The sequence below is a fragment of the Flavonifractor sp. An9 genome, assembly GCF_002161245.1.
GTDB classification, from domain to species: Bacteria; Bacillota; Clostridia; order Oscillospirales; family Oscillospiraceae; genus Flavonifractor; species Flavonifractor avicola.
Genome location: NZ_NFHC01000010.1, coordinates 56,151 through 101,249 on the forward strand (window position 1 = coordinate 56,151; position 45,099 = coordinate 101,249).

Consider the following 45,099-nt stretch of genomic DNA (forward strand, 5'->3'; position numbering starts at 1 on the left):
GTCCAGCTCGGCGGGGGTGAGGGCCCCGTCGGCCCCCTCCAGGAAGCCCTGGGTATAGGCATCAAACAAGTTCAGGTCGAAGTGGACCTTGTTCATATCCCGCTCATCCTCGTCGCAGTGGTTGGCGCCGAACCGGATGGAGTCGCCGAAGTCGTTGACCGACAGGCCGGGCATCACGGTATCCAGGTCGATGACGCACACCGCCTCGCCGGTCTTGCGGTCCATCAGCACATTGTTCAGCTTGGTGTCGTTGTGGGTGACCCGCAGGGGCAGCTCACCCCGACGCAAGGCCTCCAGCACCACGGAACAGTCGGCCTCCCGGGCGGCTACAAAGTCCAGCTCGGGGCCTACCTCCTTCAATCGTCCCACAGGATCGGCGGCCACCACTTCCTTCAGCCGGGCCAGCCGGGCCTCGGTGTCGTGGAAGTGGGGGATGGTCTCGTACAAAGTCTCCGCCGGGTAGTCCTTCAGCATCCGCTGGAACTTGCCGAAGGCCCGGGCCGAGGCGGCAAACCGCTCCGGCGTCTCGGCAGACTGGAGGCACATGGTGTCCTCCAGGAAGGGGTACACCCGCCAGGCGCCCCCCTCGGGGTCGGTATGGTAGTAGCTGCCGTCCCGGGCGATGCACAGGGAGAGGGTCTCCCGCTCCGGATCGCCCCCCTCGGCGGCAATCTCCTTTTTCAGGTAGTTGGTGACCCCCGCAATGTTGGCCATCACCTGTTCCGGGTGGTGGAAGGCGTTGCGGGAGATCCGCTGGAGGATAAACCGGCGGCAGGGGTCCTCCCCCGGCTGGGTGTGGACGCAGAAGGTGTCGTTGATGTGGCCGGAGCCAAACCGCACCGCGCCCACCACTTCTCCTCCAAAGTCAAAGGCATTCAGGGCCTCCTGTAAGTACTGCTCAGCAGGCGCCATGGTCGCACACACCCCACAGATCATCGGGATAGAGGCCCGCCTCGGTCATGGCCTTCACCGCAGCCACCACCACCGGCTTGTCCTCCCGGTAGGTGACGCCGTACCACTTGCCGGCGCTGCGGAGCACCTTCACCCGGGCCTTGCCCTCCTCCAGCAACTGGGTCACCACGCTGGGCAGGAAGTACTCCCCTTTCTCCGGATTTTCCACCAGGGCCTTGTCCAGGAAGGCGGGGAACCGGGCTTGCGCCTCGGTAAGGAAGCTGCGGGTAAAGCCCCACAGGTTCATGGATACGATGGTATCGCCGCTGAGGTGGGTCCAGGTCTGGCCGTCGTCCTCGGTATAGCGGGCGTCCGCCCCGTCCTTCTCAATGTGGGTGTGCTCCACCACCTCTTTCAGGTAGTGGTCCCCCTCCTCGGCGCACACGCCCCGGGCCACATGGCCGTGCTCGGTGACGGTGTTGCCCAGGCGGTAGCCCACCATGGCGTACTCATAGCAGCCGGGCTGGTCGGGATGGCTCTCCAGGTACTGATAGATCTCCCGGAAGGCCTGGGGGCCGTAGTAGTCGTCGGAGTTGATGACGGCAAAGGGACCGTCCACCACCTGACCGGCGGCCAGCACCGCGTGGCAGGTGCCCCAGGGCTTCACCCGGCCGGCGGGCACAGCGTAGCCCTCGGGCAGGTCGTCCAGCTCCTGATAGGCGTACTTTACGTCGATGACCTTGCTGAGCCGGTCGCCAATGGCAGCCTTGAAGGTATCCTCGATCTGGTGTTTGATGACAAACACCACGGTCTCAAACCCGGCCCGCCGGGCATCATAGATAGAATAATCAATGATCATCTGGCCGTGGCTCCCCACGGGGTCGATCTGCTTGAGCCCGCCGTAGCGGCTGCCCATGCCCGCCGCCATGACCACAAGAACAGGCTTATTCATGCCTCTGTTTCCTTCCTTCCTCTCCCCGTCCGGCACCGCAAAACACAACGCTGGAGGGGGAAATGGTGATACAATAGTAGGTTTTTTGCTGAGATCCGGCTTTTTCGCCGGATCTTACTTATTATATACGCCTGTGTGTCAATGTGCAACCGCAGAAACCGTACTTCACGCAGTTTTTCCCAGATCTGACCTTACTAAAAAAGCAATATGTGACACTTTAATGAGGTCAGTTTCTCTGTTATACTGCACCCAACGAAACCAGAAAGGAAGTGCGGTTCTTGAAACGGATCGTCAGCATTCAGGATGTGTCCTGCCTGGGCAAATGCTCCCTGACGGTAGCCCTGCCCATCATCTCGGCCATGGGTGTGGAGTGCTCCATCGTCCCCACGGCGGTGCTGTCCACCCACACCATGTTCTCCGGCTTCACCTGCAAGGATCTCACCGACCAGATTGAGCCCATTGCCGCCCACTGGAAGGAGAGCGGCCTGGGCTTTGACGCCGTTTACACCGGCTATCTGGCCTCCGCGGAGCAGATCGACTATGTGTGCGCCTTTTTTGATGCCTTCCGGCGGGAGGGCAGCTTCATTGTGGTGGACCCGGTGATGGCAGACAACGGCAAGCTCTACCCCGCTTTCGGGCCCGACTTCCCCGCCCAGATGGCCAGGGTGTGCGCCAAAGCCGACCTGATCCTGCCCAACCTGACCGAGGCCAGCCTGCTCACCGGCCTGCCCTACCGCACGGAGCATGACGAGGTCTATATTAAGGAGATGCTCCAGGCTCTGGCCGCCCTGGGTCCCCGGTATGTGGCCCTCACCGGCGTCAGCTTTGAGCCGGACAAGCTGGGCGTCATGTATTACGACAAGGTCACCGGCCAGTACGGCAGCTACTTCACCCAGCACCTCCCCGCCAGCTTCCACGGCACCGGCGACGTGTTTGCCTCCACCTGCGTGGGCGGCCTCATGCGTGGCCTGGAGTTGGGGGATGCCCTGGCCCTGGCCGCCGACTACACGGTGGAATCCATCCGCTGCACCCTGGAATCTCCCGACGCCAACTGGTACGGCGTGGAATTTGAGCGTGCCATTTCCTACCTGGTCCAGCGCCTGAACTGATCCCCAAAGCGCCAAAAACGACCGCCTTTCGGCGGCCGTTTTGTTTTTTGCCTCTGTCAGGCTTCTTCCTGGCTCCGATCGGCAAAGCAGGCCCGCTTCAGCCCCAGAATGGGGGCGGCCCCCGCCAGGGTTGTGCCGAAGAACACTACCTCTTTATCCAGATCCAGATAGTCCACAATGGTGCCGTTGCACAGGGTACTGCCGGTACACAGCACCAGGTCGGCCCAGTCCACCACAGCCTGGCGGTCCGCCTCCCCGTCCAGCACCGGGCAGCCGTCCTTCACCTTGCCGATGTTGTCCGGGTTCAGGTCCAGCACCTTCACAGAAAAGCGCCGGGACAGGGCGGCGATGAGGGCGGGCTGGAAGCCCACCAGGGCGATTTTGGGGGCGCCGTAGTGGTCGGCCACCCACTCCACCATGTGGCGGGCACAGAACTCCGGCCCGCCGTCCTTACAGTGGACGGTGTTGTCCGCCCGGCCCAGGTACTTCATCACCGCGTTCAGGGTGGCGATGAACAGCCCCCGGCTGTGAGGGTCCCCCTCCAGATCCAAAGCCAGCACCTGGTCCAAAGCCCCCTCAAACTGGGCGGGGGCGTCGGTGAAGGCCTGGCCCTTCGCCCCCCGGAAGTCGGCCATCAGCATGACCTCCTTGCCGGTGAGGATGGGGTAGTCGGTGCGCTGGGTGTGGCCGATGGCCTCCTCCGGCGTCAGCCCACGGGCTTTGATGGTCACCGCCGAGCCGGTGAGGCCGTGCTCCTCCAGGGCGGCGGCCAGAGCGGCGCGCAGGGTCTCGTACAGGGTATGCCGGTCCATGTTACAGATCCCTTCCTTTTCGTCCGGCCAGACGGCTCACCCCCTGAACCGCCAGGGAGAGCAAAAGCAGCAGCAGAGCCGCCGCCAGCGCCATGCCGTTGTCGCCGGTAGAGATATTAAGGTAGATGCTGGCGGGCAGCGTCTCGGTTTTCAGCCGGGTGACCCCCACCAGCATCAGGGTGGCGCCGAACTCCCCCATGCCCCGGCTCCAGGCCAGCAGGTAGGCGCAGGGGATGCCGATGAGGATGCACAGCAGGGTGGACAGGGTGGTGGTCCACAGACTCAGCCCCACGGCAAACCGGATCTCCCCGTCGGCCAGAGCACGGCCCAGGTTGGGCAGGGCCCCGGCCACCACCCCCCACAGGCTGGCCGCCACATAGAGCAGCACCGCCAGCAGCAGCACCAGAAAGCCCCACTCAAAGGGTTTTAACGGGCGTTTATCCCGCCAGCTCATAGCCGTAGCTGGTCCAGATGTCCTGGGCGGTCTGGCTGTTCAGAAATTCCGCGAAGGCGTCGGCAGCCTCAGCGTCCGCCGAGCAGGTCAGCCGGGCGGCGGGGATGGTCTTGACATAGGCCTCCATCTCGGCGCTGTCCACGATCTCCCCCTGGTCGGCGCTGACGTTCTCCTTCCACACGACGATGGCGTCGCACTCATCGGCGGCCAGAGCGGTGGTCATGGCGGGAGCAGTGGCGGTATTGGACACGATATCCACCTGATCGGTAATGCCGAAGTCCTCAAAAAGCTGCACGGCGATTTTGCCGATGGGGGTAGCCTCCGGGTCACCGATGACCACACGGACCCCCTCCTTGGCCAGATCGGCGGGGCCGGTGATATTCAGAGGATTTCCCTTCTGCACCGCGATCACCGGGATGTGGCGCACCAGAGGGGTGGAGGACTCCACCAGCTGCGCCACCGGCTTGACCTCCTGCTCGGAACCGGCGATGAAGAAGTCGCCCTCCTGGGCGGTATTGATCTGAGTCTGAATCTGAGCGGCGTTGGCGTAGGTCACCTCCACCGTGCAGCCGGTCTGATCCTGGAAGGCCTGGGCGATCTCAGCAAAGGGGTCCTTCATGCCTGCGCCGCAGAAGACCAGCAGGGTGTGGCCGCTGAGATCTGCAACAGCCGGGGTTGTCTCCACAGCGGCGGGGGTTGTCTCCGGGGCGGACGGCGTGGTCTCCGCCGGGGCAGGGTTGGAGCAGCCCGCCAGCATAGACAGCGCCAGCAGGGCGGACAGGGTCAGGAATACCAGTTTCTTCATGACAAACACCTCCAAGGTTTGCCACGAGTATACCAAAATCCCCTCACCCGATATGTTGTCCGGACAACTTTTCTGGAAAAAGCGTAAACCGATTCTTGCGGAAGGTGAGCACCCCTTCCCCCTCCAGCTCCTTCAGGGTATGGGAGAGGACTGAGCGGTTGAGGCAGAGGTAGTTAGCCATGGCCTCCCGGTCGAAGGGGATGGTAAAGGTGGTGCTCCCCGACCGCCCGGCCTGGGCGGTCAGGTACTTCAAAATCCGCTGTCTGGCGCTTTTCACCGATAGGGCGTCAATTTTATAATATTTTCGGATGTTCTGGTTGGATACGAAGTGGAGCAGATTGCCCAGCAGGGCCAGCCGCAGCTCAGCCGGCAGGGCGGGGTCGCTCAGCCGGTCCACGGGAACGCTCCAGGTGGTACAGCGCTCCAGGGTACAGACCGAGTAGGGGCTGGTGCGCCTGGGGGTGCAGGCCACCTCCCCCGCCACCAGATAGCCGGGAAAAAGCTGCTGGTAAAGAAATTCCGAGCCGTCGGCGTCCAGCCGGACCGCCCGCATGGCGCCAGAGAGCAGCACCTCCAGCCGGTCCACCCGCTCCCCTTCCTGAATGACCACCCGGTTGGCGGGGTACTCCTCCCGCCGCCCGCCCAGCAGCGGCACTACCTCCTCCGGCTCCAGGCCCCGGAAGAGCACACTGCCCGCCAGGATCTCACGGTCCTCCATGGTCCCACCTCCTTGCCCGCAAGGATAGCACGCCCCGGTCTTTTTTGCAACCACCGGGGCATACAGGCAGGAAAACCCGTTCTGCCGCACTTGTTTTTGCCGTTCTTGTTTGATATAATAACGTGTCATCTTGTATTTGATCGCAGTTGGGAGGTCCCTATGCGTAAGAATAAGCTAACTCATCTGGTAGAGCCCAGTCTGAGGCTGTATTTCCTCTGTCTGGTGGTGTTTGCCGTCATTACCGCCTTTTTCTCTGTCCCCGCCGCGGTGGCGGAACTGGCGGTGGTGGTCATTCTCTACCTCTACTTCCGCCGCAGCAATGCCCTGCGGCAGAAGGAGATTTTAAAGTACATTGAAAACGTGACCTGCAACATGGACTCGGCCACCAAGGACACCATGGTGAACGCCCCTCTGCCCATGGTCATCTTCCGGCCGGAAAATGACGAGGTCATCTGGTCCAACGACCGGTTCCTCCAGATCACCGGGGAGCGGGAGCACCTCTTTGACGCCAAGATCACGGCGGCGGTGCCCGACTTCTCCTCACGCTGGCTGATGGAGGGCAAGACCGAGTGCCCCACCGAGGTACGCATCGGGGACCGGCGGTTTTTGGTGTTCGGCCATCTAGTCCGTACCGAGGAGCAGGGAGCCAGAGGCTATCTGGCCACCACCTACTGGGTGGACGTTACCGACTTTGCCACCGTGCGGGACGAGTTCTATGCCACCCGCCCCGTGGTGGCCATCCTGACGGTGGACAACTACGAGGAGTTGATGAAGGGCGCCAACGACAGCGCCAAGTCGGCCATGCGCAGCGAGATCGACGACCGGCTGGCCCAGTGGGTTGCCCCTGCTCAGGGTGTATTTACCCGGTATGAGCGGGACCGCTATCTCTTCCTCTTTGAGGAGCGCTTCCTGGCCCAGTTCCAGGAGGGCAAATTCTCCATTCTGGATACCGTGCGCCAGGTGACCAGCCCCTCGGGCATCCAGGCTACCCTGTCCATCGGCATTGGCAAGGACGGCGACAATCTGGGCGATTTGTTCCAGTACGCCGCTCTGTCGGTGGAAATGGCTCTGAGCCGGGGCGGCGACCAGGTGGTGGTCAAGAACAAGTTCAACTTCGAGTTCTTCGGCGGACGCACCAAGGAGCTGGAGAAGCGCACCAAGGTGAAGAGCCGGGTCATGGCCAACGCCCTGGGCGAGCTGATGGCCGACGCCTCCACCGTGTTCGTCATGGGCCACAAGTACCCCGATCTGGACTGTATCGGCGCCGCCGCCGGCGTATGCGCCATGGCCCGGAAAAAGGGCACTCCGGTCCATATCGTACGGGAGCCGGGGGTCAACCCGGCCAGCGAGATGAGCGACCGGCTGAGCCAGGTTCCCGAGTACAAGGACGTGTTTCTCTCCCCCCAGGATGCCATTCTGCTGGCCGACTCCAACTGCCTGCTGGTGGTGGTGGACACCAACCGTCCCGAGCAGGTGGTGAGCCAGGACCTGCTGGAGGCGGTCCACAAGGTGGCGGTCATCGACCACCACCGCCGCGCCTCCTCCTATATCGCCGACGCCGCCCTCAACTTCCACGAGCCCTACGCCTCCTCTGCCAGTGAGCTGGTCACCGAGCTGTCCCAGTATCTGCTGGAGCCTGCCGACCTGCTGAAGATCGAGGCGGAGGCCCTGCTGGCGGGCATGGTGCTGGACACCAAACAGTTTACCATGCGCACCGGCAGCCGCACCTTTGAGGCGGCGGCCTTCCTGCGCCGCTCCGGCGCCGACACCGGCGACGTGAAGAAGCTGTTCCAGAACGATCTGGACGGCACCATTGCCAAGTACGACATCATCCAGACCGCCCGGATGTACAAGGACGGCATTGCCGTGGCCCGTGTGGACCACACCGTGGGCCGCATCACAGCCGCCCAGGCCGCCGACGAGCTCTTAAATATCTCGGGCATCGACACCTCCTTCGTTCTCTTCCCTGACAATGAGGGGCGGGTCATCCTGTCTGCCCGGAGCATGGGGGATGTGAACGTACAGGTGGTGCTGGAGAAGCTGGGCGGCGGCGGCAACGCCGCCACCGCAGGCGCTCAGGTCCCCGGCAAGACGGTGGACGAGGTGACCAAGCTGCTCCTCCAGGCCATTGATCAGTATCTGGAGGATGAATAAAAAAGCCTTCCCCTCGGGGGAAGGTGCCCCCGTAGGGGGCGGATGAGGGGTCCGATACCATTTCCCTCATCAGTCACGCTTTGCGTGACAGCTTCCCCCTGGGGAAGCCTAACAGGAAGGAGATAATAGTTATGAAAGTGATTTTGCAGCAGGACGTGAAGGGCCAGGGCAAGAAGGGCCAGATGATCGAGGCCAGCGACGGCTACGCCCGCAACTTCCTTCTTCCCCGCAAGCTGGCTGTGCTGGCCACCGCGGAGAATATCAACACCATGAAGATGCAGGAGAAGGCCAAGGCCGCCCAGATGGCCGCCGAGAAGGCGGAGGCCGAGGCCACCGCCGCCAAGCTGAAGGAGCTCTCCGTCAAGGTTGTTGCCAAGGCGGGCAACGGCGGCCGGCTCTTTGGCGCCGTCACCACCAAGGAGATCGCCGACGCCCTCTCCGCCCAGCACGGCATCACCATCCAGAAAACCAAGATCGTGCAGGATGAGCCCATCAAGGCCTTCGGCACCTACGAGCTGAAGGTGAAGCTGGGCTACGAGGTCACCGGCACCCTGAAGGTGGTCGTGGCCGAGCAGTAACTATGCGTAGGGGCCGATGCCCACATCGGCCCGTCCAGGGGAGGTGAAGGAACATGGCAACCGAAGAGGAACTGCTGCTGCGGCAGATGCCCCACAGCGTGGAGGCCGAACAGAGCGTGCTGGGCGCCATGCTCATCGACGCCCGGTGCGTACCCGATGTGATCGAGGAGCTGAAGCCTGAGGACTTCTACCTGCGGACCAACCGGGAGATCTACGAGACCATCTACTCCATGTTCAACTTCTCCCTCACCATTGACCCGGTGACCGTGCTGGACCATATGCGCCAGAACGGGGTATACGACGAGAACACCTCCCGCAGCTATATCCTCCAGCTCATGGAGGTCACCCCCACGGCGGCCAACGTGAAGGAGTATGTGGCCATTGTCAAGGACAAGGCCCTGCTTCGCCGCATTGCCGAGACGGCGGGGGATCTCACCGCCCTGGTGCAGGAGGGCACCGGCACCGGTCAGGAGGTGCTGGAGGCCGCCGAGCAGCGGATCTACGCCATCCGTCAAGGCCGGGCCTCCCAGGGTCTGACCCACATCTCCGGCGTCATTCTCAATGTGTACGAGCGGCTGAACGAGCTGGCCGCCAGCGATTCCGCCGTACCCGGCCTGAGTACCGGCCTGCCCGACGTGGATATGGCCATCTCCGGCCTGAACAAGTCCGACCTGATCCTGTTGGCCGCCCGACCCGGCATGGGCAAGACCTCCTTCGCCCTGAATATGCTGCTCCACGCCGGCAAGTTCTCCGGCAAGACGGTGGTCTTTTTCTCTCTGGAAATGAGCCGGGAGCAGCTGGCCATGCGCCTCATCTCCGGCGAGGCCTTCGTGGACAACAAGAAGCTGGTCACCGGCAAGCTGGGGGAGGAGGACTGGTCCAAGATTGCCGCCGCCTCGGCGGCCCTCAACCAGACCCAGATCCTCATTGACGACAACCCCGCTCTCAGCGTGGCCGACATGAACGCCAAGTGCCGCCGGGTGGATAATCTGGGTCTGGTGGTCATAGACTACCTCCAGCTCATGACCTCCGCCGGCGGTCCCACCCGCAGCAGCGACAACCGCCAGCAGATCGTCTCCGACATCTCCCGCGCCCTGAAGATCATGGCCAAGGAGCTCAACGTGCCGGTGGTCTGTCTGTCCCAGCTGTCCCGTGGTCCCGAAAGCCGCCAGAACAAGCGGCCCATGCTGTCCGACCTGCGTGAGTCGGGCGCCATCGAGCAGGACGCCGATATCGTCATGTTCCTCTACCGGGACGACTACTATAATGAGACCAGCGAGAACCACAACCTGGCCGAGTGCATCATCGCCAAGAACCGTCATGGCGAGACCGGCACGGTGGAGCTGCAGTGGCTGCCCGAGTACACCACCTTCTCCTCCATCGACCGGCGGCATTCGGAGTTCTGACACCCCATCGTAGGGGCGACCCTTGCGGTCGCCCGCGGGCGGCCATAAAGGCCGCCCCTACAGGAAATTCCACAGGAGAACACCTTTATGCTGGAAACCGTCAAGGCCCTCACAACCGAATACGATATGCTCCCCTGGGGGGGCAAGGTGCTGTGTGCCGTGTCCGGCGGGGCCGATTCCATCTGCCTGCTCCACCTGCTCCACAGCCTGTCGGCTGAGGGTGGTTTTCAGGTAGCCGCCGCCCACTACCACCACGGGATGCGGGGAGAGGCCGCCGATGCTGACGCCGCCTTTGTGGAACACTTCTGCAAAGAGCGGAACATCCCCTGCGTGGTGGAGAGGGGCGATGTGTACGGCGAAGCCGCCCGCCGTGGCCTGGGGGTGGAGGAGACCGGCCGGGAACTGCGGTACGAGTTCCTCCGCCGTACGGCGGAACAGCTGGGCTGTGACCGCATCGCCACCGCCCACAACGCCGACGACAATCTGGAGACCCTGCTGCTCCACCTGACCCGTGGAGCCGGGCTCCACGGTCTGGCAGGTATCCCGCCCCGCCGGGGAGACCTGGTGCGTCCCCTGCTCACCACCCCACGGGCGGACATCGAGTCCTATCTGGAGGCCCACCACCTTGCCCATGTGGAGGACTGCACCAACACCGACGAGCGCTACGCCCGTAACAGGCTGCGGCGTCAGGTGATTCCGGTACTGCGGGAGCTGAACCCCCGGCTGACGGAGCGCTCTGTGGAAACGATGGGTTATCTCCGGGCCGACAACGACTACCTCAACGCCCAGGCCGCCATGGCTTGCAGCCACGCCCGCTGGGCGGAAGACGACCTGGTCATCGAGGCCCACTACATTGCAGAACTGCCCGCCGCCATTGCCCCCCGGGCGGCCCGCCGCCTGTTGGAAATGACGGGGGACGGCAACACCGACTGTTCCGCCGCCCATTTGAAAGCGGTGGTAGAGCTGGCCGTGGGAGACGATCCCTCGGCGGTGGCTTTCCTGCCCAACGGGCGGCTGGCCCAGCGGGTGTACAAGGAGCTGCTCATTACCACCCAGAGCGACAACCCGGCGATGACCCCCTGTCCTCTGAACACTAACGGGGAGACCGCCCCGGAGGGCACCGACTGGCGCTGCACCTGCCGGGCAGTGGTCTGTCCCCCCACAGAGAAGCAAAAGCCCAATGCCTGGTATTTATCTCAGAAGACCCAGGGACCTTTAATCCTGCGTCCCCGTCAGACGGGGGATGAACTGGCCCTGCCGGGCCGGGACACCAAGACCCTGAAAAAATGGATGATCGACGAGAAAATTCCTCGTCGGGACCGGGACCGCATCCCGGTACTGGCGGATGAACGGGGCGTGCTGGCGGCAGCCGGTCTGGGCCCCCATAGAGAGCGTATGGCAAAGCCCGGCCAACCGGCCTGGGAAGTGGTATTTTGGAAGGAAAGGTAAGGAGAAATATGGAACATATGCTGGACAAAGACGTTGAGCGGGTCCTCTTTTCCGAGGAGGAGCTGAAAAACCGGGTGGCGGAGATTGCCGCTCAGATCGACAAGGACTATGAAGGCAAGCAGCCTCTGCTGGTGAGCGTACTGCGTGGCTCCTTCGTCTTTATGGCCGACCTGGTGCGGCAGATCCACCTGCCCTGCACCGTGGATTTCATGGCGGTGTCCTCCTACGGCGCCGGCACCTCCAGCTCCGGCCAGGTCAAGATCATCAAGGACCTGTCCGAGCAGATCGAGGGCAAGGACCTGATCGTGGTGGAGGATATTCTGGACAGCGGCAACACCCTGAGCTACCTGCTCCAGCTGCTCCAGGCCCGCAAGCCCGCCTCCGTGCGGCTGTGCACCCTGCTGGATAAGCCTTCCCGCCGGGTGAAGGAAGTAGAGGTCAGCTACTCCGGCTTCTCCATCCCCGACTACTTCGTGGTGGGTTACGGCCTGGACTACGCGGAGAAGTACCGCAATCTGCCCTACATCGGCGTGCTGAAGCCCTCCGTGTACGGCGGGGAATAAGGCTCCTCAAATCTACCCGGAAAGGACGTGTCTGTTCCTTGAAACGTAACGGAAGCCTGCGGGACGTAGGCTTTTATGTACTCATTGCCATTTTGCTGATCGTATCCATCTTTATCCTCCGGGGCGGCATGAACACCGGGGACAACATGACCTACGGCCAGGTCCGCCGCCTGCTGGAACAGCAGCAGGTCACCAAGGTGGAGCTGGACAATAAAACCGTCACCCTCTGGCTGAAGGAAGCGGTGGGCGGCAAAGCCACCGTCACCTACGATGTGGCCAATCCTCAGTGGTTCTACAACGACTTCAACGACCTGATCGTGGAGCAGATGCAGCTGGGGATTATCCAGGACTACGACTACCCCGCCGGCTTCGAGCCTCCCTTCTGGGTCAGCTTCCTGCCCTGGATCGCGGTGCTGGTGGTCTTTGGAATGCTTTGGTACTTCATGTTCCTCCGCCAGGCCGGCGGCGGGGGCGGAGGCGGCGGAGCCGACCGCACCGCCCGCTTTGGCCGGGCCCGTACCCGCACCGGCGCCGACGAGCAGAAGAAGGTCACCTTTGACGACGTGGCCGGTGCCGAGGAGGAAAAGGGAGAACTGCAGGAGATCGTGGAGTTCCTCAAGGACCCCCGCCGGTTCCTGGACCTGGGTGCCCGCATCCCCAAGGGCGTGCTGCTGGTAGGCCCTCCCGGCACCGGTAAAACCCTGCTGGCTAAGGCGGTGGCCGGAGAGGCCGGGGTCCACTTCCTGTCCATCTCGGGCTCCGACTTCGTGGAACTGTATGTGGGCGTAGGCGCCAGCCGTGTCCGTGACCTGTTTGACCAGGCCAAGAAGAACGCCCCCGCCATTGTGTTCATCGACGAGATCGACGCCGTGGGCCGCCAGAGAGGCGCGGGCCTGGGCGGCGGTCATGACGAGCGTGAGCAGACCCTCAACCAGCTGCTGGTGGAGATGGACGGCTTCGGCAACAACGAGGGCGTGGTGGTCATGGCGGCCACCAACCGCCAGGACATTCTGGACCCCGCCCTGCTGCGCCCCGGCCGGTTCGACCGGCAGGTCTATGTGGGCTATCCCGACATCAAGGGCCGCGAGGCCATTCTGAAGGTCCACGCCCGCAACAAGCCCCTGGGAGACGACGTGTCCCTGGCGGAGCTGGCCAAGGGTACCGGCGGCTTTACCGGCGCCGACCTGGAGAACCTGATGAACGAGGCCGCCCTGCTGGCCGCCCGCCAGCACCGCCGCTTCATCGGCATGAAGGACCTGAACGAGGCTGTCATCAAGGTCATTGCCGGTCCCGAGAAGAAAAGCCGGGTGGTCATTGAGCGGGAGCGCAAGCTCACCGCCTACCATGAGGCGGGCCACGCCATCGTGATCCACGACCTCAAGACCCAGGACCCGGTCCACCAGATCACCATCATCCCCCGTGGTATGGCAGGCGGCATGACCATCTCCCTGCCCCAGGAGGATGTGACCTTCCAGTCCAAGCAGCAGCTCACCGAGCGCATTGCCGTCTGTCTGGGCGGCCGGGCCGCCGAGCAGCTGGCCCTGGGCGATATCTCCACCGGAGCGGGCAACGACCTGCAGAAGGCCAGCGCCATCGCCCGCAATATGGTCACCCGCTACGGCATGAGCGACAAGGTGGGCAACGTGGTCTTTGACTCCGGCCACGACGAGGTGTTCATCGGCCGCTCCATGGCCCAGACCAAGAACTACTCGGAAGAGGTGGCCGCCCTCATCGATCAGGAGATCAAGGGTCTTATCGACGGCGCCTACAACCGCTGCGTGGAGATCCTCTCCGCCCGGCGTAAGGAGCTGGACTTTGTGGCCGACTACCTGCTGAAGTACGAGAACATGGACGCCGCCGCCTTCGAGCTGGTGTTCACCGATCCCGCCGCCGTCCAGCCCCCCGCCGCCTATCAGGCGGTTGAGGAGGCCCAGGAGGAGGAATCCGATCCTCAGGATGAGCAGGAGTAACCCCTAAAAATAAAAACACGGTGTATTTTCCTTTTCGGAAAATACACCGTGTTTTGTTTATTTCAGCTCCAGACCGGACAGATATCGCCGGGCCAGGTCAAAGCCGTGGCTGGCGGCAATGTGGCGGATGCGCTGACGGCCCATGGACAGGTTCACCTTACGGACCCAGGTACCGTCGGGGGCAGCCAGGCCGATGAACACCAGCCCCACCGGGTTGCCCCGCTCGTCGGGGTCGGGCCCCGCCACGCCTGTGGTGGAGATAGCCAGGTCACAGCCCAGCACCTTCCGGGCCCCCTCGGCCATGGCCCGGGCCACCGGTTCACTGACAGCGCCGTACTGGTCCAGCAGGTCCTGGTCCACACCCAGGACGGTGTGCTTCACTTCGGTGGCGTAGCTCACCACGCCGCCCCGGAACACCGAGGATACCCCGGCCAGATCGGTCATCCGCTTGGCCACCAGGCCGCCGGTGCAGCTCTCGGCGGTGCCCAGGGTGAGGCCCTTCTCTTTCAGGAGGGCAAAGACCGCCGCCTCCAGGGAGGGGATATCCACTCCGTAGACCAGAGGGCCGAAGTGGGCCTTCAGGTCGGCCTCCACCGGGTCGATGAGGGCGTGGGCGCTCTCCTCATCGGCAGCCTTGGCGGTGATGCGGAGCTCACATTCCCCCTCCTTGGCGTAGGGAGCCAGGGTGGGGTTGGTCATGGCATTCATGCGCTCCCGCAGTTGGGCCTCCATGGAGGACTCCCCGATGCCGAACAGCTTCAGGGTGCGGGACACAATGACCCCGTCGGCCAGGTCCTTCAGATAGGGGACCACCCGGTAGGTGAACATGGCCTTGCACTCCCGGGGCGGGCCGGGGAGCATGATGACCCGGACACCATCGGCCTCAAAGGCCACGCCAGGGGCGGTGCCCCAGTCGTTGTCCAGCACAGTGCAGCCCTCAGGCAGCATGGCCTGCTGGTAGTTGTTGTCCGTCATGGGGCGGTTGGGGTGGAGACGCTGGAAATAGGCCTCGATCCGCCGGGCGGAGGGCTCATGGAACACCAGCTGCCTGCCGAAGCACTGAGCCAGCACATTCTTGGTCAGGTCGTCGCAGGTGGGGCCCAGGCCGCCGGTGGTGATGATGATATCCGCCCGGGTCTTGGCCAGCTCCACGGCGGCTTTCAGCCGGTCCGGATTATCCCCCACCACCGTGTGGTAGTAGACGTTAATGCCCAGGGCACTCAGCCCCTGGGACAGCATCTGGGCGTCGGTGTTGGCGATATTGCCCAGCAAAAGTTCTGTACCTACCGCAATGAGTTCGGCGGTGTGGGACATGGAAAAAACCTCCTATCGCCAACACCGGCATCGGCGGCTAGTGCCGCCGCAAATGCGCAGCGCAGCGAAGCATTTCCGCAGGGCGGATTCATTCCGCCCGAGGATGTAAAAGATATGGGGTCCCTGCGGAATCAGTGATTCCGCGGGGAGTTGGCGATGTTGCCCAGCAGCAATTCCGTACCCACGGCAATGAGTTCCGCGGTATGATACATGAGGAAACACTTCCTTTGTTGGATTGGGAAAGAGGTGGATCAGACCTGGATACGCTCGATGCCCTCCACGGCGGCCTTCACCAGGCCCTCCACATCCAGGGCCTCCTCGGCGTGCTCCAGCTCCCCCAGCACCGGCCGCAGCCGGGGATGGCGGGGGGTGAACACGGTGCAGCAGTCCTCGTAGGGCAGGATGGAGGTCTCAAAGGTGTTGATCTTGCGGGCAATCCGCACGATCTCCTCCTTGTCCATGCCCACCACAGGGCGCAGAATGGGCAGGTCGCACACGGCGGTGGTGGCCCGCATGGCCTCCATGGTCTGGCTGGCCACTTGGCCTAGGCACTCGCCGGTGACGATGGCCCCGGCGCCGCACCGGGCGGCCACCGCCTGGGCAATGCGCATCATAAACCGGCGCATGAGGACGGTAAACAGCTCCTCGGGGCACTTCCGGCGCAGCTCTTCCTGGATCTCAGTAAAGGGCACCACATGGACGGTGAGCCGCCCGCACCAGGGGGTGAGCAGCTTGGTCAGGTCCAGCACCTTCTGCTTGGCCTCCTCGGAGGTGTAGGGGTAGGAGAAGAAGTGGACCATCTCCAGGGCGATGCCCCGCTTGGCGATCATCCAGGAGGCCACCGGGGAGTCGATGCCGCCGGAGAGCAGGCTCACCGCCCGGCCTCCCACGCCCACCGGCAGACCGCCGGCGCCCGGCTCGGGATCGGCGTGGACGTAGGCGGCGTAGTCCCGTACTTCAAGATAGACGGTCAGCTCCGGATGGTGTACGTCCACCTTCAAGTTGGGGTATTTCTCGTCCAGCTCGCCCCCCACATACTGGGACAGCTGGATGGAGGTCATGGGGAAGGTTTTGTCGGCCCGCTTGGACTCCACCTTGAAGGTCTTGGCGGCGGCCAGCTTGTCCCCCAGGTACTCAATGGCGGTCTGGAGCATGGCGTCCTTGTCCTTCTCGCAGGCCCGGGCCCGGCTCAGGCCCACCACGCCGAACAGCTTGGTCATGGCCTCCCAGGCCCCGTCCAGGTCGCAGTTGTCGTTTTTGGGCTCCACATACATGGTGGACTGCTTGCAGTACACCTTAAAATCACCGTGGTGCTTCAGGCGGCGCTTGGCGTTGGCAATCAGCTTATCCTCAAAGGTGCGGCGGTTCAGGCCCTTCAGGACCAGCTCCCCCAGCTTGAGCAGAATGATCTCGTTCAATGGTAGGTCTCCTTTATCAATGGTTTATAAATCCCGTTTCTTTTGCAGGCGGATGTCCTCTCCGTAGAAGGGCAGCACCCGGTACTCCCCCTCCAGCCGGGAGGAAATTTGCGGGGTATAGCGCTGGCGCACCTGAGTCATGGTCAGGTTGGAGGAAATCACCGTCTGTTTCCCCGCCATGAGCCGGGAGTTGACCAGCGTATACAGGGCGGACTGGACGAAGGGGGTGGTGAGCTCGCTGCCCAGGTCGTCCAGAATCAGCAGGTCACAGCCCAGGTAGCGCTTTGTTTCGTCTTTGGCCTCGTCGGCGTCCAGCTTGTCCCGGGCAAACTTCTGCTCCTCAAACCGGGCAAACACGTTGACCGCCGTATCGTATACCACGGAGAAGCCGTTTTCCGACACGGTGCGGGCAATGCAGGCGGACAGGAAGGTCTTGCCCAGTCCCGGCGCACCGGAGAGGAACAGGTTGCGCAGCTTGAACCGCCCGAACTTCCGGGCGTAGTTGGAGCACAAATCGAAGATGAATTCCATGTTCTCCCGGGGGGACATGACCTCCCCCGGCCAGGGCAGGGGGGAGTAGTAGTCCATGGAGAAGGTCTCAAAGGACTGCTCGCCCAGATCCAGCAGCTTGGACAGCTCCTTAATTTGCTCCTCGCCGCACAGCTTTTTCAGGCAGGTACACATCTGGGCGCCCACCCAGCCGGTATCGTTGCACTTGGGGCAGGCGGGCTGCTCGTCCAGGGCGTCGGCCCCCCAGCCGTTCTGGAGGAGCAGTTGGGTGCGCTCGGCCTGGAGGGACAGGTTGTGGTCCTTGATGACCTGGATGGAGGGACCGGGGTCCCGCCCCTCCCGCAGAGAGGAGGCGATGATCTGGTACACCGTCCCCTTCAGCTCCTTGTCGATCTCCCGGACCCGGGGCAGCTGGGCATAGATCTCCGTCTTGCGGCGGGCAAGAGCCTCCTCCCGCCGGCGGCGGCCCTCCTCCAGCCGTTTGGTGGCCCGGTAGAGCACGCTGGCTTCGTATCCCATGGCTTATCCCTCCTTGTCCCGTTCCTTCTCCTGCCGGAGAAATTCCCGCATCCGTTCCAGATCCTCCCGCACACGCCGGTCCACATCGCCGGGGGCGGCGGGGTGGTCCTGCATGGCCGGCCTGCTGCCGGCGGAGGGGGCGCTCTGGGCCGTCCGGGCGGGCTTGTCCCCCGCCTCGATCTCCGCCAGAGTATGTAGGTTCTTCTTGTGCCAGCCCAGCAGAATGCCGTTCATGTAATCCCAGTCCATCTGCTGCTTCTTGTACACCGTCTTTTCGTAGGCCAGCCGCAGCACGTCGTCGGAAAAGCCCATGTCGGTCCAGGCGGCCACCTTCCGCTTCTCCTTGTCCACCAAGGGCCGGGGCTTGAGACCCAGCAGCTGGAGGATAGCCCCCTCCCGGGTGCGGTAGAGGCTCTTGCGTTTCAGGTGAGCGTCGGCGGCCTGGGCGGTGTCCACTCCCAGCCGCTTCCAGGCGAAGCCCTCCTTCAGCACCTGGGACATCCGGGGCTTCTGGCCCACGCCGTATTTCCGTTCAAACTCCTCCACGCACCAGCTCACCAGCAGGCAGATCACCTCGGCGGGGAGGGCCAGGTAGTCGTACAGGGTATACAGGCTCTTCAGATCGGCGGTGGACAGCACTTTGCCCAGCCGCCGCTGGACCTCGTTCACCAGACCGGGGAAGGTAGAGGTGGTGTCCTCGATCTCCCGGGTGATGTCGGCGGCGGTATAGTCCGGCGGACCCTGGGGAGCGGGGATGGGGTTAGCCTCGGCCTGGGTCTTGCCGTCGGACAGGCCCAGATTCACCAGGGCGGCGGAGGCCTCCTCCAGCCGCTGGCCGTCCCATTTGAGCCCCTTCCGGGCCTGGGCGGGGTCCAGCACCCCACCGTGGCGGAGCAGCCACAGGTAGAGCAGAGCGGCGTCCCCATTGCCGCAGGCGGTGAGCCGGTCGGCGGCCCGGGCGTCCATGGATATGATATTGCCCGGCAGCAGCAGCTCCGGCATAGGGCATCCCTCTTTCCCTCGTGATCTCGTACCTATTATCATACCACATTCCGGGGGTTGGGCACAATCCCGCAGTAAACATTTCCGGAGATGTGTTTTTCTTGGGAATCGATTGCATTCCAAAGGAAAAATGGTACAATGATTGTGAAGAGATCCACCTGCAAGCCTGGGAAAGGGGGCCTTGCCATGACCCGGCAGAGTTACCTCTGGCTGCTGTGTGCCGTCAGCCTGCTGCTCACCCTGCGAAGCGTTTACCAGATTGGGAAAACCCTGTTGGCGGGCGGGATGACTGGCCTGCTCCCCAACGCCATCCTGCTGGTCTGCCTGATCGCTGTGGATGGCTATCTGCTGTGGAGCGCCCTCCGTGCCGCTCCAGCGGTGGAGGCCCCGCCCTCCCCCGGACAAAAAGCCCCCCTCTGCCGGGTGGGCTGGACCTGCCTGCGGATTCTGGCCGCGGCTGGGCTGTTGGTCCTGTTCCTGAAGGATCTGCTGCCCCTCTGGGCGGTGTTCCTCCTGCTCGGCGTGATGATCCTGCTGATGGTACTCATCGCCTGGCGCTTCTGCCGCTGCCCCCGCTGCGGCGGGCGGCTTCGGGAGCGGGACGTGGGCGCGGAAGGTATTTGCCCCCACTGCGGGGCCCGGTTATAAAGGAGGTAATCTAGGATGGGCGTGTTTGAATGGCTGGTTGTAATCGTCCTCGCGCTGGCCGGTCTGGTCAGCCTGATCTGTCCGGGCGCAATGTGGGAGCTCTGGCGGATCAGCCGCAGTCCCTGGATCAAGTCGGCGGAACCTACCCATCTTTTCCTCATTTCCACCCGCATTTCCGGCGCTCTCTTTCTGCTGTTTGACCTGATCATGGTCCTGCGGCTGTGCCGGGTCTTGCGCTTCTGACCTCAATCTATTCGATCCCATGAGCGGAATCCGCGGATTTCGTTCATGGGATTTTTATTTGCATTTCCTCAGCAAACAGTCTGTTTCCCCTTGAAAACCCGCACAAAATGTGGGAGCAACGCTCCGTTGCCCCCGCTGCAACGGGAAAATGGTTTACAAATAACGGCCCGTGCACTACGATGTTGGCGCGGTGGAGGCGATGGAGCCTGCGCCGCAGGAAGGAACATCAACGCAAAAAGTTAGGAGGGTATTATATGAACAAGAAACGTCCTGTCATTCCGTTTTTAAGCGGCGTCCTGGCCACGGTCCTGACCATGGGCTGCGTCACCACCGCCCTGGCCGCCTCCGGCCTGGTACAGTTCAGCCCCGTGGGACTCCAGCTGAATGGTAAGGCCATCTTCGCGGCAGGCGACAGCGTGAACACCGAGAGCGGGCAGTCCGTCCCCTCCAGCATCGTCTACACCGACGAGGCAGGGGGCGGCACCACCTACCTGCCCCTGCGGACCATCGCCAACCTGCTGGACGTACCCATCACCTGGGACGGGGCCGAAACGACCGTCGTGCTGGGCCGGGGCGATAGGGGCGGCATTACGGTGGAACCAGGTACCGGGGAGTCCGCATGGGATTCCCTTCCGCTGCATCAGGCGGGAAAGACCGCAGGGCCCTTTGCCGAGGTCCAGCCCGACGCCCGAAAAGGCGGCATCATGCTGCTGGAGGAGACACAGTTCCGCTCGGGCAGCGATTTTAGCCGGGACATCCCCTTTGTGGGTGCCAATGGCCGCTATGTCAGCATCACCGTAACCAACAACGGTACCCAGCCCCTGCTGTTCCAGGCCGGGCACCTGTATGCCACGGGGCGGGATATGCTCGCCACCCAGATCCCCGCCGGGGCCACCGTCACCCGCACCTTTGAGGCTCTGGAGAGCAGCGCGGCTATCCAGCCCCGCTTCGGCGTGGACATCTCCACCGGCAGCGGCGAGGGCGGAACGGTTGATATCCAGATCTCCGCGGTGCAGTTCAACGGGTAACGTCCCGAATCTTACCAGATTCAGGCGGGTTGCGGAATAGGGAAAAGAACAGTAGAATGAGAGGTACTAACTCCTGCATACGCTGCGCTGTTGAGGTGAAAAAACATGGATTTGACAGAAAGACTGGCCCAGGCCCGGAAGGCCAGGGGGCTTTCCCAAGCCGAGGCGGCGGAGCGGCTGAACGTATCCCGGCAGGCCATCTCCCGGTGGGAAACCGGAACGGGGATGCCCACCCTGGATAACCTGATCCAGATGGGCAAGCTGTACCAGGTGTCGCTGGATGAGCTGGTATACGGTGTGGGAGGAGCGGAGGTCCCGGAAGAGATTCCGGAACCGGCGGCATTGACGGAAGAGCCGGAGCCGGTACAGGCCCACAAAGGCCGGCGGCATCTTCTGCCGGTGGTGTTGGGGCTGGTGGCCGTGGGGATCCTGGCCCTGGGGATTTGGGCCAGCGGTCTGATGAACAGCAGCAAGAGCAAACAGAGCGGCTCGGTCATCGTGGTGGGCGGAATGGAGCAGGATTGGGACAAGCTGCCGCTGGACCGGGCGGGGGAGCAGGTAGGCCCCTTCGGCGAGGTGGAGCCTGCGGAGCAGAAAATGGGCATCCATGTGCTGGAGGATACCGAATACCGCTCGGGCAGCGATTTTGAACGAGATATCTCCTTCATAGGCGCCAATGGCCGCTATCTCAGCGTCACCGTCACCAACAACGGTACCCAGCCCCTGCTGTTCCAGGCCGGTTACCTGCAAGAAAACGGGCGGGATATGCTGGAAACTCAGATCCCCGCCGGAGCCACCGTCACCCGTACCTTTGAGGCGCTGGAGAGCGGCGGGGATAACCAGCCCCGCTTCGGCGTGGACATCTCCACCGGCAGCGGCGGGGGCGGAACGGTGGATATCCAGATCTCCGCGGTGCAGTTCAAGGGATAACGGTTTGATAACTCTGGGGGCAACGTTCCGTTGCCCCCTCCGCAACAAATATGTGGTTTACAAAAACTTCTCCATTGGATAAGCTGATTTTTAAGGATAGAGATGACGCAGCCATGTCCGCGTCTGCAAAATGCGGCTCCCTATTCTTATTCCCTTCCAGAGTCCGGGGGCGGAATCAATCCATTCCGCCCCCGGGCTTTGTCATGTGCGGAGGAGGCTGGATGGACCACAGGTTGCGGGATCGGACAAATGGCGGTAGAATTGAGGCACGCAACGCTTCATTGCTCATGTGCAACGGAGATGAGGTTTACAAAAAATCAGGTATCAGCTACGCTGTTGAGGTGAAGAAAGATGGAATTGACAGAGAGACTGGTTGAGGCGCGAAAGGCCAGAGGGCTTTCCCAGGCCGATGCGGCGGAGCGGCTGAACGTATCCCGGCAGGCCATCTCCCGGTGGGAGACCGGCGTGGGGACGCCCTCCCTGGATAGTCTGATCCAGATGAGCCAGCTGTACGGAGTGTCCCTGAATGAGCTGGTATACGGCCCTGAAACAGCCCAGCCCCGGGAGGAAATGACGGAACCGGAGGCGCAGCCGGAGTGCCCGGCGGTGCGGGAGCCCCACAGGCGGCGGACAGCTCTGCTGGCGACGGTTCTGGCCTTTGCCGCCGCAGGTATCCTGGGTCTGGGGACGTGGATCGGTTTTGGGATCGCCGGCGCAAGAGAGGAGGCTGAGATTCCTTGGGGTGATTTGATAGCAGAAGAAACTATGACCACCAAAGGAGAGTTTGATTTACTGCCATGGGAATGAATTGTAATAAGAAGTTAAAAGCGGCAGCTGCTTGCATTGCCCTGTTGGTATGTTTCGGTGTTCAAAGCCCGGCCTATGCAGCTGCAGGCAATACAGCTGCCGCACCTTGGTCCGGCACAGACAGATTCTCGCTTTTGGAGAACCAAGTAAACGCCCTTATTGAATCCAGAGCAACTGAAACTTATGTTGTCAGCATTCCAGCGAATTCAGCATTAAACGCCTCCAGCAGTTTCTCGATGTCTGCAAATGAAACAATTACCATTGACGCCACTTACTCCCCCTCCACTGCTAAACTGGACGTGGGACTGATTGCCTCAGACGGCTCTTTCCACTATTTCACCGCCACTGGCGGACGGATTAGCAAGACGATTCGCATAGAAGATGCCGGTACCTATACGCTGGCATTCCGAAACAACGCATCTTATAAGGTCACTGTTTCCGGTTCTGTCAACTATTAAGAAGCAGGAGAAAAGCGGATATACCTGCCCACCATGAGGCAGGAAAGGGGTGAGACCGATGGGCTAATCTATCGCTTTCTGGGAGGATATCACTGCTTTGCTGTCAAGTACGCTAACCGGAATATCTCTGCTTTGAACGCTATTCCCTGCTAGTTTTTTTAATATTCAACCCAAGCAATCTAACATTTAAACAGAGGGGGAGGAGTGCAGAAAAATGGAACCGAATCCATATAAAATAATCTTTGATATTATATTTGCTTGTACTGGGCTGATTGGTAGCATGATGGTCTTAGGCATTTCTCTTTTCCTGACGTTTGATGGTTCTTGGGACGGAGATTTGTGGGGCAATATGCGCTACACCGGCCTGAACAACTTCCTTATTTTCTTTGTTGTAATCTATTTGATTGGAATTATTCTAATCCTGATCCATGCTAAGAGTAGGAAAACTCCGTTTCATTAAGGAGGTTTGGACTCAATGAATAAGCGCTTAATATCTGCATTATTGTTTATAGCTGTTCTGTCCTCACTAGTCCCCGCCTCTGCACTTTCCAGCAGCGATATTCAAGAAGATTTATTAATGGCAGACTACAGAGCACAATCTATCATAAATGCCTACCCTAATGAAATAGAACTTGTGGAAAGTCTGTGCAATATATCTATCTCTCAAGCGGACGAAACTACTCTTCAAAAAATAGCAGAGACAGCTATAAATTATTATGATAATGACTCTTACGATTTTTCCGGTCTTATGACCTCACTTTCTGTTCTAGCTACCGAAAGAGAAATGGCCTCCTATTTCGACTCGCTCTATCCCAACAGTCTAGTAGATAATTGTACTGTTACTCCTTTTCAGGCATTTTCAGCACTAAAAGGGAAGCATATATGCGATCTGCCAATTGGAGCCACTTCAGAACGCTCGGGTACTATTTCTATAGGCATTGCCACCGGAGAGCTTATTAGTGCTGTAGAAATAGCAGCTGGTATATCTAAATCAACAACATATGAATTTGCCGGCCCAAGCCCTGGCGAAACAATGCATGATGGTAGTTATCCAACCCACCGTATTCTTGTTGGGGCATTCTGGGGATCCATAAATAAGGTAGAATTTGATGTGTATAATCCAATTACCGGTATGACAACGCACCATGTTGAATATAGGATCCCATCAGAAACCGCTTTCGTTAAGAGCTATGGGACACTTGCAATTATATTTACACCTTGCCGTATTGAAAGCGCAACCAAGTCTTACATTGTTCAGTATCCTACTTGGCCTGATTTTATCTCTACTTTTGAGACAACTCCATCTATAATTCTAACAGAATATTAAAATATGTTATTTTACCATGTTCTTAGTTTACCCACTAAGACAGTGGTTTAATGACCCAGATTCCCTTTGGTGCCCGTAGGCGGAATGAATCATTCCGCCTACGGGCCTTTTGCGCGCCCTCGAAAATTCACGAAGAATTTGTTTTTCTTCCAGGGCTGGATGTGATATAATACTGTAAATTATTATGGTCAGGAGGGGTTTGCATGAAAAACCGCGTCGCCGTTACCATCGCCGGGCAGGAGTACACCCTGGTTGGCACCGAGGACGCCGGCTATACCGAGAAGGTGGCAGCCCACGTGGACGAAAAGGTGCGGGAGGTCATGGAGGGCGCCCGCGTCTCCCTGGTAGATGGAGCTGTCCTGGCGGCGGTCAATATTGCCGACGAATATTTTAAAGAGGTGGAGGCGGCGGAGAACCTGCGCCGCCAGCTGAAGGAATATCTGGAGGAGGCCACCAAGCTGAAGATGGAGCTCTCCGAGGCCAAGCGGGAGATCTTCAAGCTGCAAAACAAGAAGTAAGGAAACGGGGGGCGGGATGCCCCCCTGCTCCGGGAGGGATCGTATGTTGGAACTGCTCGCCCCCGCCGGGTCCATGGAGGCCGTGGCGGCGGCTGTACAGAACGGCGCGGACGCCGTCTATTTGGGATACGGAGATTTTAATGCCCGCCGCAACGCGAAGAATTTCTCCCGGGAGGAATTTGCGGCGGCGGTTTCTTATTGCCATGTGCGGGGAACCAAGGTATATCTGACCCTGAACACCCTGCTCACCGACCGGGAGCTGCCTCAGGCCGCCGACTTTGCCGTGGAGGCCAGCACCCTGGGTGCCGACGCGGTGCTGGTGCAGGACATGGGCGTACTGCGGATGGTCCGCCAGGTGGCTCCCGATCTGCCCATCCACGCCTCCACCCAGATGACCGTCCACAATCTGGACGGCGTCAAAATGGTGGCCGATCTGGGCATGACCCGTGCGGTGCTCTCCCGGGAGCTGTCCCGGGACCAAATCGAATATATCTGCCAGCACTCTCCCATTGAGATCGAGGTATTTGCCCACGGAGCCCTGTGTATGTGCTACTCGGGCCAATGCTTCCTCTCCTCCGTCATCGGGGGACGTTCCGGCAACCGGGGCCTGTGCGCCCAGCCCTGCCGACTGAAATACGGCTGGGAGGGTAGGGCGGACTCCTACCCCCTGTCCCTGAAGGACCTGTCCCTGGCGGGCTACCTGCGCCAGCTGCGGAAGATGGGGGTAAAATGCGTCAAGCTGGAGGGCCGGATGAAGCGGCCCGAATATGTGGCGGTGGTCACCGGCATCTTCTCCCGGGCCATCCATGAGGACCGGGAACCTACCCCCCAGGAGATGGAGCAGCTTCAGGCAGCCTTCTCCCGTCAGGGCTTCACCCAGGGCTACTACCTGGACCAGCAGGGGAGCCATATGTTTGGCGTACGGGAGGAGACCCGCGAGCCCAAGGAGCTCTTCGCCGCCGCCCGCAACACCTACCAGAGCGGCGAGGCCCAGCGGGTGCCCGTCACCTTCTACGCCATGCTCCGCCCCGGCGAGCCCGCCCATGTGGGCGTGAAGGACCCCGAGGGCCGGGTATCCACGGTGGAGGGTCCGGTGCCCGAAGAAGCCCGCACCCGTCCCCTGACGGCCGACGCGGTGGAGAAGCAGCTTGCCCGCACCGGCGGCACCCCCTATCGGGCGGAGCGGATGCGGGTGCTGGTGGAGGACGGCCTGTCCCTCCCCCTGTCCACCCTCAATGCCCTGCGGCGGGATGCCCTGGACGGTCTCACAAAGCAGCGGGAACAGCTGCCCCAGCGCCGCACCGGCGAATACCACCCCGGCGCCCGGTATGAGAACCGGCGGGAGGCCCCCGCTCTCACCATTTCGGTGCGCTCCGCGGATCAGGTCACCCAGGAGCTGCTGGACCTGGGACCCGCCATGGTGTATATCCCCCTGGAGGAACTGGCCGCCCATCCGGAGAAAGCCAGCGCCCCGGCGGGCACCTCTATCGGGGTAATCCTGCCCCGCATTGCCTGGGACCGGGAGTTCCCCCAGATGGTGGAGAATCTGAAGAAGGTGAAGGACCTGGGGGTTACCGACGCCCTGGTGGGCAACCTGGGCATGATCCAGGTCGCTAAGGAACTGGGCTTCACCCTGCGGGGCGATTTCGGTCTGGAGGTCTATAACGCCCAGGCTGTGAAAGAATATAAACGTCTGGGCTTCTCCTCCCTCACCCTGTCCTTTGAGCTGAAGTTCCCCCAGATCCGGGATATTTCCAAGAGCCTGGACACGGAGCTCATCACCTACGGCCGGCTGCCCCTGATGATCATGGAAAACTGCATCATTCAAAACCGCACCGGCGGCTGCAAACAGGGCTGCCAGGGCACCAACATTCTGACCGACCGGAAGGGCGCCAAGTTCCCGGTGGTGAAGGCCCCCGGCTGCCGCAACGAGCTGCTCAACTCCCAGAAGCTCTTCCTGGCGGACAAGGCCGCCGACTACCGCCGCATCGGCCTGTGGGCCCAGCGGCTGCTGTTTACCACCGAAACCCCTGACGAGTGCGTCCAGGTGACCCGGCGCTATCTGGAGCAGGGCAGCTGGAGCCCCAACGAGTATACCCGTGGTCTTTATTATCGAGATGTGGAGTAACCATAGATGAAGCTGAGAATCAAAGCGGTGTCCCCCAGAATCGGCCGGGACCTGCCCTGGCCCAGCCGGGCCACCGCCGGCTCCGCCGGTATGGACCTGTCTGCCTGCATCGAGGAAGATATCATCATCGCACCCCGGCAGCTGGTGAAGATCCCCACCGGCATTGCCATCGCCCTGCCGGGGCCGGAGTATGTGGCTCTGGTGTTCGCCCGCTCGGGGCTGGGCATCAAGCACGGCATCTCCCTGTCCAACGGGGTGGGTGTCATTGACAGCGACTATCGGGGTGAGATCATGGTGGGGCTCACCAATCTGTCTGAGGAGCCCTACACCATCCACCCCGGCGACCGGATCGCCCAGCTGGTGGTGACCCCGGTGGTACTGCCCCAGCTGGAGCTGACGGCCGAGCTGGACGCCACCGGCCGGGGGACAGGTGGCTTTGGCTCCACCGGGCAATAATGGAAAGGAACGAAAATCGCATGGATATCATTCTGGCCTCCAAAAGCCCCCGGAGACGGGCGCTGCTGGAGCAGATGGGGGTGCGGGATTTCCGCATCGTCACCCCCGACATTGACGAGCACATGGACCGGGACCTGCCTCCGGCGGAGCTGGTGCGGCAGATCTCCCTGGAAAAGGCCCAGGCGGTGGCCGCCCAGGCCGACCCCAATACGGTGGTCATTGCCGCCGACACGGTAGTGGCCCTGGACGGGGTAGTGCTGGGCAAGCCTGCCGACAAAGAGGAGGCCTTCCGGATGCTCTCCCTGCTGTCGGGCAACCGGCACCAGGTATACACCGGCCTCACCGTACTGCGGGGAGAGCAGGTGTTCAGCCAGTGGGAGGAAACCGCCGTCACCTTCCGCTCCCTGACCGCTGAGGAGATCGAGGCCTATATCGCCACCGGCGAGCCCATGGACAAGGCGGGGGCCTACGGCATCCAGGGCTACGGGGCCCTGTTCATTGAGGGCATCAGCGGCGACTATTATAATGTGATGGGTCTGCCGGTGTGCCGTCTGGGTCAGATCCTGGGACAGCTGGGCATGGACTGTATGGCCCTGGCCGCAGCACGGTAAGAAAGGCTGGATGCAGGCGTGAAGGACTTTTTCCGGCGCAACGGACTTTTGATATTGATCGCCGCCATCCTGCTGGCACTGGTGACGACGGTAGTCTCCATGCTGCTGGGAGGCAAGGCCAACCCGGTGGCCAACTTTGTCAATTTCATCACCACCCCGGTCCGCAACGGCATCAGCGCCGTCACCAACTGGGCGGAGGAGCGCTACTCCGACGCCTTTGAGCTGGAGCAGATGAAGACCGAGCTGGCGGATCTGAAGAAGGAGAACGCCGAACTGCAGGCCAAGATCCGGGAGGCGGAGGCCGCCATCCAGGAGAACGAGCGGCTGTACAACCTGTTGGAACTCACCCCCAAGGGCAAAGAGTTCACCAAGGAGGCCGCCATGGTCACCGCCCGCTCCACTTCCAACTGGGAGTCCACCCTCACCCTGAGTAAAGGTTCTGCTCAGGGGATCGAAGTGGATGACTGCGTGGTGGACGAATACTGGAATCTGGTGGGTATCGTGGCCGAGGTGGGCGAGAACTGGTGTACCGTCCGCACCCTCATTGACGCCAACACCGAGATGGGCGGTCAGCTGGTCCGTACCGGCGGCGCCGCCATTCTGGAGGGCGACCTGGCCCTCATGGGCGAGGGCAAGCTGAAGCTGACCTACCTGCCGGAGAACAGCCAGCTCATGTCGGGCGACCTGGTGACCACCTCGGGCCGGGGCGGCGTCTATCCTTCCGGGCTGGTGGCCGGCCATGTGGAGGAGGTACGCACCGACGCCTCCGGTATGACCGACTATGCCGTCATCGTCCCCGAGACTGACCTGGGCAACCTCCAGCAGGTCTTTGTCATCAAGGACTTTACCATTGTGGAGTAGACCCTGAAGGAGGAACGTACCCTGTGACCAGACAGGATTTTTTCATCAAGTGGGGTGTATATGCCCTGGCCCTGCTGCCGGTGTGGTTTTGTGAGGTCTATATCCTCAACCGCTTTCCCCTGTTTGGGGTGATCCCCATGCTCCTGCCCCTGGCCGCCATCGCCGTAGCGGTGCTGGAGGGCACTGTTGCCGGCGCCGGGTTCGGCCTGGGGGTAGGCATCCTGTGCGACGCGGTCTATTTCAACCCCGACGGCGCCATGACTCTGGGCCTGTGTCTGCTGGGCTTCGGCGCCGGGGCGCTGGCCCAGTATGTGCTGCGGCAGAATCTGGTGGGCTGCCTGCTGTGCTCCCTGCTGGCCCTGGTGTGTATCGATGCTGTACGTATCCTTACCCGGCTGCTGGCCGGCACCGCCGCTCTGCCCGCCATGCTGTCCCTGGCCGGGCGGGAGATCGCCTGGTCCATGGTATTTGTATTTCCGGTATACGCTCTCTTCCTGTGGGTGTTTCACCGGGTCCCCAAGAAAACCGTTCTATAGGAAAAGAGAGAATAACGATGCAAGGTATCCATTCGGCCTGGAAAAAATACGGGCCCTGGCTGCTGCTGGCTCTGCTGGTGATCAGCCTGATCCCCATTCTGCTGCTGGGCCGGTACGACTGGCCCTCTGCCGACGACTACAGCTACGCCCTTTTGTCTCATGAGTCTTTGCTCAAGGGAAAATTTCCTCTGGTGGGCAGCTGGAAGTATATTGTAAGGTGCTACACAGGGTGGCAGGGCACCTTCTCCGCCATTGGCATGATGACCCTCACCCCCCTCACCTTTTCGCCCTTCCTCTACTGGCTCACCCCGGTGGTCATGCTGGCCTCCCTGTGCATCGGCACCTTTAAGCTGGCCCATACCCTGGTGTGCCGGGCTCTGGGGGGGACCTGGCGGCAGGTCATTTTCCTGGCCGTTCCCATTCTGCTGCTGTCCATCCAGTTCGTAGAGTCCCCCAAGGACACCTTCTACTGGTGGAACGGCGCGGTATACTACACCTTTACCTACGGCATCTTTTTGCTGCTGATTGAGCGGCTGGTGGCCCTCAAGCTGGCCTTCACCCGTCGGCAGACCCTGTGGGCGGTGATTCCCGGCGTACTGGCCGCCCTGATGGTGGGCGGAAGCAACTATGTCTCCGCGCTGCTGGGCACCCTGCTGTGCGGACTGTTCCTGCTGTGGTTTCTGTGGAAGGATCGGAAAAAGTTCCTTCCCGCCCTGATCCCCACGGCGGTGCTGGTGGCTGGCTTCCTGATCAGCGTGGTCGCCCCCGGCAACCAGGTCCGGCAGGCCACCGTGGCGCCCCCCATCGGGGTGGTGGACGCGGTGTGCCGCTCCATTGAACAGGCATGGGCCGATGTGCTGGAGTGGTTCAGCTGGCCCATTCTGCTGGTATTCCTGCTGATGATCCCCCTGCTGTGGGCCCTCACCGGCAAGGTGAAGTTCACCTTCCCCCTGCCTGTGGTCTTTTCGGTCTTTACCTTTCTCCTCTTCGCCGCCCAGAACGCCCCCCACTTCTATGCCCTGGGGGAGGCAGGACCGGAGCGGCTGCGGAGCATCGTGTTTTATTCCTTCTTCTGGCTGGTGACCTCCAACCTGTGGTACTGGCTGGGCTGGATTCGCCGGGCAGTGCTGCCCCGGCTGGCCGGTGGGGAGAAGGTGCTGCGCCGGGCCTGGGTGGCCGTGCCGGTGCTGCTGGCCCTGCTGGCTTTCACCACTGTTTACTACCACTACTACGACATGAGCACCGCCGGCCGGACCGCCGCCGCCCTGGCCGACGGCTCGGCAGAATACTACTGGCAGCAGCAGGTGGACCGCCTGCCTCTGCTGGAGGACCCCACCGTTACCGATGTGGTACTGAAGCCGTTGGACGTGCCGGCTAACCTGAATGATCTGCTCTTCAACGGCGACCTGAAGGAAGACCCCGCCATCTGGGTCAACCAGGCGGTGGCCAACTTCTACCACAAAACGACCGTTCGCATTCGCCCCTGACCCCGGAAGGAGACCTGAACTCGTGGAAGGCAAGCAATTCAACATCCGTACCCTGATTATTTCCATCCTTCTGGCATTGCTGTTGATTGGCTTTGTCATGGTCCTTTACAATCTGCAAATCGTTAAGGGCGATGAATACCGGGCCGCTTCCACGGTAAAGATCGCCAACACGGTGACCGTGGAGGCCGCCCGGGGAGAGATCCTGGATCGGTACGGCCGCTCTCTGGTGGGCAACCGTGCCACCTATGAGATCACCCTCAACTCCTCCCTCATGGGGGCGGAGGCGGAGCGCAACGCCAATCTGCTGGAGCTCATCACCATCTGCCGGGAAAATGATCTGGAATGGACCGATACCCTGCCCATCTCCAGGGACGCCCCCTTTACCTACACCGACGAAAACGCCCTGGTGTACACCAACAGCGAGGGAAAGGTCAAATTCAGCTACCTGGGATCTCTGCTGAACGCCCTGCCTCTGGGGGACAAGATCCTGCCCAACCGCTGGGACAGCGACGACCTGGCCGCCGCCTCCAGCGTGGCTGACCTGGGAGAGGGCCCCACGGCGGAAGAGGTCATCGACGGCCTGCGGCAGTACTTTCTCATTGACGAGTCTCTCTCCGACGCCAACGCCCGTGCCCTCATCGGCGTGCTGTACGAGCTCAATCTCCGCAGCCAGAACGTGAAGCAGACCGAGTATATCTTCGCCCAGGATGTGGATATCGACGTGATCTCAGCCGTGAAAGAGCGGAGTCTCACCGGCGTGAATATCTCCGCCACCACCGTCCGGCAGTACAACACCACCAGCGCCGCCCATCTTCTGGGCCGGGTGGGCTCCATTCAGAGCGCAAACTGGGAGACCTACAAGGCCAAGGGCTATAATATGAATGATAAAGTGGGTATCGACGGCATGGAGGCCGCCTTTGAGGACTACCTCCGGGGCAAGTCGGGCACCCTGATCCAGGAGATGAACACCAGCGGCAAGGTGGTCAGCGAGAGCTGGATGGTGGACGATGAGACCGGCGAGGCTATGGAACCCGAGCCGGGCAACCATGTCATGACCACCCTGGACCTGCGGCTCCAGGAGAAGGTGGAGGAGGTGCTGGCCAACACCATCGAGAGTCTGGCCGACACCAAGGAGAAGGGCGCCATCATCGTGCAGAGCGTCAACGACGGCGGCATTCTGGCCATGGCCTCTTACCCCACCTACGACCTGTCCACCGTGTACAGTAGCACCGAGGCCTATAAAGCGGTGTCCGACGATCCCCGCAACCCCTTTGTCAACCGGGCCACCAGCGAGATCTACTATCCCGGTTCCACCTTCAAACCTCTGGTGGCCATTGCCGCCCTGGAGGAGGGGCTGGTGACCCCCACCGAGGAAATCCAGGATACCGGCTCTCTCCAGCTGCCTGAGGAGGAGCACTATCCCTACGGCGACTACCATCCCCAGTGCTGGATCTACCGTCAATACCGGGGCACCCACGGCTGGGAGAACATGGCCGACGCGCTGCGGGACTCCTGCAACATCTATTTCTACACTCTGGGCCACCGGCTTGGCATTGATAAGATCGACGAGTACGCCGCCATGTTCGGCCTGGGCCAGAAAACCGGCCTGGAACTGAGCGAGGCGGAAGGCTATGTAGCCGGCCCGGAAACCAGCGCCATGCTGGGCCAGGAGTGGTACGGCGGCAACCTGCTGTCCGCCGCCATCGGTCAGGACAACACCAAGATCACCATGCTTCAGCTGTCCAACTACATTGCCACCCTGGTCAACGGCGGCAACCGCTACCAGACCCACCTGCTCAAGACGGTGAAATCCAGCGACTTCTCCGAGACAGTGTATGAGTATGAGGCTCAGCCTGTGGAAACCCTGGACCTGGACCCCGCCTATGTGGAGGCGGTGAAGAAGGGTATGTGGGAGGTGGCCAACGACGAGGAGAGCACCGTGGACCAGTACCTGAGCAATCTGGCGGTGGAAGTGGGCGCCAAGACCGGTTCCGCCCAGGTGTCCGCCGATGAAAACGCCAACGCCGTGTTTGTCCTCTTCGCCCCCTATGACGATCCGGAGATCGTCATCTCCATGGTGGTGGAGGGCGGCGCCTCCGGTGCCAACCTGGCCAGCGCCGCCGGTGAGATCGTGAACTATTACTTCGGCAGCGAGCATACCATGGAATCCATTGGGACAGAAAATACCTTGATCCGCTGAAGGGAGTCTTTTCTTTGCTGGATGCAATGACCTTTGACAGCCGGGACAGCCGGTATAAACAGCCCTATGGCGCGGTGCCCTCGGGCACTCAGGTATCCCTCACCCTGCGCCCCCTCCGGACGGAGGGCTTCTCCCAGGCGGTGCTCATCGCCTACTTTGAGTCCTCTCAGGAGCGGCGGCTGGAGCTGCCCATGGCCTGGGACGGCATTGACGGGGACCGGGACGTGCTCAAGGTCATCCTGGACACCGGGGACCATGTGGGGCTGATCTGGTACTCCTTCCGTCTGGAAGGGCTGGACGGCCGCCAGGAGGAGCTGGGCCCCTATCAGCTGACGGTGTACGACGGCACCGACCAGGTGCCCGGCTGGTTTGGGGAGGGGGTCACCTACCAGATCTTCCCCGACCGGTTCCGCCGCACCAGAGTGCCCGATCCCACCGGGATGCCCGGGGGCCGCACCGTCCACACCAGCTGGCGGGAGGAGCCGGAGTACCGGCCCGACCAGAACGGCGAGGTCCGCAACCGGGACTTCTTCGGAGGCGATCTGAAGGGCGTTATGGAAAAGCTGCCCTACCTCCACGACCTGGGTGTGGAGACCATCTACTTCTGCCCCATCTTTGAAGCGCCGGAAAACCACCGCTACGGCACCGGCGACTATGAGAAGATCGACCCCATGCTAGGCACCGAGGAGGACTTCAAGGCCCTGTGCGACGCCGCCCACAAGCTGGGCATGAAGATCATGCTGGACGGTGTGTTCAACCACCAGGGCTATGTGAGCCGCTATTTTAACGGGGACGGCTCCTATCCGGAAAACGGAGCCTGCCAGTCCCAGGACAGTCCCTACTACAAGTGGTACCACTTCTCCCACTGGCCCGACCAGTACGACTCCTGGTGGGGGATCTACTCCCTGCCCGCCGTCAACGAGGGGGAGCCCTCCTACCGGGACTATATCTTCGGGGATGAAAACAGCATCGTCCGCCGCTGGCTGCGGGCGGGGGCGGACGCATGGCGTCTGGATGTGGCTGACGAGCTGCCCGACGACTTTGTCCACGGCATCCACCAGGCCGTCCGGGAAACCAACCCTGAGGCGGTGGTCATCGGCGAGGTGTGGGAGGACGGCTCCACCAAGATTGCCTACGGCGTCCGCCGCAAGCACATCCTGGGGGGCCACTGCGACGGCCTGATGAACTACCCCTTCCGCAACAGCCTGCTGGGCTATCTGATGGGGGGCGACGCCGTCCACTTCAAGAACACCATGGAGGCTATCCGGGAGAACTATCCCCCCTTTGCCTTCCACTCCGCCATGAACTTTCTGGGCACCCATGACACCCCCCGCATCCTCACCCTGCTGGGTTACGGCGGGGACGGCCAGGACCACGACAAGGACTGGCGTTCCTCCTATTTCCTTACCCCGGAGCAATATCTGCTGGGCCGGTCCAAGCTGATGCTGGGGGCTCTGGTGCTTTTCGCCTTCCCCGGCTCCCCCATGATCTATTACGGGGACGAGGCGGGCATTGAAGGCTTTGAGGACCCCTTCAACCGCCGGACCTACCGCTGGGAGATGGCGGACGACGTGCTCCGCCGCTGGTACGCCAGCCTGGGCAAGGCCCGGAGGGAGCTGCCTGCCCTGCGCCGGGGGAGCATCCGCTGGTGGAAGGCGGAGGGCAAGCTGCTCTCCTTCCTGCGGGAGGGGGAGGGTCAGCCGGTGCTCACCGCCGTCAACATCGGCAAAGCTCCTGAGCTCATCACTCTGCCCTGGGCCGCCAAAGACTGGATGACCGGCATGGAGCTGCCCGCCGGGCAGGTGGCTCTGCCTCCCATGACCGGCTGGCTGCTCACCCCCTACCGGCCGGGGACCCGATAAAATCTGAAACGGGCCTGCTGCAACTGCAGCAGGCCCGTTTGGTTTATATTAGATCAATGACCCAGTTCAGGTCCCCATAGACCACGTCATCCTGGGTTCGGACGATGCCTCCTCCCGGACCGTCCCACCAGGTATCATGCTCATAGACCAGCCTGATCGCCCCGATCTCCACCGCCACAATGGGTTCCTCCACCCAGTCGGGGGCAGAGGCCAGCTGGACGTTCACATGGCCGGAGGTGAAGCTGCGGAAGCCCTCTCCCGCGTCGGGGTAACGCTCCCCGGAGGCCCCGATAAAGGTGACCTGATGGTGGAAGAGAGCAGCCCCCGTCAGCAGCAGGCCGTCGTCGTTTTCCTCCTGGTGGGCATATACCGACAGCTGCCGTCCATCCTGGCTGACCAGGGCAGTAACCGTGCCCTCCTCAAAGGTCCGGCTGTCCGTGTGGGCAGCCAGGGTCTCCGCCGAGGTGAGTTCCAGCCATCCGGTGCGGGACCCGCCCGCCTCCAGGTCCAGCAGCTCATAGGTCACCTCCCGGGGCGTTTCCTCCGGCAGCCGATAGAGGAAGGCCATGTGGACCCGGGACTGGTAACCATCCTCCCGCCAGGCCACCTCCGGCCCACAGTCCAGGCCAGAGAGGGACACCCACGCCTGGCCCTGGGGAGCAAAGCCGTTGTAGGGCAGCCACTCGGAGTAGACCAGACACCCCTGTTCCAGGGGGGTGTCCCCGGCGTAGACCTGGAGCTTCCGGGTGGCCAGTTGGTGCTCTTCCAACTCCGGGCTCACCAGGTAGAGTTCCAGCAGCAGCCACTCCCCCTGGCTCACCCCGTCCAGCTGGCACAGCCAATCCCCCTCAGTCCACTGGTCGGCCTCCTCCACCACCATGACGGGGGTCTCCGACGCTCCGGCACCGGCAAAGAACCGGATGATCTTTTGGACCCCCGCCGCCAGGGCCTGATAGTTGCCCACCCCCAGCACCAGGGCCAGACACACCAGGGCGGCCGCCAGCCGCTTGGCGGGGATGCTCTTCCGCCGGGGCCGCTCCGCCGCCGCCAGGGTATCCTCCACCAGATCCCGGCCGGGGGACGCCCGGTCAAACAGCGCCCGATAGTTCTCTTCCGTCATAGCTCTTCCGCTCCTTTCCATGCGTCGTGCAGCAAGGCCCTGCCTCGGGCCAGCTGACTGCGGACGGTGTTGGGACTGCGGCCCAGGATGGCCGCAATCTCCCCGGTGGCGTAGCCCTCGTAGTAGTAGAGGTGGAGCACCGCCCGGTACTTCTCCGGCAGGCCCTCCATTATCTGGAGCAGCTCCCCCTCCTCCTCCGTCCGGGCGGGGATGGCCTCGGACAGGGCCGTGGTATGCCGCCGCCAGAAGGAGGTGTGGAATTTTTTGCAGCAGTTCACTGTCACCCGCAGCAGCCAGGCCTTCCGGTGCTCCTCCTCCCGAAAGTCCGGCGCGGAGCGGAGATAGCGGAGAAAGACCTCCTGAAAGACGTCGTCGGCGTCATGGCCGCTGTGGGTCTGGGCCAGCGCCAGGCGGTACACCATGTTCCCGTAGGTCTCCACCACCTGCCGCAGGCCGGTTTCCTCTGCCATTGCCCTCCCCCCTTTCGCCCCTAACATCCCTGAGGGGGCACTTTTGTTGCATCCGCTCCAAAAAATAATGCTTGCGCCCAACGGCGGATAGTGCTATTATCATAGTATCTTAATCATACCATATGGTTCAAAAAGGAGAATCACCATCATGAAAGAACTGGAACAAAAGGTCGCACTGGTCTCCTCCTCCACCCGCGGCATCGGCCTGGCCTGCGCCAAGGCTCTGGCCGCCCAGGGCGCTGCTGTCTATCTGGGCGTGCGCCGTATGGACGCCGGTCAGCAGATCGCCGACGAGATCATCGCCGCCGGTGGGCGGGCCGGGGTGGTCTACTTTGACGCCGCCAACGAGGAGAGTTACTCCGGTATGGTGGACGAGGTGGCCAAGAAGGAGGGCCGGCTGGACATTCTGGTCAACAACTTCGGCGCCACCGACGTCAAGACCGATCTGGACGTGGTAACCGGCGACACCGACGACTTTTTCCGCATCGTCAACACCAACCTGAAGAGCGTGTACCTGCCCAGCAAGGCGGCGGTGCCCGTCATGGCCAAGAACGGCGGCGGCTCCATCATCAACATCGGCTCGGTGGGCGGCCTCTATCCCGACCTGAGCCGCACCGCCTACGGCGTCAGCAAGGCCGCCATCCACTTCCTCACCAAGGACATCGCCGTGCAGTACGCCCGGCAGGGAGTGCGGTGCAACGCGGTACTTCCCGGCTTCACCGCCACCGACGCGGCCCTGAACAATATGTCCCAGGCCTTCCTGGATCTGTTCCTGAAAAACGTCCCCCTCAACCGTCCCGGCCGTCCCGAGGACATTGCCGACGCCGTGGCCTTCCTGGCCAGCGACCGGGCCGCCTTCATCACCGGCGAGATTTTGCCCGTGGCCGGCGGCTTCGGCCTGCCCACTCCGCTGTACAGCTCCTATATGGGCGACGGCGCCAAAGGCTGATTCCAACTTCCCAAAAGGGCCCTTCGGGGCCCTTTTTATTTGCCCCGCTCCCCCGGACATGATATACTATCCTATCATACCGCAAAGGACGGCAGCTATGGAAAAATTAGTCGTGGGCATTCTGGCCCATGTGGACGCAGGCAAGACCACCCTCAGCGAGGGACTGCTCTACACCTGCGGAAAATTGAAAAAGCTGGGCCGGGTGGACCACGGGGACGCCTTTCTGGACACCGACCCTATGGAGAAGGAGCGGGGCATCACCATCTTCTCCAAGCAGGCGGTGCTCCCTCTGGAGCATCTGGAGGTCACCCTGCTGGACACCCCCGGCCACGTGGACTTCTCCGCCGAGATGGAGCGCACCCTGTCGGTGCTGGACTGCGCCATTTTGGTAGTCAGCGGAGCCGACGGGGTCCAGGGTCACACCCATACCCTGTGGAAGCTGCTGGAGCGATACGGGGTACCCACCTTCCTCTTTGTGAACAAGATGGACCTGGCAGGGGCGGACAGGGCCGCTCTGCTGGGGGAGCTGAAGGGCAAGCTGGATGAGGGCTGCGTGGATATGGGGGACAAAGAGGCTCTCTGTGAGCAGGCCGCTCTGTGCGACGAGTCCCTGCTGGAGGACTATCTGGAGACGGGGAGCATTGCCGACGCTGCCCTCACCGCCCTCATCGCCCAGCGGAGGCTCTTCCCCTGCTGGTTTGGCTCCGCCCTGAAACTGGAGGGGGTAGAGGACTTCCTCCGGGGGCTAGAGCAATATGCCCCCCGGCCAGTGTACGGCGAGGAGTTTGGCGCCCGCATCTTCAAGATCTCCCGGGACACTCAGAACAACCGGCTGGCCTGGATGAAGATCACCGGCGGCAGCCTGAAGGTAAAGACGGTGCTGGACGGCCCGGGCTGGAGCGACAAGGCCGACCAGCTGCGGGTATACTCCGGCCTGAAATTCCAGCCGGTGGACATGGCCCCGGCGGGGTCCGTGGTGGCGGTCACAGGGCTGGGCTCCGCCGCCGCCGGGCAGGGCCTGGGCTTTGAGGCGGAGGGTGCGCCCCCCGCTCTGGAGCCGGTACTCACCTATCAGGTGATCCTGCCCGAGGGCCAGGACCCGGTCACCGCCATGCAGAAGCTGCGCCAGCTGGAGGAGGAGGACCCCCAGCTCCATCTGGTATGGAGCGAACGGTTAAAGGAAATCCACATCCAACTTATGGGCCAGGTCCAGCTGGAGATTTTGCAGAGGCTTATTGCCGAGCGGTTTAACATGGACGTGACCTTCGGACAGGGGGGCATCGTGTACCGGGAGACCATTGCTTCTCCCGTCATCGGTGTTGGCCACTACGAGCCCCTGCGCCACTATGCCGAGGTCCATCTGCTGCTGGAGCCGGGAGAGCGGGGCAGCGGCGTGGTACTGGCCACCGCCTGCCCCGAGGATGTGCTGGACGGCAACTGGCAGCGGCTCATTCTCACCCATCTGGCCGAGCGGGCCCACCCCGGCGTGCTCACCGGCTCCCCCCTCACCGATGTAAAGATTACTCTGCTGGCTGGCCGCGCCCACCTGAAGCACACCGAGGGGGGCGACTTCCGGCAGGCCACCTACCGGGCGGTGCGCCAGGGGCTCATGGAGGCGGAGAGCGTCTTGCTGGAGCCCTGGTATTCCTTCCGGCTGGAAGTGCCCGCCCCCCAGGTGGGCCGGGCCATGAGCGACCTCCAGCGGATGGGTGGCGACTGCGATCCCCCAGAGACGGCGGGGGAGCTGACCATCCTCACCGGCTCCGCCCCGGTGGCCGGGCTGCGGGACTACGGCAGCGAGGTGGCCGCCTACACCAGAGGCATGGGGCGGCTGAGCTGCACCCTGAAGGGCTACTACCCCTGCCACGACCAGCAAACTGTGGTGGAGGAGCTGGGCTACGACCCGGAGCGGGATGTGGATAACCCCACCGGCTCGGTGTTCTGCGCCCACGGGGCAGGGTACAACGTGAAGTGGGACCAGGTGAAGGAGATGGCCCATGTGGACAGCGGCCTGTCCCTGGACGCACCCCAGGAGCCTGAGACTCCCTCCTCCCCCGCACGGCGGAGCAGTTCCGCCCCCGGCCTGTCCCTGGAGCAGGACAAGGAATTATTGGCCATCTACGAACGCACCTACGGCAAGGTGGAGCGCAACTCCTTCCGGCCCCAGCCCAAGCCTGCTCGCACCAGCCTGGACGAGCGGAAGTACAACGTCCAGACCCAGAACAAGGGGCCGGAGTACCTGCTGGTGGACGGCTACAACATCATTTTCGCCTGGGAGGAGCTGAAATCGGTGGCCCAGACCAATCTGGACGCCGCCCGGCAGCTGCTGATGGACCTGCTGAGCAACTACCAGGGCTTCAAAAAATGCGTGGTCATCCTGGTGTTTGACGCCTATAAGGTGCCCCGCAATGTACAGGATGTATTCAAATACCACAACATTTACGTTGTGTATACCAAAGAGGCGGAGACGGCGGACACTTATATCGAGCGGACCACCTACGAGATTGGCAAGCACCACCAGGTGCGGGTAGCCACCTCCGACGGGGCGGAGCAGCTCATCATTCTGGGCCACGGAGCCCTGCGTTTGTCCGCCACCACCTTCAAGGCTGAGGTGGAGCAGGTAGGCGGGCAGATCGCCGCCATCCTGGCCCGCAACAACCGGTCTACCCCGTCCCGGCCGGTGGCCGCCGCCCTGAAAAAGGCACAGGAGGGAAGCAAATGATCCCCATGCATATCATCGCCCGCATCCGCAGCGACTTCCCCACCAAGTTCGGCATCCCCCGGCAGAGCGGGCTGGTGGAGGAATTGAAGGCCACCATCGTCTTTGAGCCCGAGTACCGCAACCCGGACGCCCTGCGGGGACTGGAGGAATTCTCCCACATCTGGCTCATCTGGCAGTTTTCTGAGGCAGTGCGGGACAAGTGGTCCCCCACAGTGCGGCCTCCCCGGTTGGGGGGCAATACTCGCATGGGGGTGTTCGCCACCCGCTCCCCCTTCCGGCCCAACGCCATCGGCCTGTCCTGCGTCAAACTGGAGTCCATCCAGAAGGACCCCAAACTGGGTACCGTGCTGGTGGTATCAGGGGCCGACCTGATGGACGGCACCCCCATCCTGGACATCAAGCCCTATCTGCCCTACGCCGATGCCCATCCGGAGGCGCTGGGGGGCTTTACCGGCAACGTGGGGGGCAAGGTGCTGGAGGTGGAGTTCCCTCCGGAATTGCTCTCCCAGGTACCGGAGGACAAGCGGGAGGCGCTCATCGGGGTGCTGTCCCGGGACCCCCGGCCCTCCTATCAGCACGACCCCGACCGGGTGTACGGCATGGCCTTCGGCGGGGTGGAGGTGGGCTTCTCGGTAGACGGAGAGACCCTCACCGTCCGTTTCGTCAAACACGCCTCCCCCGCCGAAACGAGGATGTGAACTTATGACGGAAAAAGAAATCCGCACCATCAAGAAGTACTATACCCGTCCTGTGACGGCGGCGGCCTATCTGTGTACAGGCCTGCTGTCCATGTTTATCTGGATCTTTCTGGACATGATCCGAAGCGTGGTGTTTCACCTGTCCGGTTCCAGCATGGAGGTAGCCTATGTGGCAATTGCCATTCTTCTGATCTATATGGTCCTGTTTTTATTTCAGGGTGTCAGCGTCATATGGGGAGTCAGAAGAAAAAAGTGGGAGGTCATTCAGGAAAAGGCCCACACCTATCTATCCTACACCGACCGCTCGGCGGAGGTACTGGCCGCCAACACCGCCATCGCCGCCGGGCGGCTCATGTCCCGCTCCGACGACGACAGGGTAAAGACAGCGGGCGACATCAGCACTGCCGTGGGCGGACTCATCGGACTGCACGCCATTGTGAGCATCCTGTTTGAAATCCGGAAAAGCGCCAAGCGCATTGCAGAAGCTCTGGGCATGAAGCTGCCCTCCGTCAAGCTGCGGGTGGCGGTCATCATCCTGGTTCCGCTGGTCCTGCAGCTGGCCGTAGCGACACCCTACTACGTGCAGGCAGTCCGGGAGAGCCGGGAGGGCGCGGCCCGGGCGGCGGTGGTACTGGAGAAGCTGGAGCAGGTTTTTGAAGCCTCCTGTGACCGCGCATATGCCGACGACCCCATGGAGTATTACAAAGATTACGGGTACCGCGTAACGGGTTATCTGGAACATGAGGACAACGACACCCAGTCCTACCTGTCCGCCACGGTGAACAACGACGGCGTGGTGGAGGAAATTACCTACTCCCTGGACATCGACGTCAATGCCTCCAAGGAGGACAACATCGCTCAGGCAAAGGCAGATCTGGCCCGCCTGAACCAGGCCCTCCGTTCGGCGGATGTTCCCTTTCTGTCCCCCAACCTGGGGGAAGAGCACACCCTCAGGGAGGACTTTATCGCCCTCTTCCGGGAAAACTCCTACTACGAGAACTGCCGGTCCTATTATGATGAAGAGGGCCTGTTCATCGGCTACTATACGGAGAGCCAGGAGGACTACAACGACTACAGCTCCTCCTACATTTACATGACTGTGGAGCCGCCGGAAGAAGAGGGCTGACCGTCTGTTCCGTTAAAAAGGGCCTGCTGCACCATTGCAGCAGGCCCTTTGCCTGTCCATATTCCCCTTTCCGTCTCAGGTCTGGGGCAGGGAGTCGTCCTCCCGGACCCAGTCCTCCACATGGACCACGGAATAGTCGGTCTTGGTGTTGCGGATGACCACCCGCTGGATACCGGCATTGATAATGAGCCGCCGGCACATGGAGCAGGAGGTGGAGTTGGGGATCAGCTCCCCGGTGGCGGGGTCCACACAGGCCATGTACAGGGTGGCCCCGATGGTCTCGCTCCGGGCGGCGGAGATGATGGCGTTGGCCTCGGCGTGGACCGAGCGGCACAGCTCATACCGCTCCCCAGAGGGGATATTCAGGGCCTCCCGGGTACAGTAGTTCAGATCCACGCAGTTTTTCCGGCCCCGGGGAGCCCCGTTGTAGCCGGTGGCAATGATCTCGTCGCTCTTTACCAGGATCGCGCCGTAGCAGCGGCGCAGGCAGGTGGCCCGCTCGGCCACAGTCTGGGCGATGTCCAGATAGTAATTTTCCTTGTCGATGCGGCCCATGGGGACCCTCCTTTGTGTCACTTCTCATTTGATACCGTCAGTATAGCGGTTTTTTCTCCAAACCGCAAGTACTGCCTTCTCCGTCGGTCCATCGTTCATGAAATGTTTACGGTTGTATCCTTGACGAAAAAAGCCGCAGGCGCTATCATATAGACATCAAAAGTGCACCCAATTCTTACGTCAAAGGAGACGACCGTATTTCATGCTCATGAATTTTTTGCGAAAATTGATGTACGGACGGTATGGCAGCGATCACCTCTCCTTTTTCCTGCTTTTCCTGTATGTGGTGCTGATTTTCATATCGGCGCTGCCCCATATGGCATGGGTCTCCTGGCTGGCGCTGGCAGTGCTGCTGTGGAACCTGTTTCGGATGTTCTCCCGCCGCATTGACCGCCGTCGGGCGGAAAACGCCCGGTTTCTGGCCCTGTTCGGGCCGTTCATCCGCTGGTTCAAAATGCGGCGCACCATCCACCGGGACAAAGATCACCGCTATTTCAAATGCCCCAACTGCGGGCAGTATCTGCGGGTGCCCCGGGGCAAAGGGAAGATCACCGTCAACTGCCGCAACTGCGGCGCCAGTTTTGAGGAACGTAGCTGAATCCAGTCAAGGGCTGCTGCCGGACGCAGCAGCCCTTTTCATCACAGAAAGGGGGAGCGCCCATGAGACAGTGTATGGACGCCGACAATCTGCACCGCCGCTTAAAGAAAATCATCGGCCAGCTCAACGCCATTGACCGGATGGTAGACGAGGACGTGCCCTGTGAGGAGATGTTGATGCAGATCAATGCCGCCAAAAGTGCCCTGCACAAGGTGGGCCAGGTGGTGCTGGAGGGTCATCTCAACCACTGTGTCCGGGACGGCATCGAGCACGGCGACGCCGACCGCACCATCTCGGAATTCGCCAAGGCCATCGAGCATTTTTCCCGTATGAGCTGAAAAGAGGTGTGCCCCACAGACATGGGGCACACCTCTTTTTTATTTGCCCAGGGCACTCACTGCCGCCCGGACGGCAGCGGCGTCGGTGACCGGCACCTGCTCCTCCGGGGGACATACCCCGCCGGAGAAGGACACCGCCGGGTTGTGGGTGGCAGAGATGTCGGTCCGGCTGGTCTTGAAGGAGCCGTGGAGCTGATGGCAGCCGGTGGCCGCTAGCAGGGCGGCGGCGTTGTCCGGTTTCACCCCGCAGCCGGGCAGAATCTGGATGCGTCCGGCGGCATACTCCTCCATGGCCCGGATGGTGTCCGCCCCCGCCGGGGCGGAACTGGCCTGACCGCTGGTGAGGACCCGGGTCACCCCCAGCTCTATCAGCACGTCCAGAGCCTCCCGCCAGTCGGGCACCACGTCGATGGCCCGGCTGAACACGCTCTCCTTCTCCCCAATGACCTCCAGCATGGCGGCGCACCGGGCCCTATCCACCCTGCCGTCGGGGTGGAGACAGCCGAACACGATGCCGTCCGCCCCTGCTGCCAGCAGGGCGCGGGCGTCGGCCAGCATGGCGGCAAACTCCGCCTCACTGTAGCAGAAGCCCCCCTCCCGGGGCCGCACCATGGCCATAATGGGGATGGACACCTGCCGGGCAACCTCCATGGCCCCCATGGAGGGAGTCAGTCCCCCCAAAAACAGAGCGGAATTCAGCTCCACCCGGTCGGCGCCGGCCTGTGCGGCAATCAGCACATCCTCTGCCGAGCCGCAGCACACTTCCAGAATCATGGCAACACCTTCTTTTCTTATCTGGGGCTATGATACCACAAAGAAATGTGATATCATAGCCCCATTCCAAAGGAGTGGATCATATGGATCAGGAACTGACTTTTATCCGGCAGGCCCTGCCGGAGGACTGGGACAGCTACCCCCAGTCCCTGTTTGAGGCCTTCGCCGCCCACAGCCATATGCTGCGCCAGACCGTCCCCTGGTGCGCTTCTCTCAGCCGGGAGGCCTACCAGCAGTACGTCCTCTGCCCCCGGGTCAACGACGAGGATCTGTCCGACCACCGGGCATTGTTTTACAGCCATCTGTGGAACCGGGTGAAGGACCTGTCCCAGGAGGAGGCCGCCCTGGAGGTCAACCGCTGGTGCCATGAACAGGCCAGCTATCAGGCCCAGGACGACCGCACCGCCTCCCCCCTGACGGTATACCGCTGCGGCAGCGGCCGGTGCGGGGAGGAGTCCGCCTTCCTGGTGTCCGCCCTGCGCGCTGTGGGTCTGGCCGCCCGGCAGGTGTACGCCCCCCGCTGGTCCCACTGCGACGACAACCACGCCTGGGTGGAGGTGCTGTGCGAGGGCAAGTGGCGCTTCCTGGGAGCCTGCGAGCCGGAGCCGGTGCTGGACCGGGGCTGGTTCAACACCGCCGCCTCCCGGGCCATGCTGGTCCACAGCCGCACCTTCGGCCCGGTGGCCGACCTGGCCCTCCACGGTGCTCCCCTTGGCAGACAGGGCCAGGCCCTGTACCACAACCAGACAGCCCGCTACGCCCACACCAAAACCTACACCTTCCGGGCCGAACCGGGAGAAATCATTACGCTGGAGGTCCTCAACGAGTCCCGGCTCTGCCCCATCGCCGCCCTCACCGCCGACCACACCGGCAGGGTCCGGATGGAACTGGGCATGGGCGACCTCCACCTGTCTGCCGGGGAGAAGGAGGCCTTCTGCCACGGCCAGACCCAGGACGGGGCGGAGCTGACCCTCCCCTCCCCCTGCACGGACTGGACTCCCTTCGATTTCCGTGCCCCCCAGGAC

At 62.1% G+C, this 45,099-nt stretch carries 45 protein-coding genes (1 of these 45 cut by a window edge); 31 read left to right on the forward strand and 14 right to left on the reverse strand.

Annotated features, from left to right (window positions below):
* Together B5G40_RS08315 and B5G40_RS08320 are read right to left on the reverse strand one after the other, a co-directional pair.
* On the reverse strand, positions 1–912 hold the 5' portion of the coding sequence (locus B5G40_RS08315; protein ID WP_087399314.1) for a phosphotransferase enzyme family protein. Its footprint begins 198 nt before the window's first position; the window shows 912 of its 1,110 coding nt (coding positions 1–912); its start codon is at positions 910–912; its stop codon lies off the left edge, out of view.
* Positions 899–1,843, reverse strand: a complete 945-nt coding sequence (locus B5G40_RS08320) for a nucleotidyltransferase family protein (protein ID WP_087399315.1) — start codon at positions 1,841–1,843, stop codon at positions 899–901. Before B5G40_RS08320 ends, B5G40_RS08315 begins: the two co-directional genes overlap by 14 nt.
* Before the next feature lie 269 nt (positions 1,844–2,112).
* On the opposite strand from B5G40_RS08320, the gene B5G40_RS08325 reads away from it, so the two are divergent.
* On the forward strand, positions 2,113–2,952 hold the full coding sequence (locus B5G40_RS08325; protein WP_343286728.1) for a pyridoxamine kinase: 840 nt from the start codon (positions 2,113–2,115) through the stop codon (positions 2,950–2,952).
* 56 nt (positions 2,953–3,008) lie between these two features.
* Here the strand turns inward: B5G40_RS08325 and B5G40_RS08330 are convergent, their stop codons facing one another.
* From B5G40_RS08330 to B5G40_RS08345, 4 genes are read right to left on the reverse strand one after another with little or no spacing between them, the layout of a single operon-like run.
* Positions 3,009–3,764 (reverse strand): Rossmann-like domain-containing protein, encoded by a 756-nt coding sequence (locus tag B5G40_RS08330; protein WP_087399317.1) that lies wholly within the window; start codon positions 3,762–3,764, stop codon positions 3,009–3,011.
* A gap of 1 nt (position 3,765) precedes the next feature.
* On the reverse strand, positions 3,766–4,218 hold the full coding sequence (locus B5G40_RS17175) for a hypothetical protein (protein WP_206407226.1): 453 nt from the start codon (positions 4,216–4,218) through the stop codon (positions 3,766–3,768).
* Positions 4,202–5,023 carry a molybdate ABC transporter substrate-binding protein gene (gene modA, locus B5G40_RS08340; protein WP_087399318.1) on the reverse strand — a complete coding sequence of 274 codons (822 nt, stop codon included), beginning with the start codon at positions 5,021–5,023 and terminating at the stop codon, positions 4,202–4,204. The genes B5G40_RS17175 and modA overlap by 17 nt, the downstream gene beginning before the upstream one ends.
* 43 nt (positions 5,024–5,066) lie before the next feature.
* A complete protein-coding gene (locus B5G40_RS08345) occupies positions 5,067–5,741 on the reverse strand; it encodes a Crp/Fnr family transcriptional regulator (protein ID WP_158099500.1) in 675 nt (224 codons plus the stop codon).
* 159 nt (positions 5,742–5,900) lie between these two features.
* Between B5G40_RS08345 and B5G40_RS08350 the strand changes: the two genes are divergently transcribed.
* The 6 genes from B5G40_RS08350 to ftsH all read left to right on the forward strand — a co-directional run bounded on the left by B5G40_RS08350 (position 5,901) and on the right by ftsH (position 13,861).
* On the forward strand, positions 5,901–7,895 hold the full coding sequence (locus B5G40_RS08350; protein WP_087189227.1) for a DHH family phosphoesterase: 1,995 nt from the start codon (positions 5,901–5,903) through the stop codon (positions 7,893–7,895).
* 131 nt (positions 7,896–8,026) lie between these two features.
* Positions 8,027–8,473: a 50S ribosomal protein L9 gene (gene rplI / locus B5G40_RS08355; protein WP_087189228.1), complete on the forward strand. Its 447-nt coding sequence runs from the start codon at positions 8,027–8,029 to the stop codon at positions 8,471–8,473.
* A gap of 53 nt (positions 8,474–8,526) precedes the next feature.
* Positions 8,527–9,879 (forward strand): replicative DNA helicase, encoded by a 1,353-nt coding sequence (gene dnaB / locus B5G40_RS08360; RefSeq protein ID WP_087269968.1) that lies wholly within the window; start codon positions 8,527–8,529, stop codon positions 9,877–9,879.
* Between the two features lie 87 nt (positions 9,880–9,966).
* On the forward strand, positions 9,967–11,328 hold the full coding sequence (gene tilS, locus B5G40_RS08365; protein ID WP_087399320.1) for a tRNA lysidine(34) synthetase TilS: 1,362 nt from the start codon (positions 9,967–9,969) through the stop codon (positions 11,326–11,328).
* A 17-nt stretch (positions 11,329–11,345) separates the two neighbouring features.
* A complete protein-coding gene (hpt, locus tag B5G40_RS08370; protein ID WP_242955475.1) occupies positions 11,346–11,891 on the forward strand; it encodes a hypoxanthine phosphoribosyltransferase in 546 nt (181 codons plus the stop codon).
* 38 nt (positions 11,892–11,929) lie between these two features.
* On the forward strand, positions 11,930–13,861 hold the full coding sequence (ftsH, locus tag B5G40_RS08375) for an ATP-dependent zinc metalloprotease FtsH (protein ID WP_087399321.1): 1,932 nt from the start codon (positions 11,930–11,932) through the stop codon (positions 13,859–13,861).
* Between the two features lie 57 nt (positions 13,862–13,918).
* On the opposite strand, the gene B5G40_RS08380 is transcribed toward ftsH, so the two are convergent.
* The 4 genes from B5G40_RS08380 to B5G40_RS08395 form a co-directional block, all read right to left on the reverse strand.
* Positions 13,919–15,175 (reverse strand): competence/damage-inducible protein A, encoded by a 1,257-nt coding sequence (locus B5G40_RS08380; RefSeq protein WP_087399322.1) that lies wholly within the window; start codon positions 15,173–15,175, stop codon positions 13,919–13,921.
* A 251-nt stretch (positions 15,176–15,426) separates the two neighbouring features.
* Positions 15,427–16,593 carry a tRNA uracil 4-sulfurtransferase ThiI gene (gene thiI / locus B5G40_RS08385; protein WP_087399323.1) on the reverse strand — a complete coding sequence of 389 codons (1,167 nt, stop codon included), beginning with the start codon at positions 16,591–16,593 and terminating at the stop codon, positions 15,427–15,429.
* A 24-nt stretch (positions 16,594–16,617) separates the two neighbouring features.
* A complete protein-coding gene (locus B5G40_RS08390; RefSeq protein ID WP_087189235.1) occupies positions 16,618–17,622 on the reverse strand; it encodes an ATP-binding protein in 1,005 nt (334 codons plus the stop codon).
* A 3-nt stretch (positions 17,623–17,625) separates the two neighbouring features.
* Positions 17,626–18,624 (reverse strand): DnaD domain protein, encoded by a 999-nt coding sequence (locus tag B5G40_RS08395; protein ID WP_087399324.1) that lies wholly within the window; start codon positions 18,622–18,624, stop codon positions 17,626–17,628.
* A 186-nt stretch (positions 18,625–18,810) separates the two neighbouring features.
* On the opposite strand from B5G40_RS08395, the gene B5G40_RS08400 reads away from it, so the two are divergent.
* The 17 genes from B5G40_RS08400 to B5G40_RS08475 all read left to right on the forward strand — a co-directional run bounded on the left by B5G40_RS08400 (position 18,811) and on the right by B5G40_RS08475 (position 34,724).
* On the forward strand, positions 18,811–19,272 hold the full coding sequence (locus B5G40_RS08400) for a hypothetical protein (RefSeq protein ID WP_143383387.1): 462 nt from the start codon (positions 18,811–18,813) through the stop codon (positions 19,270–19,272).
* 15 nt (positions 19,273–19,287) lie between these two features.
* Complete coding sequence (locus tag B5G40_RS08405; RefSeq protein WP_087188394.1) at positions 19,288–19,515, forward strand: DUF6199 family natural product biosynthesis protein; 228 nt, start codon at positions 19,288–19,290, stop codon at positions 19,513–19,515.
* A 254-nt stretch (positions 19,516–19,769) separates the two neighbouring features.
* Positions 19,770–20,543 carry a stalk domain-containing protein gene (locus B5G40_RS08410; protein ID WP_087399326.1) on the forward strand — a complete coding sequence of 258 codons (774 nt, stop codon included), beginning with the start codon at positions 19,770–19,772 and terminating at the stop codon, positions 20,541–20,543.
* Between the two features lie 105 nt (positions 20,544–20,648).
* Complete coding sequence (locus B5G40_RS08415; RefSeq protein WP_087399327.1) at positions 20,649–21,473, forward strand: helix-turn-helix domain-containing protein; 825 nt, start codon at positions 20,649–20,651, stop codon at positions 21,471–21,473.
* A 351-nt stretch (positions 21,474–21,824) separates the two neighbouring features.
* Positions 21,825–22,280, forward strand: a complete 456-nt coding sequence (locus tag B5G40_RS08420) for a helix-turn-helix domain-containing protein (RefSeq protein WP_087399328.1) — start codon at positions 21,825–21,827, stop codon at positions 22,278–22,280.
* Positions 22,277–22,738 carry a hypothetical protein gene (locus B5G40_RS08425; RefSeq protein ID WP_143383389.1) on the forward strand — a complete coding sequence of 154 codons (462 nt, stop codon included), beginning with the start codon at positions 22,277–22,279 and terminating at the stop codon, positions 22,736–22,738. The genes B5G40_RS08420 and B5G40_RS08425 overlap by 4 nt, the downstream gene beginning before the upstream one ends.
* Before the next feature lie 214 nt (positions 22,739–22,952).
* Positions 22,953–23,198, forward strand: coding sequence for a hypothetical protein (locus B5G40_RS08430; protein WP_087390330.1), 246 nt, complete (start codon positions 22,953–22,955; stop codon positions 23,196–23,198).
* A 15-nt stretch (positions 23,199–23,213) separates the two neighbouring features.
* Positions 23,214–24,065 carry a hypothetical protein gene (locus B5G40_RS16630; protein WP_143383390.1) on the forward strand — a complete coding sequence of 284 codons (852 nt, stop codon included), beginning with the start codon at positions 23,214–23,216 and terminating at the stop codon, positions 24,063–24,065.
* A 203-nt stretch (positions 24,066–24,268) separates the two neighbouring features.
* Positions 24,269–24,583 carry a cell division protein ZapA gene (locus B5G40_RS08435; protein WP_087188397.1) on the forward strand — a complete coding sequence of 105 codons (315 nt, stop codon included), beginning with the start codon at positions 24,269–24,271 and terminating at the stop codon, positions 24,581–24,583.
* A gap of 43 nt (positions 24,584–24,626) precedes the next feature.
* Positions 24,627–26,711, forward strand: coding sequence for a U32 family peptidase (locus B5G40_RS08440; RefSeq protein ID WP_087399330.1), 2,085 nt, complete (start codon positions 24,627–24,629; stop codon positions 26,709–26,711).
* A 6-nt stretch (positions 26,712–26,717) separates the two neighbouring features.
* Complete coding sequence (dut, locus tag B5G40_RS08445) at positions 26,718–27,167, forward strand: dUTP diphosphatase (protein WP_087329773.1); 450 nt, start codon at positions 26,718–26,720, stop codon at positions 27,165–27,167.
* Between the two features lie 20 nt (positions 27,168–27,187).
* Positions 27,188–27,778, forward strand: a complete 591-nt coding sequence (locus tag B5G40_RS08450) for a Maf family protein (RefSeq protein ID WP_087267431.1) — start codon at positions 27,188–27,190, stop codon at positions 27,776–27,778.
* Between the two features lie 18 nt (positions 27,779–27,796).
* The gene (gene mreC / locus B5G40_RS08455; RefSeq protein WP_087267428.1) at positions 27,797–28,639 is read left to right on the forward strand and encodes a rod shape-determining protein MreC; all 843 of its coding nucleotides are present in this window, start codon (positions 27,797–27,799) and stop codon (positions 28,637–28,639) included.
* A 23-nt stretch (positions 28,640–28,662) separates the two neighbouring features.
* On the forward strand, positions 28,663–29,175 hold the full coding sequence (gene mreD / locus B5G40_RS08460; RefSeq protein WP_087399331.1) for a rod shape-determining protein MreD: 513 nt from the start codon (positions 28,663–28,665) through the stop codon (positions 29,173–29,175).
* Between the two features lie 17 nt (positions 29,176–29,192).
* On the forward strand, positions 29,193–30,662 hold the full coding sequence (locus tag B5G40_RS08465; RefSeq protein WP_087399332.1) for a DUF6056 family protein: 1,470 nt from the start codon (positions 29,193–29,195) through the stop codon (positions 30,660–30,662).
* 22 nt (positions 30,663–30,684) lie between these two features.
* On the forward strand, positions 30,685–32,862 hold the full coding sequence (locus tag B5G40_RS08470; RefSeq protein WP_087399333.1) for a penicillin-binding transpeptidase domain-containing protein: 2,178 nt from the start codon (positions 30,685–30,687) through the stop codon (positions 32,860–32,862).
* A 14-nt stretch (positions 32,863–32,876) separates the two neighbouring features.
* On the forward strand, positions 32,877–34,724 hold the full coding sequence (locus B5G40_RS08475) for a glycoside hydrolase family 13 protein (RefSeq protein ID WP_087399334.1): 1,848 nt from the start codon (positions 32,877–32,879) through the stop codon (positions 34,722–34,724).
* Between the two features lie 43 nt (positions 34,725–34,767).
* Here B5G40_RS08475 and B5G40_RS08480 read toward each other — a convergent pair whose 3' ends face one another.
* Both B5G40_RS08480 and B5G40_RS08485 read right to left on the reverse strand, forming a co-directional pair.
* Entirely contained in the window at positions 34,768–35,844 is a 1,077-nt protein-coding gene (locus B5G40_RS08480) for a hypothetical protein (protein ID WP_087399335.1), read from the reverse strand.
* The gene (locus B5G40_RS08485) at positions 35,841–36,314 is read right to left on the reverse strand and encodes an RNA polymerase sigma factor (RefSeq protein ID WP_087399336.1); all 474 of its coding nucleotides are present in this window, start codon (positions 36,312–36,314) and stop codon (positions 35,841–35,843) included. Before B5G40_RS08485 ends, B5G40_RS08480 begins: the two co-directional genes overlap by 4 nt.
* A gap of 148 nt (positions 36,315–36,462) precedes the next feature.
* Between B5G40_RS08485 and B5G40_RS08490 the strand changes: the two genes are divergently transcribed.
* The 4 genes from B5G40_RS08490 to B5G40_RS08505 all read left to right on the forward strand — a co-directional run bounded on the left by B5G40_RS08490 (position 36,463) and on the right by B5G40_RS08505 (position 41,809).
* Entirely contained in the window at positions 36,463–37,263 is an 801-nt protein-coding gene (locus tag B5G40_RS08490; RefSeq protein ID WP_087399337.1) for a 7alpha-hydroxysteroid dehydrogenase, read from the forward strand.
* A 97-nt stretch (positions 37,264–37,360) separates the two neighbouring features.
* Positions 37,361–39,985, forward strand: a complete 2,625-nt coding sequence (locus B5G40_RS08495) for a translation factor GTPase family protein (protein ID WP_087399338.1) — start codon at positions 37,361–37,363, stop codon at positions 39,983–39,985.
* Positions 39,982–40,683 (forward strand): tRNA (N6-threonylcarbamoyladenosine(37)-N6)-methyltransferase TrmO, encoded by a 702-nt coding sequence (gene tsaA, locus B5G40_RS08500; RefSeq protein ID WP_087399339.1) that lies wholly within the window; start codon positions 39,982–39,984, stop codon positions 40,681–40,683. The genes B5G40_RS08495 and tsaA overlap by 4 nt, the downstream gene beginning before the upstream one ends.
* 4 nt (positions 40,684–40,687) lie before the next feature.
* A complete protein-coding gene (locus tag B5G40_RS08505; RefSeq protein WP_087399340.1) occupies positions 40,688–41,809 on the forward strand; it encodes a hypothetical protein in 1,122 nt (373 codons plus the stop codon).
* 75 nt (positions 41,810–41,884) lie between these two features.
* Here B5G40_RS08505 and B5G40_RS08510 read toward each other — a convergent pair whose 3' ends face one another.
* The gene (locus B5G40_RS08510) at positions 41,885–42,364 is read right to left on the reverse strand and encodes a deoxycytidylate deaminase (protein WP_087188412.1); all 480 of its coding nucleotides are present in this window, start codon (positions 42,362–42,364) and stop codon (positions 41,885–41,887) included.
* A 208-nt stretch (positions 42,365–42,572) separates the two neighbouring features.
* Between B5G40_RS08510 and B5G40_RS08515 the strand changes: the two genes are divergently transcribed.
* Both B5G40_RS08515 and B5G40_RS08520 read left to right on the forward strand, forming a co-directional pair.
* Entirely contained in the window at positions 42,573–42,962 is a 390-nt protein-coding gene (locus tag B5G40_RS08515; protein WP_242959337.1) for a hypothetical protein, read from the forward strand.
* 62 nt (positions 42,963–43,024) lie between these two features.
* Positions 43,025–43,300, forward strand: coding sequence for a metal-sensing transcriptional repressor (locus B5G40_RS08520; protein WP_087188414.1), 276 nt, complete (start codon positions 43,025–43,027; stop codon positions 43,298–43,300).
* Between the two features lie 39 nt (positions 43,301–43,339).
* Here the strand turns inward: B5G40_RS08520 and B5G40_RS08525 are convergent, their stop codons facing one another.
* On the reverse strand, positions 43,340–44,074 hold the full coding sequence (locus B5G40_RS08525) for a copper homeostasis protein CutC (protein WP_087399341.1): 735 nt from the start codon (positions 44,072–44,074) through the stop codon (positions 43,340–43,342).
* A gap of 83 nt (positions 44,075–44,157) precedes the next feature.
* Here B5G40_RS08525 and B5G40_RS08530 point away from each other — a divergent pair.
* The coding region (locus B5G40_RS08530; protein ID WP_143383391.1) for a transglutaminase-like domain-containing protein at positions 44,158–45,099 on the forward strand (942 nt) is incomplete at its 3' end.

What these genes read in the sequence shown, in the direction of transcription:
- B5G40_RS08320 (WP_087399315.1), bottom strand. Translation starts at nt 1,843, where the DNA reads ATGAATAAGCCTGTTCTTGTGGTCATGGCGGCGGGCATGGGCAGCCGC.
- B5G40_RS08330 (WP_087399317.1), bottom strand. Translation starts at nt 3,764, where the DNA reads ATGGACCGGCATACCCTGTACGAGACCCTGCGCGCCGCTCTGGCCGCC.
- B5G40_RS17175 (WP_206407226.1), bottom strand. Translation starts at nt 4,218, where the DNA reads ATGAGCTGGCGGGATAAACGCCCGTTAAAACCCTTTGAGTGGGGCTTT.
- modA (WP_087399318.1), bottom strand. Translation starts at nt 5,023, where the DNA reads ATGAAGAAACTGGTATTCCTGACCCTGTCCGCCCTGCTGGCGCTGTCT.
- B5G40_RS08345 (WP_158099500.1), bottom strand. Translation starts at nt 5,741, where the DNA reads ATGGAGGACCGTGAGATCCTGGCGGGCAGTGTGCTCTTCCGGGGCCTG.
- B5G40_RS08350 (WP_087189227.1), top strand. Translation starts at nt 5,901, where the DNA reads ATGCGTAAGAATAAGCTAACTCATCTGGTAGAGCCCAGTCTGAGGCTG.
- rplI (WP_087189228.1), top strand. Translation starts at nt 8,027, where the DNA reads ATGAAAGTGATTTTGCAGCAGGACGTGAAGGGCCAGGGCAAGAAGGGC.
- dnaB (WP_087269968.1), top strand. Translation starts at nt 8,527, where the DNA reads ATGGCAACCGAAGAGGAACTGCTGCTGCGGCAGATGCCCCACAGCGTG.
- tilS (WP_087399320.1), top strand. Translation starts at nt 9,967, where the DNA reads ATGCTGGAAACCGTCAAGGCCCTCACAACCGAATACGATATGCTCCCC.
- hpt (WP_242955475.1), top strand. Translation starts at nt 11,346, where the DNA reads ATGCTGGACAAAGACGTTGAGCGGGTCCTCTTTTCCGAGGAGGAGCTG.
- B5G40_RS08380 (WP_087399322.1), bottom strand. Translation starts at nt 15,175, where the DNA reads ATGTCCCACACCGCCGAACTCATTGCGGTAGGTACAGAACTTTTGCTG.
- B5G40_RS08390 (WP_087189235.1), bottom strand. Translation starts at nt 17,622, where the DNA reads ATGGGATACGAAGCCAGCGTGCTCTACCGGGCCACCAAACGGCTGGAG.
- B5G40_RS08395 (WP_087399324.1), bottom strand. Translation starts at nt 18,624, where the DNA reads ATGCCGGAGCTGCTGCTGCCGGGCAATATCATATCCATGGACGCCCGG.
- B5G40_RS08400 (WP_143383387.1), top strand. Translation starts at nt 18,811, where the DNA reads ATGACCCGGCAGAGTTACCTCTGGCTGCTGTGTGCCGTCAGCCTGCTG.
- B5G40_RS08405 (WP_087188394.1), top strand. Translation starts at nt 19,288, where the DNA reads ATGGGCGTGTTTGAATGGCTGGTTGTAATCGTCCTCGCGCTGGCCGGT.
- B5G40_RS08410 (WP_087399326.1), top strand. Translation starts at nt 19,770, where the DNA reads ATGAACAAGAAACGTCCTGTCATTCCGTTTTTAAGCGGCGTCCTGGCC.
- B5G40_RS08415 (WP_087399327.1), top strand. Translation starts at nt 20,649, where the DNA reads ATGGATTTGACAGAAAGACTGGCCCAGGCCCGGAAGGCCAGGGGGCTT.
- B5G40_RS08420 (WP_087399328.1), top strand. Translation starts at nt 21,825, where the DNA reads ATGGAATTGACAGAGAGACTGGTTGAGGCGCGAAAGGCCAGAGGGCTT.
- B5G40_RS08425 (WP_143383389.1), top strand. Translation starts at nt 22,277, where the DNA reads ATGAATTGTAATAAGAAGTTAAAAGCGGCAGCTGCTTGCATTGCCCTG.
- B5G40_RS08430 (WP_087390330.1), top strand. Translation starts at nt 22,953, where the DNA reads ATGGAACCGAATCCATATAAAATAATCTTTGATATTATATTTGCTTGT.
- B5G40_RS16630 (WP_143383390.1), top strand. Translation starts at nt 23,214, where the DNA reads ATGAATAAGCGCTTAATATCTGCATTATTGTTTATAGCTGTTCTGTCC.
- B5G40_RS08435 (WP_087188397.1), top strand. Translation starts at nt 24,269, where the DNA reads ATGAAAAACCGCGTCGCCGTTACCATCGCCGGGCAGGAGTACACCCTG.
- B5G40_RS08440 (WP_087399330.1), top strand. Translation starts at nt 24,627, where the DNA reads ATGTTGGAACTGCTCGCCCCCGCCGGGTCCATGGAGGCCGTGGCGGCG.
- dut (WP_087329773.1), top strand. Translation starts at nt 26,718, where the DNA reads ATGAAGCTGAGAATCAAAGCGGTGTCCCCCAGAATCGGCCGGGACCTG.
- B5G40_RS08450 (WP_087267431.1), top strand. Translation starts at nt 27,188, where the DNA reads ATGGATATCATTCTGGCCTCCAAAAGCCCCCGGAGACGGGCGCTGCTG.
- B5G40_RS08465 (WP_087399332.1), top strand. Translation starts at nt 29,193, where the DNA reads ATGCAAGGTATCCATTCGGCCTGGAAAAAATACGGGCCCTGGCTGCTG.
- B5G40_RS08480 (WP_087399335.1), bottom strand. Translation starts at nt 35,844, where the DNA reads ATGACGGAAGAGAACTATCGGGCGCTGTTTGACCGGGCGTCCCCCGGC.
- B5G40_RS08485 (WP_087399336.1), bottom strand. Translation starts at nt 36,314, where the DNA reads ATGGCAGAGGAAACCGGCCTGCGGCAGGTGGTGGAGACCTACGGGAAC.
- B5G40_RS08490 (WP_087399337.1), top strand. Translation starts at nt 36,463, where the DNA reads ATGAAAGAACTGGAACAAAAGGTCGCACTGGTCTCCTCCTCCACCCGC.
- B5G40_RS08495 (WP_087399338.1), top strand. Translation starts at nt 37,361, where the DNA reads ATGGAAAAATTAGTCGTGGGCATTCTGGCCCATGTGGACGCAGGCAAG.
- tsaA (WP_087399339.1), top strand. Translation starts at nt 39,982, where the DNA reads ATGATCCCCATGCATATCATCGCCCGCATCCGCAGCGACTTCCCCACC.
- B5G40_RS08505 (WP_087399340.1), top strand. Translation starts at nt 40,688, where the DNA reads ATGACGGAAAAAGAAATCCGCACCATCAAGAAGTACTATACCCGTCCT.
- B5G40_RS08510 (WP_087188412.1), bottom strand. Translation starts at nt 42,364, where the DNA reads ATGGGCCGCATCGACAAGGAAAATTACTATCTGGACATCGCCCAGACT.
- B5G40_RS08515 (WP_242959337.1), top strand. Translation starts at nt 42,573, where the DNA reads ATGAATTTTTTGCGAAAATTGATGTACGGACGGTATGGCAGCGATCAC.
- B5G40_RS08520 (WP_087188414.1), top strand. Translation starts at nt 43,025, where the DNA reads ATGAGACAGTGTATGGACGCCGACAATCTGCACCGCCGCTTAAAGAAA.
- B5G40_RS08525 (WP_087399341.1), bottom strand. Translation starts at nt 44,074, where the DNA reads ATGATTCTGGAAGTGTGCTGCGGCTCGGCAGAGGATGTGCTGATTGCC.